The 55848-nt window shown below is 63.4% G+C and carries 53 protein-coding genes, 2 tRNA genes and 5 pseudogenes (2 of these 60 only partly in view); 22 read left to right on the forward strand and 38 right to left on the reverse strand.

All coding sequences use genetic code 11. The features are described from left to right. Both lon and clpX read right to left on the reverse strand, forming a co-directional pair. Positions 1–1058 (reverse strand): annotated as a pseudogene (gene lon / locus ACVWYI_RS23380) (endopeptidase La); it reaches 1367 nt to the left of the window's first position. A 325-nt stretch (positions 1059–1383) separates the two neighbouring features. Further along, positions 1384–2655 (reverse strand): ATP-dependent Clp protease ATP-binding subunit ClpX, encoded by a 1272-nt coding sequence (gene clpX, locus ACVWYI_RS23385; RefSeq protein ID WP_045003136.1) that lies wholly within the window; start codon positions 2653–2655, stop codon positions 1384–1386. 177 nt (positions 2656–2832) lie between these two features. On the opposite strand from clpX, the gene ACVWYI_RS23390 reads away from it, so the two are divergent. Next, positions 2833–3045, forward strand: a complete 213-nt coding sequence (locus tag ACVWYI_RS23390; protein ID WP_456663321.1) for a hypothetical protein — start codon at positions 2833–2835, stop codon at positions 3043–3045. Between the two features lie 53 nt (positions 3046–3098). Here ACVWYI_RS23390 and ACVWYI_RS23395 read toward each other — a convergent pair whose 3' ends face one another. From ACVWYI_RS23395 to ACVWYI_RS23405, 3 genes are all read right to left on the reverse strand, one after another. Next, complete coding sequence (locus tag ACVWYI_RS23395; protein ID WP_247349357.1) at positions 3099–3731, reverse strand: ATP-dependent Clp protease proteolytic subunit; 633 nt, start codon at positions 3729–3731, stop codon at positions 3099–3101. Positions 3732–4036: 305 nt separating this feature from the next. Continuing rightward, positions 4037–5398, reverse strand: a complete 1362-nt coding sequence (tig, locus tag ACVWYI_RS23400; protein WP_456649671.1) for a trigger factor — start codon at positions 5396–5398, stop codon at positions 4037–4039. A gap of 173 nt (positions 5399–5571) precedes the next feature. Further along, positions 5572–5656 (reverse strand) — tRNA-Leu (locus ACVWYI_RS23405). A 153-nt stretch (positions 5657–5809) separates the two neighbouring features. Between ACVWYI_RS23405 and ACVWYI_RS23410 the strand changes: the two genes are divergently transcribed. Next, on the forward strand, positions 5810–7114 hold the full coding sequence (locus ACVWYI_RS23410; protein ID WP_456664565.1) for a multicopper oxidase family protein: 1305 nt from the start codon (positions 5810–5812) through the stop codon (positions 7112–7114). A gap of 10 nt (positions 7115–7124) precedes the next feature. Here the strand turns inward: ACVWYI_RS23410 and ACVWYI_RS23415 are convergent, their stop codons facing one another. The 4 genes and pseudogenes from ACVWYI_RS23415 to ACVWYI_RS23430 form a co-directional block, all read right to left on the reverse strand. Beyond that, positions 7125–7412, reverse strand: a complete 288-nt coding sequence (locus ACVWYI_RS23415) for an addiction module antidote protein (protein WP_456649669.1) — start codon at positions 7410–7412, stop codon at positions 7125–7127. Between the two features lies 1 nt (position 7413). Further along, positions 7414–7711, reverse strand: a pseudogene (locus tag ACVWYI_RS23420) (type II toxin-antitoxin system RelE/ParE family toxin). A gap of 9 nt (positions 7712–7720) precedes the next feature. Further along, positions 7721–8185 carry a GNAT family N-acetyltransferase gene (locus tag ACVWYI_RS23425; RefSeq protein ID WP_456663322.1) on the reverse strand — a complete coding sequence of 155 codons (465 nt, stop codon included), beginning with the start codon at positions 8183–8185 and terminating at the stop codon, positions 7721–7723. Then, positions 8186–9685 carry an NAD(P)H-hydrate dehydratase gene (locus ACVWYI_RS23430; RefSeq protein ID WP_456663323.1) on the reverse strand — a complete coding sequence of 500 codons (1500 nt, stop codon included), beginning with the start codon at positions 9683–9685 and terminating at the stop codon, positions 8186–8188. Positions 9686–10067: 382 nt separating this feature from the next. Between ACVWYI_RS23430 and ACVWYI_RS23435 the strand changes: the two genes are divergently transcribed. Both ACVWYI_RS23435 and glnA read left to right on the forward strand, forming a co-directional pair. Next, complete coding sequence (locus ACVWYI_RS23435; protein WP_007603495.1) at positions 10068–10406, forward strand: P-II family nitrogen regulator; 339 nt, start codon at positions 10068–10070, stop codon at positions 10404–10406. A 150-nt stretch (positions 10407–10556) separates the two neighbouring features. After that, positions 10557–11966, forward strand: coding sequence for a type I glutamate--ammonia ligase (glnA, locus tag ACVWYI_RS23440; RefSeq protein WP_456649666.1), 1410 nt, complete (start codon positions 10557–10559; stop codon positions 11964–11966). Between the two features lie 77 nt (positions 11967–12043). Here the strand turns inward: glnA and ACVWYI_RS23445 are convergent, their stop codons facing one another. From ACVWYI_RS23445 to ACVWYI_RS23460, 4 genes and pseudogenes are all read right to left on the reverse strand, one after another. Beyond that, positions 12044–12802 (reverse strand): slipin family protein, encoded by a 759-nt coding sequence (locus ACVWYI_RS23445; RefSeq protein WP_456663324.1) that lies wholly within the window; start codon positions 12800–12802, stop codon positions 12044–12046. Next, positions 12802–14182, reverse strand: a pseudogene (locus tag ACVWYI_RS23450) (NfeD family protein). Before ACVWYI_RS23450 ends, ACVWYI_RS23445 begins: the two are co-directional and overlap by 1 nt. 242 nt (positions 14183–14424) lie before the next feature. After that, complete coding sequence (locus ACVWYI_RS23455) at positions 14425–15198, reverse strand: gamma-glutamyl-gamma-aminobutyrate hydrolase family protein (RefSeq protein WP_247349364.1); 774 nt, start codon at positions 15196–15198, stop codon at positions 14425–14427. A gap of 90 nt (positions 15199–15288) precedes the next feature. Next, positions 15289–15993 (reverse strand): hypothetical protein, encoded by a 705-nt coding sequence (locus ACVWYI_RS23460; RefSeq protein WP_247349365.1) that lies wholly within the window; start codon positions 15991–15993, stop codon positions 15289–15291. Between the two features lie 136 nt (positions 15994–16129). Between ACVWYI_RS23460 and ACVWYI_RS23465 the strand changes: the two genes are divergently transcribed. Then, complete coding sequence (locus tag ACVWYI_RS23465) at positions 16130–17263, forward strand: AI-2E family transporter (RefSeq protein ID WP_456663325.1); 1134 nt, start codon at positions 16130–16132, stop codon at positions 17261–17263. A gap of 6 nt (positions 17264–17269) precedes the next feature. Here ACVWYI_RS23465 and ACVWYI_RS23470 read toward each other — a convergent pair whose 3' ends face one another. The 6 genes from ACVWYI_RS23470 to ACVWYI_RS23495 form a co-directional block, all read right to left on the reverse strand. Then, entirely contained in the window at positions 17270–17566 is a 297-nt protein-coding gene (locus tag ACVWYI_RS23470; RefSeq protein ID WP_456649661.1) for an antibiotic biosynthesis monooxygenase family protein, read from the reverse strand. A gap of 102 nt (positions 17567–17668) precedes the next feature. Then, on the reverse strand, positions 17669–17905 hold the full coding sequence (locus ACVWYI_RS23475; protein WP_456663326.1) for a hypothetical protein: 237 nt from the start codon (positions 17903–17905) through the stop codon (positions 17669–17671). A gap of 57 nt (positions 17906–17962) precedes the next feature. Continuing rightward, complete coding sequence (locus ACVWYI_RS23480) at positions 17963–19207, reverse strand: diguanylate cyclase (RefSeq protein ID WP_456663327.1); 1245 nt, start codon at positions 19205–19207, stop codon at positions 17963–17965. A 229-nt stretch (positions 19208–19436) separates the two neighbouring features. Continuing rightward, positions 19437–19916 carry a 30S ribosomal protein S9 gene (rpsI, locus tag ACVWYI_RS23485; protein ID WP_247349371.1) on the reverse strand — a complete coding sequence of 160 codons (480 nt, stop codon included), beginning with the start codon at positions 19914–19916 and terminating at the stop codon, positions 19437–19439. Position 19917: 1 nt separating this feature from the next. Next, positions 19918–20382: a 50S ribosomal protein L13 gene (rplM, locus tag ACVWYI_RS23490; protein WP_092028874.1), complete on the reverse strand. Its 465-nt coding sequence runs from the start codon at positions 20380–20382 to the stop codon at positions 19918–19920. Between the two features lie 158 nt (positions 20383–20540). Further along, positions 20541–20969 carry a PaaI family thioesterase gene (locus tag ACVWYI_RS23495; RefSeq protein WP_247349374.1) on the reverse strand — a complete coding sequence of 143 codons (429 nt, stop codon included), beginning with the start codon at positions 20967–20969 and terminating at the stop codon, positions 20541–20543. A gap of 66 nt (positions 20970–21035) precedes the next feature. On the opposite strand from ACVWYI_RS23495, the gene ACVWYI_RS23500 reads away from it, so the two are divergent. The 4 genes from ACVWYI_RS23500 (at position 21036) to ACVWYI_RS23515 (ending at position 24454) form a co-directional block, all read left to right on the forward strand. Beyond that, a complete protein-coding gene (locus tag ACVWYI_RS23500; protein ID WP_456664566.1) occupies positions 21036–21881 on the forward strand; it encodes an enoyl-CoA hydratase in 846 nt (281 codons plus the stop codon). 106 nt (positions 21882–21987) lie between these two features. Next, positions 21988–22572, forward strand: a complete 585-nt coding sequence (locus ACVWYI_RS23505; protein WP_456663328.1) for a CoA-binding protein — start codon at positions 21988–21990, stop codon at positions 22570–22572. Positions 22573–22709: 137 nt separating this feature from the next. Continuing rightward, positions 22710–23990, forward strand: coding sequence for an O-acetylhomoserine aminocarboxypropyltransferase (locus ACVWYI_RS23510; protein WP_247349379.1), 1281 nt, complete (start codon positions 22710–22712; stop codon positions 23988–23990). Positions 23991–24109: 119 nt separating this feature from the next. Beyond that, complete coding sequence (locus ACVWYI_RS23515) at positions 24110–24454, forward strand: hypothetical protein (protein WP_247349380.1); 345 nt, start codon at positions 24110–24112, stop codon at positions 24452–24454. A 19-nt stretch (positions 24455–24473) separates the two neighbouring features. Here ACVWYI_RS23515 and ACVWYI_RS23520 read toward each other — a convergent pair whose 3' ends face one another. Then, entirely contained in the window at positions 24474–25556 is a 1083-nt protein-coding gene (locus ACVWYI_RS23520; protein ID WP_456663329.1) for a COX15/CtaA family protein, read from the reverse strand. Positions 25557–25650: 94 nt separating this feature from the next. Between ACVWYI_RS23520 and ACVWYI_RS23525 the strand changes: the two genes are divergently transcribed. Further along, positions 25651–25872 (forward strand): DUF2842 domain-containing protein, encoded by a 222-nt coding sequence (locus tag ACVWYI_RS23525; RefSeq protein ID WP_354104859.1) that lies wholly within the window; start codon positions 25651–25653, stop codon positions 25870–25872. A gap of 5 nt (positions 25873–25877) precedes the next feature. Here ACVWYI_RS23525 and ACVWYI_RS23530 read toward each other — a convergent pair whose 3' ends face one another. Then, positions 25878–26921, reverse strand: a complete 1044-nt coding sequence (locus ACVWYI_RS23530; protein ID WP_456663330.1) for a polysaccharide deacetylase family protein — start codon at positions 26919–26921, stop codon at positions 25878–25880. Between the two features lie 129 nt (positions 26922–27050). Between ACVWYI_RS23530 and ACVWYI_RS23535 the strand changes: the two genes are divergently transcribed. Further along, positions 27051–28232, forward strand: a complete 1182-nt coding sequence (locus tag ACVWYI_RS23535; RefSeq protein WP_456663331.1) for a GNAT family N-acetyltransferase — start codon at positions 27051–27053, stop codon at positions 28230–28232. A gap of 11 nt (positions 28233–28243) precedes the next feature. Here the strand turns inward: ACVWYI_RS23535 and ACVWYI_RS23540 are convergent, their stop codons facing one another. Next, positions 28244–30502, reverse strand: a complete 2259-nt coding sequence (locus ACVWYI_RS23540) for a GumC family protein (protein WP_456663332.1) — start codon at positions 30500–30502, stop codon at positions 28244–28246. Positions 30503–30707: 205 nt separating this feature from the next. Between ACVWYI_RS23540 and ACVWYI_RS23545 the strand changes: the two genes are divergently transcribed. The 3 genes and pseudogenes from ACVWYI_RS23545 (at position 30708) to ACVWYI_RS23555 (ending at position 34939) form a co-directional block, all read left to right on the forward strand. Beyond that, positions 30708–31841: a glycosyltransferase family 4 protein gene (locus tag ACVWYI_RS23545; protein ID WP_247443223.1), complete on the forward strand. Its 1134-nt coding sequence runs from the start codon at positions 30708–30710 to the stop codon at positions 31839–31841. Positions 31842–31985: 144 nt separating this feature from the next. Then, positions 31986–33513, forward strand: a pseudogene (locus tag ACVWYI_RS23550) (undecaprenyl-phosphate glucose phosphotransferase). A 169-nt stretch (positions 33514–33682) separates the two neighbouring features. Then, positions 33683–34939 carry an O-antigen ligase family protein gene (locus ACVWYI_RS23555; protein ID WP_247443221.1) on the forward strand — a complete coding sequence of 419 codons (1257 nt, stop codon included), beginning with the start codon at positions 33683–33685 and terminating at the stop codon, positions 34937–34939. Here the strand turns inward: ACVWYI_RS23555 and ACVWYI_RS23560 are convergent. Next, entirely contained in the window at positions 34908–35384 is a 477-nt protein-coding gene (locus ACVWYI_RS23560) for a MarR family winged helix-turn-helix transcriptional regulator (protein ID WP_456664567.1), read from the reverse strand. The genes ACVWYI_RS23555 and ACVWYI_RS23560 overlap by 32 nt on opposite strands. Positions 35385–35530: 146 nt before the next feature. Here ACVWYI_RS23560 and ACVWYI_RS23565 point away from each other — a divergent pair, with 146 nt between their 5' ends. Beyond that, positions 35531–36727 carry an FAD-dependent monooxygenase gene (locus ACVWYI_RS23565; protein WP_456663333.1) on the forward strand — a complete coding sequence of 399 codons (1197 nt, stop codon included), beginning with the start codon at positions 35531–35533 and terminating at the stop codon, positions 36725–36727. Between the two features lie 137 nt (positions 36728–36864). Here ACVWYI_RS23565 and ACVWYI_RS23570 read toward each other — a convergent pair whose 3' ends face one another. The 3 genes and pseudogenes from ACVWYI_RS23570 to ACVWYI_RS23580 form a co-directional block, all read right to left on the reverse strand. Beyond that, positions 36865–38043: a saccharopine dehydrogenase family protein gene (locus ACVWYI_RS23570; protein ID WP_247443219.1), complete on the reverse strand. Its 1179-nt coding sequence runs from the start codon at positions 38041–38043 to the stop codon at positions 36865–36867. A gap of 9 nt (positions 38044–38052) precedes the next feature. Then, the gene (locus tag ACVWYI_RS23575; protein ID WP_456663334.1) at positions 38053–38835 is read right to left on the reverse strand and encodes a DUF169 domain-containing protein; all 783 of its coding nucleotides are present in this window, start codon (positions 38833–38835) and stop codon (positions 38053–38055) included. Positions 38836–38892: 57 nt separating this feature from the next. After that, positions 38893–39661, reverse strand: a pseudogene (locus ACVWYI_RS23580) (YdcF family protein). A 164-nt stretch (positions 39662–39825) separates the two neighbouring features. Between ACVWYI_RS23580 and ACVWYI_RS23585 the strand changes: the two are divergent. The 3 genes from ACVWYI_RS23585 (at position 39826) to ACVWYI_RS23595 (ending at position 41728) form a co-directional block, all read left to right on the forward strand. Then, positions 39826–40767 carry an acetamidase/formamidase family protein gene (locus ACVWYI_RS23585; RefSeq protein ID WP_456663335.1) on the forward strand — a complete coding sequence of 314 codons (942 nt, stop codon included), beginning with the start codon at positions 39826–39828 and terminating at the stop codon, positions 40765–40767. A gap of 199 nt (positions 40768–40966) precedes the next feature. Further along, positions 40967–41164 carry a hypothetical protein gene (locus tag ACVWYI_RS23590; protein WP_007603456.1) on the forward strand — a complete coding sequence of 66 codons (198 nt, stop codon included), beginning with the start codon at positions 40967–40969 and terminating at the stop codon, positions 41162–41164. A 72-nt stretch (positions 41165–41236) separates the two neighbouring features. Beyond that, positions 41237–41728 carry a GcrA family cell cycle regulator gene (locus ACVWYI_RS23595; RefSeq protein WP_456663336.1) on the forward strand — a complete coding sequence of 164 codons (492 nt, stop codon included), beginning with the start codon at positions 41237–41239 and terminating at the stop codon, positions 41726–41728. A gap of 264 nt (positions 41729–41992) precedes the next feature. Here ACVWYI_RS23595 and ACVWYI_RS23600 read toward each other — a convergent pair whose 3' ends face one another. Next, positions 41993–43522 (reverse strand): porin, encoded by a 1530-nt coding sequence (locus ACVWYI_RS23600; RefSeq protein WP_247349399.1) that lies wholly within the window; start codon positions 43520–43522, stop codon positions 41993–41995. A 404-nt stretch (positions 43523–43926) separates the two neighbouring features. On the opposite strand from ACVWYI_RS23600, the gene ACVWYI_RS23605 reads away from it, so the two are divergent. Further along, on the forward strand, positions 43927–44433 hold the full coding sequence (locus ACVWYI_RS23605; RefSeq protein WP_456663337.1) for a MarR family winged helix-turn-helix transcriptional regulator: 507 nt from the start codon (positions 43927–43929) through the stop codon (positions 44431–44433). A 10-nt stretch (positions 44434–44443) separates the two neighbouring features. Here ACVWYI_RS23605 and ACVWYI_RS23610 read toward each other — a convergent pair whose 3' ends face one another. From ACVWYI_RS23610 to ACVWYI_RS23620, 3 genes are all read right to left on the reverse strand, one after another. Continuing rightward, positions 44444–45556, reverse strand: coding sequence for an alpha/beta hydrolase family protein (locus ACVWYI_RS23610; RefSeq protein ID WP_456663338.1), 1113 nt, complete (start codon positions 45554–45556; stop codon positions 44444–44446). 263 nt (positions 45557–45819) lie between these two features. Beyond that, positions 45820–46791 carry an SDR family NAD(P)-dependent oxidoreductase gene (locus ACVWYI_RS23615; RefSeq protein ID WP_456663339.1) on the reverse strand — a complete coding sequence of 324 codons (972 nt, stop codon included), beginning with the start codon at positions 46789–46791 and terminating at the stop codon, positions 45820–45822. A gap of 147 nt (positions 46792–46938) precedes the next feature. Continuing rightward, entirely contained in the window at positions 46939–47847 is a 909-nt protein-coding gene (locus ACVWYI_RS23620) for a dihydrodipicolinate synthase family protein (protein ID WP_354104871.1), read from the reverse strand. Positions 47848–48165: 318 nt separating this feature from the next. On the opposite strand from ACVWYI_RS23620, the gene ACVWYI_RS23625 reads away from it, so the two are divergent. Together ACVWYI_RS23625 and ACVWYI_RS23630 are read left to right on the forward strand one after the other, a co-directional pair. After that, entirely contained in the window at positions 48166–48405 is a 240-nt protein-coding gene (locus ACVWYI_RS23625) for a hypothetical protein (RefSeq protein ID WP_247349404.1), read from the forward strand. A 668-nt stretch (positions 48406–49073) separates the two neighbouring features. Further along, a complete protein-coding gene (locus ACVWYI_RS23630) occupies positions 49074–49556 on the forward strand; it encodes a very short patch repair endonuclease (RefSeq protein WP_456663340.1) in 483 nt (160 codons plus the stop codon). On the opposite strand, the gene ACVWYI_RS23635 is transcribed toward ACVWYI_RS23630, so the two are convergent. From ACVWYI_RS23635 to ACVWYI_RS23670, 8 genes are all read right to left on the reverse strand, one after another. After that, positions 49455–50501, reverse strand: coding sequence for a DNA cytosine methyltransferase (locus tag ACVWYI_RS23635; RefSeq protein ID WP_456663341.1), 1047 nt, complete (start codon positions 50499–50501; stop codon positions 49455–49457). The genes ACVWYI_RS23630 and ACVWYI_RS23635 overlap by 102 nt on opposite strands. Positions 50502–50886: 385 nt before the next feature. Continuing rightward, positions 50887–50964: transfer RNA gene (locus ACVWYI_RS23640), tRNA-Pro, on the reverse strand. A 110-nt stretch (positions 50965–51074) separates the two neighbouring features. Then, the gene (locus ACVWYI_RS23645) at positions 51075–51653 is read right to left on the reverse strand and encodes a MerR family transcriptional regulator (protein ID WP_456649640.1); all 579 of its coding nucleotides are present in this window, start codon (positions 51651–51653) and stop codon (positions 51075–51077) included. A 27-nt stretch (positions 51654–51680) separates the two neighbouring features. Next, positions 51681–52022 (reverse strand): integration host factor subunit alpha, encoded by a 342-nt coding sequence (locus ACVWYI_RS23650; protein WP_026311906.1) that lies wholly within the window; start codon positions 52020–52022, stop codon positions 51681–51683. Positions 52023–52153: 131 nt separating this feature from the next. After that, positions 52154–53134 carry a beta-ketoacyl-ACP synthase III gene (locus tag ACVWYI_RS23655; RefSeq protein ID WP_247445486.1) on the reverse strand — a complete coding sequence of 327 codons (981 nt, stop codon included), beginning with the start codon at positions 53132–53134 and terminating at the stop codon, positions 52154–52156. Next, a complete protein-coding gene (gene plsX / locus ACVWYI_RS23660; RefSeq protein ID WP_456663342.1) occupies positions 53131–54192 on the reverse strand; it encodes a phosphate acyltransferase PlsX in 1062 nt (353 codons plus the stop codon). The genes ACVWYI_RS23655 and plsX overlap by 4 nt, the downstream gene beginning before the upstream one ends. Positions 54193–54494: 302 nt before the next feature. Further along, a complete protein-coding gene (locus ACVWYI_RS23665; RefSeq protein ID WP_456663343.1) occupies positions 54495–55058 on the reverse strand; it encodes a YceD family protein in 564 nt (187 codons plus the stop codon). Then, complete coding sequence (locus ACVWYI_RS23670; protein ID WP_456663344.1) at positions 55055–55621, reverse strand: ubiquinol-cytochrome C chaperone family protein; 567 nt, start codon at positions 55619–55621, stop codon at positions 55055–55057. Before ACVWYI_RS23670 ends, ACVWYI_RS23665 begins: the two co-directional genes overlap by 4 nt. Positions 55622–55719: 98 nt before the next feature. On the opposite strand from ACVWYI_RS23670, the gene ACVWYI_RS23675 reads away from it, so the two are divergent. Beyond that, positions 55720–55848 carry the 5' end (the start) of an outer membrane protein assembly factor BamE gene (locus ACVWYI_RS23675; RefSeq protein WP_456663345.1) on the forward strand. It continues 357 nt past the right edge of the window, so only the first 129 of its 486 coding nucleotides appear in the window; its start codon is at positions 55720–55722; the stop codon falls past the right edge of the window.

Below are 55848 nucleotides of genomic sequence, written 5' to 3' on the forward strand. Positions count from 1 at the left end.
GCTTGTTGGCGCGCGTCTGCACCGCGAGATACTCGACGATGCGATCCTTGACCTTCTCGAGCCCGTAGTGGTCGGCATCCAGAACCGCCTGCGCGGCTTCCAGATCCTTCTTCACCTTGGACTTCTTGTTCCACGGGATCGACAGCAGCCAATCCAGATAGTTGCGCACGACGGTCGCTTCCGCGGACATCGGCGACATCTGGCGCAGCTTCTTCAGCTCATGCTGTGCCTTCTCGCGCGCTTCCTTGGAGAGCTTGGTCTTGGAGATCTTCTCTTCGAGATCGGCGAGCTCGTCGCGACCTTCGTCGTCGCCGAGTTCCTTCTGGATCGCCTTCATCTGCTCGTTGAGATAATACTCGCGCTGGGTCTTCTCCATCTGGCGCTTGACGCGCGAACGGATGCGCTTCTCGACCTGCAGCACCGAGATCTCGCTCTCCATCAAGCCCAGCACCTTCTCCAGGCGCTGCGTGACCGAAAGCGTCTCCAGGATGCCCTGGCGATCCGCGATCTTGACGGCGAGATGCGAGGCGACGGTATCGGCGAGCTTGGCGAAATCGGTGATCGCCTGCACGACGCCGACGACCCTCGGCCGAGATCTTCTTGTTGAGCTTCACGTAGCTCTCGAAGTCGGACACGACCGAGCGCGCCATGGCCTCCGCCTCGACCGACTTCGCATCGGTGTCGGCGAGCGCAATCGCGGTCGCTTCGTAATAGTCGGCGCGATCGGTGTATTTCTGCACGCGCGCACGCTCGAGCCCTTCGACCAGCACCTTCACGGTGCCGTCGGGAAGCTTCAAGAGCTGGAGCACGCTGGCAAGCGTCCCGGTCTCGTAAATGGAATCGGGGGCCGGATCATCGTCGGACGCGTTCTTCTGGGTCGCGAGCATGATCAGCGCGTCGTTCTTCATCACCTCTTCGAGCGCGCGGATCGACTTCTCGCGGCCGACGAAGAGCGGAACGATCATGTGCGGGAAGACGACGATGTCGCGCAGGGGCAGCACGGGATAGGCGTGCGTTTCGCCATGAACGATGGTTGGCCTGGGTTTTGGATTAGTCATGGCCTTTTCCTTTTGCTTTGCCCCCTTGCACGCAGCCCGCCATGCTCATGCGCAACCGCCACAAGGTGCCGAGGTGATCCGCAAAACCGGTCGGTCCTTTTCTCAAGTTGGACCGGCCTGCCGGATCGGAACTGAGGCGAATCTTGAAGAGAATTCTCGCTCGCCGCCGACATTAGGTGGCTATCGACCCGGGGGGTGTCAAGTCATTGAAAGACGCGCGCCATCAGGCGCTTACGCACGCAAATAAGCGACACAACACCGGCTGCGGAGGTACTTTCCGCAGCCCTCAATTGATGAGACGATTGGAGCGTTCCAGCGCCGCAAATCAGGCGCTGGCGTTCTCGACGGCGCGATCGGACCGATCGGCGTAGATGTAGAGCGGACGCGCCGTTCCTTCCACGACTTCGCGCGAAATCACGACTTCTTCCACACCTTCGAGGCCCGGCAGGTCGAACATGGTCTCGAGCAGGATCGCCTCGAGGATCGAACGCAGTCCGCGCGCACCGGTCTTGCGCTCGATCGCCCTGCGGGCCACCGCGCCAAGCGCCTCGTCGGCGAAGGTCAGCTCGATGTTCTCCATCTCGAACAGCCGCTGGTACTGTTTCACCAGCGCGTTCTTCGGCTCGACCAGAATCTTCTTGAGCGAAGCCTCGTCCAGATCCTCCAGCGTCGCCACGACAGGCAGACGGCCGACGAATTCCGGGATCAGCCCGTACTTCAGGAGATCCTCCGGCTCGACGTGACGGAAGATTTCGCCGGTACGGCGGTCTTCCGGCGCGAGCACCTGAGCGGCGAAGCCGATCGAGGTCGAACGTCCACGTGCCGAGATGATCTTTTCAAGGCCGGAGAACGCACCACCGCAGATGAACAGGATGTTGGTGGTGTCCACCTGCAGGAATTCCTGCTGCGGATGCTTGCGGCCGCCCTGCGGCGGGACCGAAGCCACCGTGCCTTCCATGATCTTGAGCAGCGCCTGCTGCACGCCCTCACCTGACACGTCGCGCGTGATCGAGGGATTGTCGGACTTGCGGCTGATCTTGTCGATTTCGTCGATGTAGACGATGCCGCGCTGTGCGCGCTCGACATTGTAATCGGCGGACTGGAGCAGCTTCAGGATGATGTTCTCGACGTCCTCGCCGACATAGCCGGCTTCGGTCAGCGTCGTCGCGTCCGCCATCGTAAACGGCACGTCCAGGATTCGGGCGAGCGTCTGCGCGAGCAGCGTCTTGCCCGAGCCGGTCGGACCGATCAGCAGGATGTTCGACTTCGCAAGCTCGACGTCGTTGTGCTTGGTCTGGTGGTTGAGGCGCTTGTAGTGATTGTGCACAGCGACCGACAGGACCTTCTTCGCATGGCTCTGGCCGATCACGTAATCGTCCAGGACCTTGCAGATTTCCTTCGGCGTCGGAATGCCGTCGCGCGACTTCACGAGCGAGGATTTGTTCTCCTCGCGGATGATGTCCATGCAGAGCTCAACGCACTCGTCGCAAATGAAGACCGTGGGACCCGCGATCAGTTTACGGACTTCGTGCTGGCTCTTGCCGCAGAACGAGCAATACAGCGTATTCTTGGAGTCGCTCGTGCCGACCTTACTCATTCATGTCTCCGTCCGCGGTTCGATCCCGTTCCGCTCGATCGCTCCATTCCGACACGATGATCGGCATGAAGCTTAAATAGAGCAAATTCCGTACCAAAAAAGACCCTACGCGTTACATCCCGTGCGAATCACGGTCTCAATTCTCCCGCGATCATAGCCGATCGTTCGTAGCCAACCATGCTGTCACCCGACTATCAAGAATTCGCTAATCGGGGGTCGCCGGCTACCCGTGACAATACCGTGATTTCCGGTCTTGGCACGGGCGAAGTGATCGAAATCACCCCGGCGTTGCTGGATTGCCACGAAAAACAAGCACGAAAGCGGAACTTTCTGCCTGTCGCAGGGCGCAAAACTGCGTTTTTGCGACGCGCACACGTGTCTTTAACGTGAACGCACCCTGATGGATGCACGGCATTCCCGGAGGGATCGCCGTGACCGTAGTGCTACGGAGTCTTCGCCGACGCCTCTTCGGCGCGTTTGTCGATGACCCTGTCGACCAGACCGAACTCCTTGGCATCGCTCGCGGTCAGGAACTTGTCGCGTTCCAACGCGTCCTCGATCGCCTTGTAGGTCTGGCCGGTGTGCTTCACGTAGATCTCGTTGAGCCGCTTCTTCAGGTTCAGGATTTCCTGGGCGTGCAGCATGATGTCGGTAGCCTGGCCCTGGAAGCCGCCGGAGGGCTGATGCACCATGATGCGCGCGTTCGGCAGCGAGAAGCGCATGTCCTTTTCGCCGGCAGCAAGCAACAGCGAGCCCATCGAGGCGGCCTGGCCCGTGCACAGCGTCGAGACCGGCGGGCGGATGAACTGCATGGTGTCGTAGATCGCGAGACCCGACGTCACCACGCCGCCCGGCGAGTTGATGTACATCGAGATTTCCTTCTTCGGATTTTCCGCCTCAAGGAACAGCAACTGCGCGACGATCAGCGTCGACATGCCGTCCTCGACCGGTCCGGTCAGGAAGATGATGCGCTCTTTCAGAAGGCGCGAGAAAATGTCGTAGGCGCGCTCGCCACGGTTGGTCTGCTCGACCACCATCGGCACGAGGTTCATGTAGGTTTCAACCGGATCGCGCATGAGTCACCTAGGGTTTTGAAGAGGCGGACATCGCCAGTCTTGGCTGCCAGTTTGGCTGGATGTGCCGGAAGGCCGATGGACGTCCCGTGATGCAGGAACTTGGTAGAAGAACTTGGTAGAAGCAGAAGGCGTACCGACAGATATAGCCCAATTCGCGCCTGACAAGTGCGGAGCGAATTAAGGCTTAATCCGTAAGGCACTTGAAGCTGATTCGTACAAAGAGGCCCAGCCGGCCACCTGGCTAGCTCGACCTCTTCGCTGATCATCCTTAATGGAAGGCTCTGTGGAGGGCCCTCCTGGAGCCTTCAGGCGGCGGTCTTTTCCGCCTCGTCGTCCTTGTAGAGGTCGTCGCGCGAGACCTTCTTCTCGGTCACCTTGGCGAGCTCGAGGATGAAGTCGACGACCTTGTCCTCATAGATCGGTGCACGAAGCTGGGCCAACGCTTGGGCGTTGCTGCGGTAATAGTCCCAGACTTCCTTCTCGCGGCCGGGCATCGAGCGCGCCCGCTCGATCACGGCGCGGCCGACCTCGTCGTCGGTCACGCTGATCTTGTTCTTCTCGCCGATCTCGGAGAGCACGAGGCCGAGCCGCACGCGGCGATCGGCGATCTTGCGGTACTCTTCCTTGGCGGCGTCTTCAGTGGTGTCCTCGTCGGCAAAGGTCTTGCCGGCGGAGTCCATCTCGGCTTTCACCGAGTTCCACATCAGATTGAACTCCTCGTCGACCAGCGAGGGCGGCGCCTCGAATCGATGCGCCTCGTCGAGGCGGTCGAGCAGCGCGCGCTTGACGCGCTGGCGCGTCGCGGTCGCGAACTCGGCGACCAGCCGCTCGCGCGCCGCTTCCTTCAGCTTGTCCAGCGATTCGAGGCCGAGCGTCTTGGCGAACTCGTCGTCGATCGCGAGATCCTGCGGCGCCTCGATCAGCGTCGCGGTGGTCTCGAACTCGGCCGGCTGACCGGCGAGCTTGTCGTTCATGTAGTTCTTGGGGAACGCCAGCTTCAGCGTGCGGGTCTCGTTGGCGGCGATGCCGGTGAGCTGCTCCTCGAAGCCGGGGATGAAGGTGTTGGAGCCGATCACGACCTGGATGCCCTCGCCGGCGCCGCCCTCGAAGGCTTCGCCGTTGATGGTGCCCTTGAAAGCGATGGTGACGCGATCACCCGATTCGGCCTTGGCGCCCTCGGCCTTCGCGGCATAGCCGCGATTCGAATCAGCGATGCGCTTGATCGCCTCGTCGACGTCGGCGTCGGTGACTTCGGCGACGGGCTTCTCGACCTCGAAGGACTTGAAGTCGGCGAGCGCAATCGACGGCACCACCTCGATCGCAACCGTGTAGGTCAGATCGGTCTTGCCGTTGAGCAGCTCCTCGACCTCGGCCTGCTCGGTCGGCATGGTGATCTTCGGCTCGGTCGCAAGGCGGAAGCCGCGCTCGGAGAACAGTTGCGTGTTGGTGTCGCGGATGGTCTGGTCAATGGTCTCGGCCATCACCGAGCGGCCATAGACCTTCTTGAGGTGCGTGACCGGCACCTTGCCGGGACGGAAGCCATTGATTTTGACCTTGTCCTTGAGGTCGACGAGCTTGGCACCAGCCTTGGCGTCGAGATCAGACGCGGGAACGCTGATCTTGAACTCGTGCTTCAAACCTTCCGAGAGGGTTTCTGTGACCTGCATGGCGTCCAATCTTCTTCTCGTTCGGTCTCGGCGCGCATGCGTCGGGACGCTATCATTAATCGATCCGGCGCGAGGCAAACGCCTCAACGCCGGTGGTTCATCGGACCGGCTTCAGGCGGACAAACATCCGCGCGGGAGCAGGTCGCGTAATCCGTGCAAACGCTGAAAGCGCTTGGTGCGGGCGGAGGGACTCGAACCCCCACAACTTTCGTCACTGGAACCTAAATCCAGCGCGTCTACCAGTTCCGCCACGCCCGCGTAAATTTGCATCAAGACCGGCCGCGATGCCGCGGGCGGCGGGCTTATAACATGGGCCCGCCTGTTCGCAGCAAAAAAATGGCCGCTTGGCGGCACGCTTCAAGTAGGCACGGCGGCTGGACTTATCCACCGCGGCGTGGTCCGGATCGGCCCATGAAAACGCGGATCTTTGCCCTGACGAGGCGCGAGGTTTTGGCCAGCTTTGGAGCCTCGGCGGCCGGGCTGATGGTGGGCGGCGCAGGCCCGCTCGTGACCACCCAGCTCGCCCTTCAGGCACGGCCGACAACCCTGGCTCTGAGGCCGGGTCAGCCGCCTACACCGATCTGGGAGCTGGCCGCCGTAAGCCACCTTGGAGACGTCCGTCTCAAGCGCGGCGACCGCTGCGAGGTGGTCTTCCGCAACCAGCTGCCTGTGCCGCTTGCACCAGTCTGGTACGGCCTCAATCGCCCCGCGGCAGCCGACCCGCTCCGGGGCCGTGCGCCGACGGCGCCGGACGCGACTGAAACATCAATTATTTCAATACCAAGCGCCGGAACCCTGCTGGCCGACTTCCGCCTATTCGAGGAAGGTCTGCAGCAGCCTGCGCGCCCGCTTCCGATCATCGCCGCCGAGACCAACCCGGTCGCCATCGATCGTGACGTGGTTCTCTTGATCGAAGAATGGCGGCTGCGGCCGGATGGCACCGCGCTTCCCCCGGGCCGGGACCCCAAGGACACGACCCCGCTCTATACAATCAACGGGCGGACTTCATTCGAACTCTCAGCCGTGGCCAATGAACGGCTGCGGCTGCGCTTTATCAATGGCTCGCAACGTTCTGTTCTGGCGATCAAATTGGAAAGCCACGAGGTCCACGTGATCGCCCTCGACGGACAGCCGGCCGAGCCGTTTTCGGCACGCAGCGGCGCTCTCGTGCTGGCCCCGGGCGCACGCGCCGACGCCTTTGTCGATGCGGCCGCCTCGGCCTCATTCCTGCTGCATGACGGCAAGGAGGGGCGCCAGGTTGGCAGCCTCGTGATCTCGGGCAAGCAGGAACGGCGCGTGCCACTAGCGCCGCCACAGCCGCTCCCGTCAAATGACCTGCCTGACCGACTCGATCTGAAAGGCGCCCTGCGGTTCGATGTCGCGCTCGGCGCACCCGACGCCGGGTGGATACGGCCTGCTAATTTCTCGACGTCCTCTGCTCCTGCCTTCCGCGCCAAGGCTGGCCGCACCATCGTGCTGGCGCTGAAGAACCCCGGGCCGGTCGCATCCGTGTTCCACCTGCACGGCCACCATTTCCGCCTGCTCGACAAGCTCGACGACGGCTGGAAGCCCTATTGGCTCGACACGCTCGCGATCGAACCCGGCCAGACCCAGCGCATCGCATTCGCTGCGGCCTCCCCCGGGCGATGGCTGATCGAATCCGTCGCAACCGACTGGGCCGCGCCGCGGCTGGTGCGCTGGTACGCGGTGGAGTGAGGGGCTCCGACTAGGCGTGCGGCTTGGCTGTGAGCTCGATCCCGAGCGCCTTCATCACCGCGATTGTTGTCTTGAGAGTCGGATTGCCGTTTGTGCTGAACGAGCGATAGAGCTGCTCGCGAGAAAGGCCTGTGTCCTTGGCAATCTGCGTCATTCCCTTGGCCCGGGCGACAACACCAAGGGCATGCGCGATATAGGCCGCATCCTCGGTCTTGAAAGCTTCTTCCATGAACACGGCCATGGCCTCATCGGACTGAAGATCTTCAGCCGGATCATAGGTCGACAGCTTCTCGCCCATCTCATCCACTCCAGGTCTTGGCAAATCGCTTTGCCGTCTTGATGTCTTTCGCCTGCGTGCCCTTGTCGCCGCCACAAAGCAGAACGATGATTGTGTTGCCCCGCTTCTGAAAATAGACGCGATAGCCGGGGCCGTAATGAATACGCAGTTCACTGATCCCGTCGCCCACGGGGCTCAGCATCGCCAGCATGCCCCTGCGCGAGCCGATCCAAGCGTGAAGCAATCAGCGCCCTGGCGCGCTCATCCCTGAGACGCAATCGCCACTTTCGAAACGTCTCAGTCTGCTTGAGTTCGATCACATGTAGTTTTTAGACTACAATGGACTGCAGATCAAGCCGATCGCGCGTCCAAAGATAGCGGGCGTCGGGTTCTTTCTCCTCGTTTCGGGCCCCGTCGGTCTGCTCGATCAGCGTGAACCCGCGCGCTTCATAGAAGCGCCGCGCCAACGCGTTGCGCTGAAAGGTCCAGAGCTCCAGCCGTTCGCAGGCATGCTTGGCGACATCGAGGAGTTCGGTGCCGACGCCGCGCCCTTGAAGAGCAGGAAGCACGTAAAGCTGCTCAATCCAGCCGTCACGGAAAGCGATGATCCCGCTCAGTACATCGCCGTCGAAGTGTCCGCACACGCGGCATGTCGCGAAGACACGCTCACGGTAGAACCAGCGGTCCTGATCCGGCGTATGCAGCCCAACGAGCCAGGGCATCGCATGGTCCAATGCGGCCCGGTGAACTCGCGCAGTCGCGCCCATATCGGTGAGCGCGAGTTGCCTGAGCATTTAGTATTCGATCCCCAGCGCATTATAGATCCGCCGGTGCACGGCCGGCAGCGTTTCGGTCAGGTCCTCCGCAATCAGCCCCGGCCCCGCCTCACTCCCGGCCTCGCCATGCATCCACACCGCGATGCTGGCGGCTTCGAATGCCGGCACGCCTTGCGCAAGGAGACCGGCGACGATGCCGGCGAGCACGTCGCCGGCGCCGGCGGTGGCGAGCGAGGGCGGCGCGTTGGTGGCGATAGTGGCGCGGCCGTTGGGCGCGGCGATCGTGGTGTCCGGGCCCTTCAGCAGTACGACCGCGCCGGAGCGCTCGGCGGCGGCGCGCACACGCTCGATCTTCGAGCGGCCCGGATATTTGTTGCTGAGGTCGGAGAACAGGCGTGGAAACTCGCCCTCGTGCGGCGTCAGCACCACCGCCTTGTCCTGCGAGGACTTGATTGATTCAAACAGCCGCTCGGGATTCGCGGCAAAGCTGGTCAGCGCATCCGCGTCGAGCACGAGATGCCGCTGTGCGTTAAGCGCCGTGTGGACGAAATCGCAGGTGCGATCGCCGATGCCCGCGCCGGGGCCGATCATGCAGGTGTTGTAACGCTTGTCGCCGAGGAGCTCGCCGAACTCGATCGCGGTGTCGACGGGGCGAACCATCACCGCGGTGAGCGCAGCCGCATTGATCGCGAGCGCATCACGCGGCGTGGCCAAGGTCACCAGGCCCGCGCCGGCGCGCAGCGCCCCGCGCGCGGCGAGCCGCGCCGCGCCGGTCGCAGCCATATCGCCGGAGACCGCGAGCACGTGACCACGCGCGTATTTGTGGCCGTCGATGCGCGGCACCGGAAAGGCCGCGCCCCAGAAATCCGGATCGTTCTCGAAGATCTGCGGCGCGATCTCGTCCAGCACCTGCGCGTCGATGCCGATGTCCGCGACGCGCACGTGGCCGCAATGCATCCGCCCCGGCAGCAGCAGATGCGCCGGCTTCTTGCGAAAGAAGGTAACGGTCTCGGTGGCATTCACCGCCACACCCAGCACCGCGGCGCTGGTGCCGTTGATGCCGCTCGGCAAATCGACGGCGAGCACCGGCGCGCCATTGGCGTTGATCGCCTCGATCATCGCGCGCGCCTCGCCGTCGACCGGGCGGCTGAGGCCTGCGCCGAACAGCGCATCGATGATCAACGCGGGCCTGCCGATCGCCTGCGGATTGAACGGGAGCACCGGGTGCTTCCAGCCGCGCGCGGCGGAGGCCGCATCGCTCTGAAGCTGGTCGCGCTCGCACATCAGGATCACCGAGACCTCGCGGCCCTGGGCGGCGAGCTCGGCAGCTGCGACAAAGCCGTCGCCGCCATTGTTGCCCGGGCCGGCGACGATCAGGATCGGCCCCTCCTCCACCAGCGCATTGGCGGCCTCCGTCACCGCCTGGCCCGCGCTGAGCATCAGCTTGAAACCAGGGGTGCCTGCCGCAATACTGAGCTGATCGGCGCGCTGCATTTCGGCGTTGGTTAGAACTTCCATGCCACTTCCCCGTCCAAACGCCTTTTCAACAGGCACGTTTCGTGCCGGCTCATCCGACGGAACAACGATCTGCACAGATATTGAACCGTTTGCCTATTTCGTAGTCTTCGGTATTTTGTGCCGGTCGGCGCCACCTATCAGGGCTGCACGTTAAAAGGCTGATAACGCTCCAATAATCAGGGCATTTGCAACTTGGCATAGACCCTGCTTTCGCGGAAGCCGCTTCGGTTCGTCGTGCTCACTGGCATTTATCATGGTGTGGCCGGCCGTTGTTGCCGGACTGGTCAGGTTATTCCGGCATAGCGAAGACAAGATCGTGCGTTAAGAAAAGCGCATCCTGACGAAGACGTTGCTATTTGATCGACAGGCCGGGAGGCGCGCAGTGAAGAAAATCGAAGCCATCATCAAGCCATTCAAGCTCGACGAGGTGAAGGAAGCGCTTCAGGAAGTTGGCCTTCAGGGCATCACCGTCACGGAGGCCAAGGGCTTTGGCCGCCAGAAGGGCCACGCCGAGCTTTACCGCGGCGCAGAATATATCGTCGACTTCCTGCCCAAGGTGAAAATCGAGATCGTCATCGGCGACGATCTGGTTGAACGCGCCATTGACGCGATCCGCCGCGCCGCGCAAACCGGGCGCATCGGCGACGGCAAGATCTTCGTCTCCAACATCGAAGAGGCGATCCGCATCCGAACCGGCGAATCCGGGCTGGACGCTATCTGAGCCGGGTGCTATCCCGCATTTTGGCGACACTCTGACAAGAAATAGGCTGCTTCGGCGGCCTCGTTTTGTTTGTGCCTCGCGCGCCTCAAGAAGCGTGAACACGGTCGCTTGAAGTTTGGAAACCGACCCGCAGAGCCAAAAGGGGTATGCATGAAGACCGCCAAAGACGTCCTGAAATCGATCAAGGACAACGACGTCAAATACGTCGACCTGCGCTTCACCGATCCGCGCGGCAAGTGGCAGCACGTCACGTTCGACATCAGCATGATCGATGAAGAAATTTTCGCCGAAGGAACGATGTTCGACGGCTCCTCGATCGCCGGCTGGAAGGCGATCAACGAGTCCGACATGTGCCTGATGCCCGATCCGGTGACCGCGACGATCGATCCGTTCTTCGCCGAGACCACGATGGTCATTACCTGCGACGTGCTCGAGCCGACCACCGGCGAGCCCTACAACCGCGACCCCCGCGGCATCGCCAAGAAAGCGGAAGCCATGGTGAAGTCGATGGGCGTGGGCGACACCGTGTTCGTCGGCCCTGAAGCCGAGTTCTTCGTGTTCGATGACGTGCGCTTCTCCGCCAACCCCTACAACACCGGCTTCCGTCTCGACTCCTCGGAGCTGCCGACCAATTCCGACACTGAATATGAAGGCGGCAATCTCGGCCACCGCGTCCGCACCAAGGGCGGCTACTTCCCGGTGCCGCCGCAGGATTCCGTGCAGGACATGCGCTCGGAGATGCTGGGCGCCATGGCCAAGATGGGCGTGAAGGTCGAAAAGCATCACCACGAGGTCGCTTCCGCCCAGCACGAGCTCGGCATGAAGTTCGACACGCTGACGCTGATGGCCGACCACATGCAGATCTACAAATACTGCATCCACCAGGTCGCGCACATCTACGGCAAGACTGCCACCTTCATGCCGAAGCCGGTCTTCGGCGACAACGGCTCGGGCATGCACGTGCACCAGTCGATCTGGAAGGACGGCAAGCCGGTGTTCGCCGGCAACAAATACGCCGACCTGTCGGAGACCTGCCTCCACTACATCGGCGGCATCATCAAGCATGCCAAGGCGATCAACGCCTTCACCAACCCGTCGACCAACTCCTACAAGCGTCTGGTCCCGGGCTATGAGGCCCCCGTGCTGCTCGCCTATTCCGCGCGCAACCGCTCGGCCTCCTGCCGCATCCCCTACACGGCGAACCCGAAGGCCAAGCGCGTCGAGGTGCGTTTCCCCGATCCGCTCGCCAATCCCTATCTCGGCTTCGCCGCGATGCTGATGGCCGGCCTCGACGGCATCAAGAACAAGATCGATCCGGGTCCGGCGATGGACAAGGACCTCTACGATCTGCCGAAGGAAGAGCTCAAGCAGATCCCGACGGTGTGCGGCAGCTTGCGCGAGGCGCTCGAAAACCTCGACAAGGACCGCGCGTTCCTCAAGGCCGGCGGCGTGTTCGACGACGACTTCATCGACGCCTATATCGAGCTGAAGATGACCGAAGTCGCCCGCTTCGAGATGACCCCGCATCCGGTCGAGTTCGAGATGTACTATTCGGGCTAACGGGCTCGAACCCTATGCGACAAGCAAAAGGCGCCCCGCGAGGGCGCCTTTTCGTTTGAGAGCGTAGGACCTTCCAGCTACGGGTTCTCGCGCCGCGGCATCAAATGATCGAGCAGGCCGATTGGCAGTGGAAACACGACGGTCGACGACCGCTCGCCCGCGATGTCGTGCAGAGCCGCGAAGTAACGCAGCTGCATCGCCTGCGGCTCCTGCGCGAGAATCCGGCCGGCCTCGACCAGCTTTTCGGCGGCCTGCTGTTCGCCCATCGCGTTGATCACCTTCGCGCGCCGCAACCGTTCCGCCTCCGCCTGTTTGGCAATCGCACGCACCATGGTTTCGTTGAGATCGACGTCCTTGATCTCGATTCCGGTGACCTTGATGCCCCAGACGTCGGTCTGCTTGTCCAGTATCTCCTGGATGTCGGCGTTCAACCTGTCGCGTTCGGCCAGCATCTCGTCGAGTTCGTGCTTGCCAAGCACCGAACGGAGCGTGGTCTGGGCGAGCTGACTGGTCGCAGCCATGTAATCGCCGACCTTGATGATGGCACGCTCGGGATCGACGATGCGGAAGTAGAGAACGGCATTGACCTTGACCGAGACGTTGTCGCGCGAAATCACATCCTGGGGCGGCACGACCTGCACCATCACCCTGAGATCGACCTTGACGAGCTGCTGCACGACCGGAATGAGGATGATGAGGCCTGGCCCCCTCACCCCGGTGAAGCGGCCAAGCGTGAAGATAACGCCGCGTTCGTATTCCCTGAGGATGCGAACGGCCTGGGTGAGAAACATGATGACGATCAGCGCAAGCACTGCGTAAATCGAATATTCAAACATCAGAGTTGACCTCCCTCGCTCACAGCGCCCGGACGCCGGACCACCAGCGTCAGGTCGACGATATTGGCGACCTCGACCCTCTCGCCGGGCTTGAAGATGTCCGCGCCGCGCGCTTGCCAGCGTTCGCCATGCGTAAAGACGTGCCCCTCGTTCTCGGTCCAGTCGAGGACCTCGGCAGTCAGGCCTCGCATGGCTTGCGCACCGACCCGCGGCGGACCGCGGCGGGCGCGCCGAAGCGCGCCGAGCACGATCAGAACGAAACCTGTGAACGCCGCCGCGACCGATGGCGATGACCGACCACGACAGCCGGTACCCCGGCGCTTCGACCCTGACCAGCATGATGGCACCCAGCACGAAGGCGACGACGCCTCCAAGGCCGATCACGACGGTCGGATTGAACGCCTCGATGGCAAGGAGCGCGATCCCGACCAGCATCAAGCCGAGGCCGGCATAATTGATCGGCAGCAAATTGAGGGCGTAGAGACCGAGCAGCAGGCAGATCGACCCGACCACTCCCGGAGCGACTGCACCGGGGGACATGAACTCGAAGATCAGGCCGTAGATGCCGACCATCAGGAGAATGAACGAGACGTTGGGATCGGTGATGACCGCCAGGAATCGGGAGATCCACCCGGGATCGACGGCTTCGATGACGGCGTTCTGCGTTGCCAGGCGTTGCGTCTTGCCGCCCGCAACCTCGACGTCGCGACCATCGATTTGCCTAAGCAGGTCGGCCGGATCGCGCGCGACAAGGTCGATGGCGTGCGCCTGCAACGCGCCGTTGGCGGACAGGGTGGCGGCCTCACGGACCGCCTTCTCGGCCCAATCGGCATTGCGGCCGCGCAGTTCGGCGAGGCTGCGGATAAAGGCGACGGCATCGTTCGTCACCTTCGCCGTCATCGCGTCTTTCGGTTCGTCCTTCTTGTCCTTGCCGTCCTTGTCGGGCGTGCCACTCGGCAGGCCTGGAAGCGGTCCGCCAATCTGCACCGGCGTCGCGGCACCGATATTGGTGCCTGGCGCCATCGCTGCGATATGGGTCGCATACAGGATATATGTCCCGGCGCTCGCCGCATGGGCGCCTGCCGGCGCGACGTAGCCGATCACAGGAACGGACGAGGCGAGCACATCCGCGATGATCTCGCGCATGCTGGAGTTGAGACCGCCGGGGGTGTTCATTCGAAGAATCACGATCTCGGCGCGTCGTTCGCCTGCCTTGACCAACGCCTCTTTCAGATAGCTTGCCGATGCCGGGCCAATGGCTCCCCCGATCGTGACAGTGATTGCAAGAGGACGATTCTCCTCCGCTGAGCCGGGAAGGAGATAAAAAAGACAAGCGACGATGCCGATTGTCGCAACGAGGGCCGCCTTCATGGTCTGCACGGCAAGGGCTCCCTTGCCAAAGATATGGTGTTCCTCTCCCAAACCTCAATGTGGTGGCTTGTCATCCGCGGTTGCGATTGTGCGATGCAATGGACGGGATCGAACTGCGGCAATCCGTGGCAGGCATGTGGAGCTCAGCGACGCGCTACGACTTGAGATGCAAATTGTCAGGATTTGCGTCGCTGCGCTCGCAACGATGGGGCGGAATGCGCTCGCGTTAGAGCTTCCGACACCGCGTTCAACTACGCCGCCGCGCGCTGGCGTTCGACGATGGCTTCGCCAAACGCCTCGAACAGTTTTCGGTTGATCGGATTGCACTGCGGGTCGTATTCGGCGTGCCATTGCACCCCGAGCGCAAAGGTCGGCGCTTCCGCGATGCGAATGGCCTCGATGGTGCCGTCCTCGGCGATACCCTCGATCAGCACGCGTTTGCCGGGATCGAGGATGCCCTGGCCGTGCAGCGAATTGACCCTGATCTTCTCGCAGCCGAGCAGCGTTGCGAACGCGCCTCCGGGCGTCAGATCGACGTCGTGACGGTCGGCGAACACGACGGTCGGATCGGGATGGATCTCGCCGTTTTCGAGCCTCGGCATGCGGTGGTTCATGCGGCCCGGGATTTCGCGGATCTCGGGGTGCAGCGAGCCGCCGAAGGCGACGTTCATCTCCTGCAGGCCCCGGCAAATGCCGAACAGCGGGATGCCGCGGGACACACAGGCGATGGACAGCGCCAGCGCCACCTCATCACGGTGAATGTCGTAGGGCTCGTGCCGTTCACACGGATCGACATTGAAGCGGGTCGGATGGACGTTAGCCCGGGCGCCGGTGAGCACGATCCCGTCGACCACATCGAGCAGCGCGCCGAGATCGGTGATGTCGGGTGCTCCCGCAAACATCACCGGCAAGCCGCCGGAAACCTCGGCCACCGCACGCAAATTGCGTTCGCCGACCATCTGGACCTGAAATCGATTTTCGACGCGATGGGCGTTCCCGATCACGCCGACGACCGGCTTTCTCATCTCCCGTTCCGACCTCTCCAGTAAGAAGATTCTCCAAACATGCCCTTGGGGTGGAACAAATTCAACAGAAGGCTTCGCGGGACGGCAATGCTATTTTCGCGCAAATGCCTCCCGGGCCTCGATCTCGCCGCCGACGGGCAGGCCGGCGGCCTTCCCTGCGGTGGCCGCCGCCTCGCCCTGTGCAGCCAGCCAGGGCAGTTTTGCCTCGATTCCGCGCGTCACGGGCTCCCCGAGCACGCCCCCGAAATCCATCGGCCAGAATCCGTTGGGCACCACCTCGGCGGTGAGGCCGCGGATCGAGTAGCCGTCGCCCAGCACCGCCTCCGCACGGTCGGCGGCAACAAGGCGCGCGGTATTTGGCTCCATGGGATCGCCAAAGCTCACGAGCACGGGAATGAGGTCGCCCTGCACCGGAACGGTGCCGGTCTGCCGGTTGATATCGCTAAACGAGACGCGGTTGCCGCGCGCGGCGCCATAGGCGCGGAGCGCGACGTAGTTGATGTCATCGAGGTCGAGCTTGCCGCCCTGCTGATGCGCCAGCAATGCCACCAGGTTCTTGCCCCGACCGAGGTCGGCGAAGACCGCCTCCCCGCGCATCGTAGTGTGGCCGCCGCGGTTATAGTTGCGGTCGGGCACGACGGCCAGAATGCCGGATGCGGTCTTGATCCCGTCAGGCGTCATCATCTCGACCGTGAGGCGAAATTTGTGCCCGGGCCGGTTGATCCGGATCTGATCGCCGATCACGAGCACGGCCAAAAGCCCGAGCAGACCGGCCCATTTGCTGATGAAACTCAAGCGTCCTCCACCTGTTCATTCCTCATCGCTCTGCGCCGTTCGCGCGGCAGCGTCAAACCAGCGCGTTGCCCGGTCTTGATCGGAAGCGCGTTTGCCGAAAGAGTGCCCCGCCCGCCGCTCTCGAAAAGGACCCGAAGTGACCATTCCCAGAGATGAACGGCCCCGGACCCGCAACGATCTGGCCTGGTCGATCTCGGTCGGGGGCATCGGCATCGTGCTGTTCGCGGCAATGCTGGTGTTCAGCTGGTATTTTGCCACCACCCTGCTCCTGATCTTCACCGGCATGCTGCTCGGCGTTGGCCTCAACGCGCTGACCAACGCGCTTGGGCGGCGCGTTCACCTGCCCCATGCGGTCCGGCTCGCGATCGTCTGCACCGCGCTGGCCGTAATGCTCGCGGGCGTCGGCTATCTCGGCGGCGCTACCATCGCCGATCAGGCTTCGGTGCTGAGCAAGACCATCAAGTCGCAGATCACGAACGTAAAGTCCTTCCTCGACAACCACGGCATCGACACCAGCGTGTTCGATCTCGGCAATGCCGGACCCGCCGCCCCCACCGACGCCGGCTCGACGCCCGCCCCCAGTTCCGCCCCGCATGGATTGCCGAGCGGTGCCGGCGCGCTCGCCTCAAGCGGCGGGGCGATCGTCAGCCAGACCTTCAAGCTGCTGCTCGGCACGATCAGCGCCGTCGGCAACATCTTCATCGTGCTGTTTCTTGGGCTCGCCTTCGCCGCCCAGCCCAGCGTCTATCACGATGGCTTGTTATTTCTTGCACCGGCGAAGCATCGCACTCGCGTGGCCTTGATCATCGACGGCATCGGCGAGACGCTGGAGCGCTGGCTGATCGCGCAGATCGTCGTGATGCTTGCGGTCGGGGTCGTGACCTGGATCGGGCTTGCCGTCATCGGCATTCCCGGCTCGTTCATCCTGGGAATCCAGGCGGGCCTGCTCGCCTTCATCCCGACCGTCGGCGCCATCATTGCCGGCGTCGTCGTGGTGCTGGCGAGCCTCGCCTCGGGCTGGATCCCGGCGCTGTCGGCCTTCATCCTCTTCCTGGGCGTGCACGCCATGGAGAGCTATTTGCTGACGCCGATCCTTCAGCGCCAGGCACTGGACATCCCGCCGGCCACGCTATTCGCGTTCCAGATCCTGCTCGGCGTCGTGTTCGGAATCTGGGGCCTGGCGCTGGCGTTGCCACTGGTCGCCATCGCCAAGGTCATGATCGACCATTTCAAAGCGTATGAGGCGCCGCCTTTGGCGGAGGCGGCCTGACCGGCATCAGGTTGTGAGCACGGTCGCGGTGTGCTCGACCTCCGGGGGCGACGCAAAATACTGGCCGACGAGGCCGCGCCATTCGGTGAAATTCTCCGAGCCGCGGAAGTCGACGGTGTGGCTTTCCAGCGTCTCCCATTTCACCATCAGCCGGTAACGCTGCGGCTTCTCGATCGATTTGTGCAGCTCGAAACCATGAAAACCCTTGGAGCGGCCGAAAGCGGCCTTGGCCTTGGCGACGGCGGCCTCAAAGTCCTTCTCGCTGCCCGGCTTGACGTCGATTTGCGCGATCTCGGTGATCATCTGTTTCCACCCATTTTTGTTCGATGGGCGTGTCTAGCGCAGCCGGCGGCAAAGAAAAAGGCGCCGAAACGGCGCCCTGCCCGGTCCAAAAATGCAGACCACTCAGGCGAGCAGCAGAGCGGTGCCCGCCGCCATGAGCGCACAACCGGCGAACAGCGCGAGCGGCCAGTAGTTGCGGCCTTGCGCATAGCGCCCCTGGGCGCGGCGCTCGCTGATCAGCGCGCGCTCGTATTCATCCGCGGTAGAGAAGAGGCAAGCGAAACCGCCGCGTGCCGAGGCCGCTCGGGCTTCGAGCGACATCAGGGCAGCCTGCGGGTTCTGTCGACGGATCGATTCCATGACCGCAATGTTAGGGATCGAATGGTAAACAGGGGCTTACCCCAAGGCCTCCTTTGCCTAGGCTGTCGCCGGCTGCGTCTCGGATTGTGTCTTGGATTGGGTCTTGGGCACGCCGATCCGCGCGGCGCTCTGGCGGCGCCAGTTCTCCAGCGACAGTGGCAGCTCCTCCGCCGCCTCGACGCGGTTACGGCCGCCGCGCTTGGCCTGGTAGAGCGCAGTGTCGGCCGAGGCCAGCAGGACCTCGAGCTCGGTGCCGGCCGGACCGCCGGCGACGCCGATGCTGACTGTGGTGTCGACCGGGCCTTCATCGACCACGACGCCGGAGGTTTCGAACGCCTCGCGCACGCGCTCGGCGACCAGCACGCCCTCCTCCAGCGAACAGGGCAGGAGGGCAGCGAACTCCTCACCGCCGATCCGGCCCGACATGTCGGTGATGCGCAGATTGCTGACGACGACGGTCGAGAACAGTTTCAGCATCTCGTCGCCGGCGGGATGGCCGAAACGGTCGTTGATCGACTTGAAATGATCGATGTCGAAGATCATCACCGTCACCGGGCGGCCGGCCTTGGCCTCGCGCTCGATCACGCGGCCGCAGGCTTCCGAGAAGCCGCGGCGGTTGAGCATGCCGGTCAGCGGGTCCGTGGAGGCGGCAGTCCGGTGCGCCGTGACCGTGCGCTCGGACACCAGCATGAAGATCACGAACACGGTCCCGACGGCATAAAGCACGAGCTCGACCGCGAACACGGTGACCCAGATGCTGCCGGAGAAGCCGGCATCGTTCGGACGTAGGAAACTGCCGAGCAGGATCGGCAGCATCAAGGCGCAGCCGTGCATCACCGGGACCACGAAGGCCGGCCAGCGCCGTTGCAGGCTCTTGCGCCGCTCGACCCAGAGCTCGCTCGCGGTCAGCGCCGCATAGACCGAGACGATGCCGGCGCCGACGATCATGCGCAGCATGGACGCCGTGGGATCGAGCAGCGTAGCGGCAGCGGCCCAGGCGAGCGCGCCGACCAGGAGACCCGGCCAGTTCGGCTTGCGACCGTGGAAGACGCGCGCCGCATTCCACACCATGCCGCAGGCGACGAAGCCGACCGCGTTCAGCGCGAGGTAAAGATGCGGGCCGAGCTTTTCGCCGGCCGCAGTCCACAGCGCGACCGATGCGGCGCCGAGGAGATACGCGGTGCCCCACCATTTCAACGCAGGGCTGTTCTCCTGCCTGCCGAAAAACACCATCATGGCGCCGAGCAGTGCGGCAATCATGGTGGCGACCAAATAGAGCGTGATGCTATCGAGCGACGTCATGTCGGCCCCCTTCTAGACATAGCAGTTACGCGACCGGCTCAGCCGATTTGCGCGCCCTTCCAGATGCGACGCTATGTCTCGCGCCTTCCATTCAGGTTTTTATCCAGACCCAACTTTTCAGGAAACACGCCATCAATTTGCGTACAAACGAACAGCAAAAAGGGCGCTGAAATCAGCGCCCTTTTGCATCTCATTGAAGCCGCTTTCGCGGCGAATGTGACCGAAGCGATTAACGCTTCGAGAACTGGAAGGACCGCCGGGCCTTGGCCTTGCCGTACTTCTTGCGCTCGACCACGCGGGAGTCGCGGGTGAGGAAGCCGCCCTTCTTGAGCACGGTGCGCAGCTCCGGCTCGAAATAGGTCAGCGCCTTGGAGATGCCATGACGCACAGCACCGGCCTGGCCGGACAGACCGCCGCCGGCGACCGTGCAGATCACGTCGTACTGGCCGGAACGCGCGGCCACGGAGAAGGGCTGCTCGATCATCATGCGCAGCACGGGACGGGCGAAATAGACCTCGACCTCGCGCGAGTTGACCGTGACCTTGCCGGCGCCCGGCTTGATCCAGACGCGGGCGACCGCGTCCTTGCGCTTGCCGGTGGCATAGGCGCGGTTGAACTTGTCGACCTTCTTCTCGTGCTTGGGCGCGTCGGGCGAGGCCGCCGTCTTGAGCTGCGAGAGCTGGTCGAGCGACTGGATGGATTCGGCCATGTTATGCGGCCCTCGTGTTCTTGCGGTTCAACTTGGCGATGTCGATCTTCTCGGGCGTCTGCGCCTCGTGCGGATGATCGGCGCCGCCATAGACGCGGAGGTTGCCCATCTGGACGCGACCGAGCGGACCACGGGGGATCATGCGCTCGACGGCCTTCTCGAGCACGCGCTCGGGATGCTTGCCCTCGAGGATCTGGCGCGCGGTGCGCTCCTTGATGTGGCCGACATAGCCGGTGTGCTTGTAGTAGGTCTTCTGCTCGCGCTTGCGGCCGGTGAGGACCGCATGCTGCGCGTTGATGATGATGATGTTGTCGCCGCAATCAACGTGCGGGGTGTAGGTCGGGAGGTGCTTGCCGCGCAGGCGCATGGCGACGATGGTGGCGAGACGGCCGACGACCAGACCCTTGGCGTCGATCAGTACCCACTTCTTCGTCACCTCAGCCGGCTTTGCCGAAAAGGTTTTCATGTCAAAGTTTCCGTGAACGGGGAGCATCGGCGCGAACACCGCACCGGACTGAGCGGTTTTCTAGAGAACAGAGGCGCCATGGTCAATGCCCAAAGGCGCAATTTAAATGTTCAATATCAACGGGTTAAAAATATGGTATCGAGATACCAGCGAAAAGCTCAAGCATTTGGAATGGAATAGGTCGAGGTGACATGGGCAATCGGATCGGGCGATGTGCCGGACAACAGGTTCACCTCGCCGACCGCCAGCCGCTTGCCGAGCTTGAGGAGCCGCGCCTCCGCCAGCACGTCCTGCCCGGGTTGGCCCTTGCGCAGGAAGTTGATGTTGAGATTGGTGGTCACGGCGAGCCCGATCGGCCCGATCGCGGACAGCAGCACCACGTACATCGCGAAATCGGCGAGTGCCATCAGCGTCGGGCCGGACACGGTTCCACCCGGACGCAGCATCCTTTCGCTGTAGCGCTGACGCAAAAGGCAAGCCTGGCCGTCGGCGCTCTCGATCGTGATGTCGTCGCCGCTGAAGGCCTGAGGAAACTCGTTGCGGAGAAACTGCTCGAGCTCCGCCACGCTCATTTTCGCTAACGCCATGCTACCCCTCACCCTCGCTTCACGTCCCCTGTTACATTAAGTTATCTGCGTCATCCAATCGCAATAATCCAACCGGAAACGCTTCGATGTCCGTCCAGGCCGCCCGCGCCCCCCTCCCCGCAACCGCCGATCCTGCTGCGCGAGACCATAGGTCCCATCGCGGTCCTGACCCTCAACCGCCCGGCCGCCCGCAACAGCCTCTCGGAGGCGATGATCGCAAGCCTGCGTGCCGAGCTCAATGAGATCCGCGACGACAAGGCTGTCCGCGGCGTCGTGATCGCGGCCAATGGTCCCGCCTTCTCCGCCGGCCACGACATGAAAGAGCTGACCGCGCGCCGCGACGCCCCCGATCGCGGCCGTGCCTTCTTCGCCGAGATGATGACCGCCTGTAGCGCGATGATGCAGGCGATCGTACACCTGCCCAAGCCCGTGGTCGCATCCGTCCAGGGCATCGCGACCGCCGCCGGCTGCCAGCTCGTGGCGAGTTGCGATCTCGCGATCGCCTCGGAAGCTGCGAGCTTCGCCACGCCCGGCGTCGACATCGGCCTGTTCTGCTCGACGCCGATGGTGGCGCTGTCGCGCAACGTGCCGCGCAAGCAGGCGATGGAGATGCTGCTGACGGGCGAGCCGATCCCGGCTGCACGCGCCCGCGAGATCGGGCTCGTCAATCGTGTCGTCGCCGTTGGCACCGAGCGCGAGGCCGCGATCGCGCTGGCCGAACAGGTCGCGCTGAAATCCGCCTACACCGTCAAGCTCGGCAAGGAGGCGTTCTACCGCCAGGCCGAGATGAGCCTTGCGGACGCCTACCGCTATGCGGCAGAGGTGATGACAGAGAACATGATGGCGCGCGACGCCGAGGAAGGCATCGGCGCTTTCATCGAGAAGCGCACGCCGACATGGCGGGACGAGTGAAATTCGTCATTGCGAGCGAAGCGAAGCAATCCAGGATATCTCCGCGGTGACAGTCTGGATTGCTTCGTCGCTTCGCTCCTCGCAATGACAGCAAGAAGAAGAGCCAATGAACCACGACAGCTATCCCGACAACTACATCCGGGGCATCCTCAACGGCGTGAAGTCGATCGCGATGGTCGGCGCCTCGCCGGTCAACGTGCGACCGAGCTATTTCGCGTTCAAATATCTGGCCCAGCGCGGCTACGACATGATTCCGGTCAATCCCGGCCATGTCGGCAAGGAGCTGCTCGGAAAGCCCTTCGTCGCCTCGCTGTCCGACATCGGGCGTCCCATCGACATGATCGACATTTTCCGCAACTCCAGCCACATCATGCCGGTGGTCGAGGAAGCTCTCACACTCGATCCGCTGCCGACGGTGATCTGGATGCAGCTTGGCGCTCGCGACGATGCGGCGGCGCTGAAAGCGGAATCGGTCGGTATCAAGGTGGTGATGAACCGCTGCCCCAAGATCGAATATGGCCGTCTGTCCTCGGAGATCTCCTGGATGGGCGTCAATTCGCGCACGCTGAGTTCCAAGCGCCCCCCGGTACCGACGCAGGGGATGCGCTTATCCCTCAATCGGATGAGTGTCGGCGGTGGCGAGACCGCGGCATCGGATCGCGCCGCCAAAAACAAGACCGAGCAAAGCTGACGCAATTGCGACGGGTACATTTCGCGAACGCGACAATGCGTAGCACGATCATTCTGATGTGAAGCGCCGCCTTGACGGCAGCCGCGGCGCCAATCAGCATGCCGCGCGATTTCAGACCACCAGAACAGGACGCCTCAATGAGCGATCGCCTTCCGGGATTTTCGACCCTCGCCGTGCATGCCGGTGCACAGCCCGATCCCACCACCGGTGCGCGCGCGACTCCGATTTATCAAACCACATCCTTTGTCTTCAACGACGCCGACCACGCCGCCTCGCTGTTCGGCCTGCAGGCGTTCGGCAACATCTATACCCGTATCGGCAATCCCACCAATGCGGTGCTGGAGGAACGCGTCGCGGCGCTCGAAGGCGGCACGGCCGCGCTTGCCGTGGCCTCGGGCCATGCCGCGCAGGTCGTGGTGCTGCAGCAATTGCTCCAGCCCGGCGACGAGTTCATCGCCGCGCGAAAGCTCTATGGCGGCTCGATCAACCAGTTCACGCATGCGTTCAAGAGCTTTGGCTGGAACGTGGTGTGGGCCGATCCCGACGACATCGCGAGCTTCGAGCGCGCGGTCACGCCGCGCACGAAAGCGATCTTCATCGAGTCCATCGCCAATCCCGCCGGCAGCATCACCGACATCGAGGCGGTCTCGACGGTGGCGCGCAAGGCGGGCGTACCGCTGATCGTCGACAACACGCTGGCCTCGCCCTATCTGATCCGGCCGATTGATCACGGTGCCGACATCGTCGTGCACTCGCTGACGAAGTTTCTGGGCGGCCACGGCAATTCGATCGGTGGCATCATCGTCGATGCCGGCACCTTCGACTGGTCGACCGGCGGCAAATATCCGATGCTGTCCGAGCCGCGGCCCGAATATCACGGCATCCGGCTCCAGGAGACGTTCGGCAATTTCGCCTTCGCGATCGCCTGCCGCGTGCTCGGCCTGCGCGACCTCGGCCCCGCGCTGTCGCCGTTCAATGCCTTCATGATCCTCACCGGCATCGAGACGCTGCCGCTGCGCATGCAGAAGCACTGCGACAATGCGAAGGCGGTCGCCGAATTCCTCGCCGGCCATCCGGCGGTGGCCTCGGTGAACTATGCGGGCCTTGCAAGCGACAAGTACTACCAGCTTGCGCGCAAATACGCGCCGAAGGGCGCCGGCGCCGTGTTCACCTTCGGCCTGAAGGGCGGCTACGACGCAGGCGTCAGCCTGGTGTCGAAGTTGCAGCTGTTCTCGCATCTGGCCAATGTCGGCGACACCCGCTCGCTCGTCATCCATCCGGCCTCGACCACGCACAGCCAGCTCGACGACGCTGCCAAGGTCAAGTCCGGCGCCGGCCCCGACGTGGTGCGGCTCTCGATCGGCATCGAGGACAAGGAAGATCTGATCGCCGATCTGGAACAGGCGCTGGGCGCGTAGCTTGCTCGGTCATTCCGGGGCGCTTGGGTGCGTCCCGGAAGACGGCCTCCGTTAACAGTCATTAACCATATCTGCCGCATACATCGTCACTGGATCGCCCCTTTGATTCGGAGCCGACGATGCTGCGCTGGATGGTGCCTGCCCTTGCGGCGATGCTGACGGTCTCAGCTGCGATTGCCGCCGATTTGCCGGCCACGCCGAAACGGCGGCCCGCCGCTCCGCCGCAGGAGCCGCCGCAGGTCTATGTCGAGACGGATCCGGATGCGCTGATCTCGCCGGCCTATGGCATCGGCAGCTACATCCGCAACCTGCCGGGTACGCCACTGCTGCCGGGCTCCCACACGCTGCCGGGCTATTACGGCCGCCCGTGGGATTACGATTATCAGGGCCCGTATTACGGCGGGAAGCAGGTCGATTATTTCTGGCGCCTGCCCTACTCGTGCGGCATCTACGGCTATTGCTGATCAGCCGGGCTGGTAGTGATCAGCCGGGCTGACTGACAGGAATCGCCCGCGGCTGCGCTTCGGTTGAGCCACGCGCAGCGAGCCGCTCTGTCTGCATCACCGCAAGCGTCAGCACCACGAGCGCAACCGCCTGATGCGCCAGCGCGAGATCAATCGGCACCTGGTTGAGCAGCGTGAGAATGCCGAGCACTGCCTGCAGGCTTACCGCGCCCAACAGCAAAAGCGCGCCGCTTGCCGCAGAACCTGCGCGTGAACGCACCGCATCGAACGCGTGCAACGCCGCCAGCGCGAACAGCGCATATGCCGTCATGCGATGCTCGAACTGCACCGTCAGCACATTGTCGAACATGTTGCGCCACCACGGCGTCTCGAACCACAGCCGCTCAGCCGAGGGAATGAACGCGCCGTCGATCTGCGGCCAGGTGTTGTAGGCGCGCCCGGCGCGCAGGCCGGCAACCAGCGCGCCGAAATAGATCTGGATAAAGGTCACGACGAGGAGCAAGGCGCTCGTGAAGCGCAGCCGCGATGGTGCTGCGATCTGCGGCCGCTCGGCGAGCCGTCGCACCGTCCAGACGATGCCGGCGAAGATCAGCAGCGCGAGCACCAGATGCGTCGCCAGCCGATATTGCGAAACTTCGACCCGTTCGGACAGCCCCGAGGCCACCATCCACCAGCCAACCGCGCCCTGGAGCCCGCCAAGCCCAAACAGCAGCCACAGCCGCCGCTTCAACTCACCCGACAGGCCGCCGCGCCACAGGAAGAACAGGAACGGCAGCAGATAGGCGACCCCAATGAAGCGGCCGAGCAGCCGGTGGCTCCATTCCCACCAGAAGATCTCCTTGAACTCGGACAGGCTCATGCCCGCGTTGAGCTCGCGATATTGTGGGATCTTCTGGTAGGCCTCGAAGGCCGCCGTCCACTGCCCTTCCGAGAGCGGCGGCACGCTGCCCGTGACCGGCTTCCATTCGACGATCGAGAGGCCGGATTCCGTCAGCCGAGTCGCGCCGCCCACCAGCACCATCAGAGCGATCAGCGCCGCCACGGAGATCAGCCACCAGCGCACGGCGCGATACGGCTCGGACGGGGCGGAAATCGTCGTCATTCGAGGCAAAAACCAGAGCTTGAACCGGACTGCGTGCCCCTTATAGTCCCCCGCTCCCGCAGCGCAAGTTACGCGAAAGCCGCAATATTCCGTCATGACGATCCGCACCCGCAAGTTCCTCGGCACCATCCTCCTCCTGATGCTCGCCACCGTCTGGGCCTTGCTCGGCATGGCGCTGGCGCAGATGCCATGGATCGCCGAGTCCGGCTGGCGGCAGGCGATCTATTACGTGGTGGTCGGCATGGGCTGGGTGCTGCCGGCGATGCCGATCGTGAGCTGGATGCAGCGGCCCGACCGGGCCAAGTCTGGTTCGTAGCGCCTCTAGTTCGTAGCGGTACCGGTCGGCTTCACCGGCGCAAAGGCCGTGCCCGACACCAGCACGCGTAGCATGCGCAGCGAGCGCACCCCGCCATCCCAGGAAATGCGCGGCAGCGCGCGCAGATTGGTGCGTCCCTCCGCATCCACGATGCCCGGGATCGTCGACACCGCGCTGGCGAAGCCGGCCTCCTCCGCCATCACGACATGGCTGCGCCGGAACGAGGCGCGATCGCCGAACGGAAAGGCGAGATGCCGGATGTCGCGATGGAAGGCCGCTTCCGCCACCGCCTTGCCCATCGTCATCTCGCGCAGCGCGGCTGCATCCTTCATGTTGGCGAGAACGGGATAGTTCACGGTCGCGCTGCCGATCGTCACCAGCGGATCGGCCGCGAGCTTCGCCAGATCCTCCCAATTCATCGACGCCTCGCGAGAGAGCGCGGCAAGGTCGATCCGGTAGCGCGTGCAGAGATCGGCGATCGCAGCCGACACATCCGCCGGCGGCAGCGAGCGCAGCCAACACTCGACGAACGAAAACAGCGCCTGCTTCTCGGCTTTGCCTGTGACGGTGAAGCGCTGCTCCTTTTCGCCCATCAACAGGCTGACACGGCTCTCGCGCGCGATCACCTGCTCGAGTCCGAGCCACCAGGCTTCTCCGACGCCGTCGGGAAACGCCGTGGGCACATAAATCGTGAAGGGCACGCCGTGGCGCGCCAGCACCGGATAGGCAAAGTCGATCAGATCCTTGCCGGCGCCGTCGAAGGTGAGCGCCACGAAGCGCCGCGTTTCCGGCAGCGTCACCGCGCGCCGGCAGACCTCGTCCATGCCGAGAAAATCATAATTCCACCGCTTCAGCGCGCGAATGGCGCGATCGAGGAAGTGCGGCGTGATCTCGTTCTCGCGCAGCGGCTGAAACCCGCCGCGCCGCCGCGGCCGCACATGCGCAAGGCGCAGGATGGCGCCGGCACCACGACTACGCAGCGCCGCCTGGCCGGTGAACCAGGTCAGCTCGAGGCGCAGCCGTTCCAGCCATCTGTCGTCGGATGCCATATCCCACCTTCACGCCCGTCGGCGCCCGTTTCCCCTCCCCATAGTCATTACCCTTTGTTGACATTTCTTTGCAAAGGTCGGCCACAGGCCGAATTACGCACATTTTTGATTTCTCGACAGGTTTCGCGAATGACCATGGCTGCGGCGATGCAAAGCCGGACGGCAGAATCGCCAGCGCGGTCGAAAGCGAGCCGCATCGCGCATGTCGATATCGTCACCGATCTCGGCACGGCCGAGGCGGTCTGGCGCGCCTTCGAGGAGCCCGGTCACCTCTTCACGCCCTATCAGCGATTTGACCTGCTGAGTCCCTGGCAGGGCCTGGTCGGCGAACACGAACGCGCCCGCCCCTTCATCGTCATTGCCCGCGACGCCGGGCATCGGCCGCTCCTGCTGCTGCCGCTCTCGCTGCGCCAAAACCACGGCGTGCGCACGGCCTGCTTCATGGGCGGCAAGCATACGACCTTCAACATGGGCCTGTGGAACGCCGAGTTTGCAGCGCAGGTCGCCATCGCCGATCTCGACGTGCTGCTTGCGTCCTTGCGCGAGCATGTCGACGTGCTCGCACTGACGCAGCAGCCGCTGCACTGGCACGACCAGCAGAATCCGTTTGTGCTGCTGCCGCGCCAGAGCGCGATCAACGGTTGCCCGCTGCTCACGATGGAGCCGGGCGGTCCGCCGGCGTCGCGGATCAGCAATTCCCTCCGCCGTCGTCTCAAGAGCAAGGAGAAGAAGCTCCAGGCTCTCGCCGGCTATCGCTATCACCTGGCGACCACGGACACGGACGTCACCCGCCTGCTCGACTGGTTCTTCCGCGTCAAGCCGGCGCGGATGGCCGAACAGAAGCTTCCCAACGTCTTCGCCGAGCCCGGCGTCGAGCAATTCGTCCGCAGCGCCTGCCTTGCGCTGCGCGGTGAAGGCCGCGTCATCGACATCCACGCGCTCGAATGCGACGACGAGGTGATCGCGATCTTCGCCGGCGTCGCCGATGGCCAGCGCTACTCGATGATGTTCAACACCTACACGATGTCCGAGCACGCCCGTTACAGCCCCGGGCTGATCCTGATGCGCTACATCATCGACCGCTATGCCGAGCGCGGCTACCGTTCGCTCGACCTTGGCATCGGCTCGGACGAGTACAAGCGGATGTTCTGCAAGGACGACCAGAACATTTTCGACAGTTTTGTTCCGCTGACGTCGCGCGGAAAACTCGCGGCGATGGCAATGTCCTCGCTGAGCCACGGCAAGCGGCTGGTGAAACAAAACCAGATGCTGTTCGACCTCGCGCAGCGGCTGCGACGCGCGTTCGGGTAATCTGTCTTTGCCTACGCCGCCACGACGCGCGGCGCATCCACCGCATTCGACGGCTGCACCGGCTTGCTCAGCATCGTGACTTCGCTGAAGCCGACGGCGCTGAGCTGCTCGCACATCAGCGCGCGCGCATCCGGCGCCATCGACGCGTCGGGCACCACGACGGCGCGGGCATTCGCCGTCAGCAGTTCGGCCGGCAGGTCGGAGGCGCTGCCGGCATCGAGCAGCACGTGGTCGTAGGCGCGCAGCAGCGCGTCGACCGCCAGGGTCACCCGCGGCGACTGCAACAGACTGCGATCGAAGCCGGGACGGCCGGGCAAGACCAGATGCAGCCGCGAGAGCTTGTCCCGGGTGATGATTTGCGCGAACGATGCCTCGCCCTGCATCAGCTCGGCAAGGCCGGGTGCGGAGGCGTCGACGGATACGGCGGCCATGGTCGGCGAGGACGCGGCAAGATCGACCACGACAACCCGCGCATCGCGCGCGAGATACCGGGCCAGTGTCAGCGTCGACAGCGTGACGGCTTCGCCGGCTGCGGTGCCGAGCACCGTGACTTTCTTCGCCCCAGCCCCGGCGGCGCGCAGGCTAGCGGCCAGGCGTTCGATCTCCGCGAATTCGCTGACATCGGCATCCGCCGTCATCTCCGGCTGAAGCGGCGCGGGCTCTGCCATGACCGGATCGACGACCATCGGTTGGATAAATTGTTCCTGGCGAGCCGACGTCCGCGTTTGCGCTGGCGTGAATACAGCGACTGCACGGGGCGCGGTCTGGCGCAACAACTCTCCGGTGACGACGACGCCGGACGAGAGCAACAGTGTCGCGATCGTCGCGATCAGCACGATCGGCAGCTTCTTCGGATAGGCCGGCATGTTCGAGACGATGGCGCGCGAGATGATGCGGCCATCCGTCGGCGCGGTGTCGATGGTCTCGCGGGTGTTGGCTTCACGGTACTTCGCGAGATAGGTTTCGAGCAGGTCGCGCTGCGCTTTTGCCTCACGCTCGAGGGCGCGGAGCTGCACGTCCTGGCCGTTGGTGGACGTCGCCTGCTTCTTGAGCTGCTCGAGGCTTGCGGACAATTCCTGAACGCGCCCGCTGGCGGCACGCGCATCGTTTTCGAGCGTGCGGGCGAGCTTGGCGGCCTCGTCGCGGATCTGGGTGTCGAGGTCGGCGAGCTGCGCCTTCAATTCCTTGATGCGCGGGTGGTTGCCGAGCAACGTCGACGATTGCTCGGCCAGCTGCGCCCGCAACGCCACGCGCTGCTGGGAGGGCGTGCGCATCGATTCCGAGTTCAGCACTTCCGACGACTCGATCGGTTTGCCGCTCTGGATCATCTCGCGGATCAGGCGCGCCTTGGCCTCGGCATCGGCCTTGAGCGCGCGCGCATTGTTGAGCTGGGTGTTGACCTCGCCCATCTGCTGGTTCGACAGCGTCGTGTTGTTGGTGCCGATGAACAGGCTCGACTTGGAGCGGAAATCCTCGGCCTTCGCTTCGGCCTCGGAGACATTCCGTCGCAGCTCGTCGATCCTGCCGCCATACCACTGGCTCGCGTTCCGGGCCTGGTCCTGGCGCGCATCCTGTTGGAGCACGAGATAGCCGTCGGCGATTGAATTGGCGACGCGCGCGGCGAGATCGGGATCGGCGGACTGGAATTCGATCACGATCACGCGCGACTTGTCGACGGCGTAGGCCTGGAGGCGCTCGTAATAGGCGTCGAGCACGCGCTCTTCCGGCGTCATCGAGAACGGATCGCGGCCGATGCCAACCAGCGCCGCAAGCGACTTCAGCGGCGAAATGCCTTGCAGCACCGGATCGAACTCGGGCCGCTCCGCAAGCTTGTTCTTCTTGATGATCTCGCGCGCGAGGTCGCGCGACAGCACGAGCTGCACCTGGCTGGTGACGGCCTCGGCGTCGAGCGCCTGCCGCTCCTCGGCGCGATCGCTGTTGGGGCGCAGAAACACGTTCTCTCGGCCGTCGATCAGGATGCGGGATTCAGATTTGTAGCGCGGCGTGACGAGATTGACGATCGCGACGGACGCGACGAGCGCCAGCACCGTCGGCACGATGATCCAGCCGCGCTTGCGCGCCAGCGCCGCACCGAGCGCGTGAAGGTCGATGTCGCCGGATTCGACTGGCTGCTGCGTCGGAGCAACGGGCGCAGGCTTTGCTTCGATCCTGGGCGCGAGTTCGGCCCGCTTGGTTTCGGCTTTGGCCTTCGAGACGGCCCGCTCGACCACCGCCCTGTCCTTGCCGCCACGCCAGAACGCTAAACGCATCGAACACTCCCGCAGGCGCAACGCCACGAACTTACCTGAACCGGGGCGATTACACTCCATTAAGGTTGCCGCTGGGTTAATCGCGGCATCCGACAGCTCGCGCGGGCGCGCTCGTCACCGTTTGTTAACCACGAGGGCTCTTAATCCGTCTCGATTATTTCGTGAGTTTTGTTCGAGCATTCGCCGTCGAGCGCTGGTTTTGATCATGCCCCCCTCTCAAGACCAGCCGCTTCGCATCCTGCACGCCGTGCGCGCTCCGGTCGGCGGCATCTTCCGCCACATCCTCGACGTCGCCAACGGCCAGGTCGACCGCGGCCATCATGTCGGCATCCTCGCCGACAACCTCACCGGCGGCGAGCGCGCCGACAAGGCCCTTGCCGAGCTCGCACCGCGACTGAAGCTCGGCGTGCACCGGATGGCGATCCGCCGCGAACCGTCGCCGGACGATGTCCTGGTCTGGCTTCGCTTGCGGCGCCTGATCGCTACGCTCAAGCCCGACGTCATGCATGGCCACGGCGCCAAGGCCGGTGCTTTCATCCGCATGCGGCGGCGCTCCGACGACACCATCCGCATCTACACCCCGCATGGCGGCTCGCTGCATTATCCCCTCAACACGCTCAAGGGCGAGTTTTATGCGCGGCTCGAGCGCACGCTGATGGGCGCGACCGACCTTTTTCTGTTCGAAAGCGCGTTTGCCCGCGACACCTATCAGCGCATCGTCGGCACGCCGAAGGGCGTGGTGCATTGCGTCTTCAACGGTGTGACGCCGGAAGAATTCGAGCCTGTTATCATCGCCGGCGACGCCACCGACCTCGCTTATGTCGGTGAGTTCAGGCACATCAAGGGCGCCGATCTGCTGGTCGATGCGGTGGCGCGCCTGCACGAGGGCGGCAAGAGGGTCACCCTGACGCTCGGCGGCGATGGCGAGGAGACCGCGGCGTTGAAAGCGCAGGTCGAGAGGCTTGGCCTGACCAGTGCCATCCGCTTCATCGGCCATGTCAAGGCGCGCTACGGCTTTTCCAAGGGGCGGCTGCTGGTCGTTCCTTCGCGTGGCGATTCCATGCCCTATGTCGTAATCGAGGCCGGTGCTGCCGGCATTCCGATGATCGCGTCCAAAATCGGAGGCATCCCCGAGATTTTTGGGGCGGAGAGCCCGGCGCTGTTCGCGCCGAGCGACGCGGAGGCCATGGCGGAGGCGATTGCGGCCGCGCTCGACAATCCGCAAGCGACCGTGCAGCGCGCATCGTCTTTGCGCGAGCGCATCTCCGCGCATTTCTCTCAGCAGGCGATGGTTGATGGCGTGCTCGCGGGATATCGCGACGCATTTACCAAACACTAACCATCCTTAAGGCCCGCTTTAGAGAATCTTCCGATTTGTTCGATACTCGATGTGCCAGGGGATGCTCGCCCGGGGCGCAAGGACGCGTCCCGCGGGTTTTTGGAATGGACGTGGACGCCCGTGGAACCGCTCAACGCACGCTCGATGCTCGATGCCGCGACCAGCGCCGCGGCGAACCCGGCCGACCCGCCCTTTGTGGAGCGCCGCCGCCGACTCTCGCCCGCCGCGCTGGACATCGTCCAACCAGAAGGTCGCCCGCGCCTATTCGCCGATCGTAATCACCGGCTTCGTCCGCCTGGCCGATTTCGCGCTGCTGAGCCTCGTCGGCATCGCGCTCTATCTCGGCTATGTCATGCCGCTCGCCGGCTCCTTCAGCTGGGTTTATCCCGCGCAGATCATCGCCGTCGCGGTCTCCGCCGTGGTCTGCTTCCAGGCCGCCGACATCTATCAAGTGCAGCTGTTCCGCGGTCAGCTCCGGCAGATGACGCGGATGATCTCCTCCTGGTCGTTCGTCTTCCTGCTGTTCATCGGCATCTCCTTCTTCGCCAAATTCGGCAGCGAAATATCGCGGCTGTGGCTTGCCGCCTTCTACTTCCTCGGGCTCGCCGCGCTCGTCTGCCAGCGCCTGGTGCTGCGCTCGCTGGTGCGCGCCTGGGCGCGCGAGGGCCGGCTCGACCGCCGCACCATCATTGTCGGCTCCGACCGCAACGGCGAACAATTGGTCGAGGCGCTGAAAGTGCAGGAGGATTCCGACATCCACGTGCTCGGCGTGTTCGACGACCGCAACGACAGCCGCGCGCTCGACACCTGTGCCGGCGCGCGCAAGCTCGGCAAGGTCGACGACATCATCGAGTTCGCCCGCCGCACCCGCGTCGATCTCGTGCTGTTCGCGCTGCCGATCTCCGCCGAAACGCGCATTCTGGAGATGCTGAAGAAGCTCTGGGTGCTGCCGGTGGACATCCGCCTCTCCGCGCACACCAACAAGCTGCGCTTCCGTCCCCGCTCCTACTCCTATATCGGCGAGGTGCCGACACTGGACGTGTTCGAGGCGCCGATCACCGACTGGGACCTGGTGATGAAATGGTTGTTCGACCGCATCGTCGGCAGCCTCGCGCTGCTCGCGGCCCTGCCGGTCATGGGATTGGTGGCGCTGGCGGTGAAGTTCGACAGCCCCGGCCCGGTGCTGTTCCGGCAAAAGCGCTTCGGCTTCAACAACGAGCGCATCGACGTCTACAAGTTCCGCTCGATGTACCATCATCAGGCGGATCCGACGGCCTCGAAGGTCGTGACCAAGAACGATTCGCGCGTCACCCGTGTCGGCCGCTTCATCCGCAAGACCAGCCTCGACGAGCTGCCGCAGCTCTTCAACGTGGTCTTCTCCGGCAATCTATCCTTGGTCGGTCCGCGTCCGCATGCGGTGCAAGGCAAGCTCCAGAGCCGCCTGTTCGACGAAGCCGTCGACGGATATTTCGCCCGCCACCGGGTCAAGCCCGGCATCACCGGCTGGGCTCAGATCAACGGCTGGCGCGGCGAGATCGACAACGAAGAGAAGATCCAGAAGCGCGTCGAGTTCGACCTCTATTACATCGAGAGCTGGTCGGTGCTGTTCGATCTCGTCATTCTGCTGAAGACGCCGATGTCGCTGCTGACCAAGAACGAGAACGCGTATTGAGCTGAGTTTCTCCGTCATGCTCCGCCTTGTCCGCAATTGCGTACTGGGGCGGGGCATCCAGTACGCCGCGGCGCCGCCATAGAGCCTCGCTGTCTCGGAGTACTGGATCGCCCGGTCAAGCCGGACGATGAGAGCGTGTTTTGTGGCGTACCGATAGCGTGAGCGTGTGATGGCGTATGCGGCGACAGCGGGGGAGATGAATGCAGCGGTTCGCGCTGCGCCCGGCGTGCTGGCGCTTCAGCGTGCGCTGGTGTGGCTGGTCGGCGCCTCCGGCGCGATCGTCTTCATCGAGCCGAGCCCCTACGAGATCGTGACGCTGCTGGCCACTGTCACCTTCTTCGCCACCGGCCTGCGTCTGCGGCTCGCCCTGATGCCGCTGGTGCTGATGCTGGTCCTGCTCAATGTCGGCTACACGATCAGCGCGATCCCGCTGTTCGAACAGTCCGAGGTGGTGAGCTGGATTGCGACCTCCTGGTACATGGCGGTGACGGTCCTGTTCTTCGCCATGGTCACATCGGAGGACACCACGGCCCGGCTCGACATGCTCCGCCGCGGACTCGTGATCGGCGCGATGGTTGCCTCCCTGTCGGCGGTCGCCGGCTACTTCCACCTGGTCCCCGGCGGAGACGACCTCCTCACACTTTATGGACGCGCCCGCGGCACGTTCAAGGACCCGAACGTGCTCGGCGCCTTCCTGATCCTGCCGGCGCTGTTTTCGCTCCAGAGCGTGGTTTCCGACAAGCTCGGCAAGGCGTTCCGCAACGTCATCGCCTTCGGCATCATGTCGCTGGCGATCCTGCTCGCTTTCTCCCGCGCCGCCTGGGGCGGGCTGGTGCTGACATCCGCCTTCATGCTGGCGCTGATGGTGCTGACCAGCCGCACCAACGCGCAGCGCTCGCGCATCATTGTCATGGCCATCCTGGCCGCGGTGCTGGGCCTGGCGCTGATCGCGGTGTTGATGTCGTTCGATTCCATCGCCGAAATGTTCAAGCAGCGCGCGAGCTTCGACCAGAGCTATGACGAAGGCCGGTTCGGCCGGTTTGGCCGGCACATCCTCGGTGCGGAGATGGCGCTCGACCTGCCGTTCGGCATCGGCCCCCTGCAATTCCACCGCTTCTTCCCCGAGGACACCCACAACTCCTACCTCAACGCCTTCATGTCCGGCGGCTGGCTGTCCGGCATCTGCTATCCCGCGCTGGTCTTCACGACCGTCATCATGGGCTTTCGACACATCTTCGTTCGCGTGCCATGGCAGCGCGCCTATCTCGCCGTCTTCTCCGCCTTCGTCGGCACAGTCGGCGAAAGTTTCGTGATCGACACCGACCACTGGCGGCACTTCTGGATGATGCTGGGCGCGATGTGGGGCATGATCGCGGCCGCACAGATCTACAAGACTAGGGCTGGCGACGAAGCTTCCTCAGCTTGAGATCGGGACGCTTCTCCGGCGGCGTGTCGAGCAGGCCCTTCAGCGCCGCGGTCGCCGCGAGCACCCCCTTGTAGCCCTCATTGGCGAAGCGCAGCAGCAAGCGCAATTCCGCGTCGGAATAGCCGCCAAAAACCTTCTCCATCGCCTGCTGCATCGGCACGTAGAACTGGCCGAGCCCTTTTATCGCCTCCGGCACGACAGCAATGAAGACCTTGCGGCGATCGGCATCGTCGCGTTCCCGGCGCACCAGCCCCGCCTTTTCAAGACGGTCGACCACGCCGGTGATGGCGCCCGTCGTCAGGCCGGTGACTTCGGCGAGCCGGCCGGCGGTGACGCGGCCTTCGAGATACAGGATGTCCATGCATTCAAGGTCGGAATTGGCAATTCCGGCAACGTTCGCAACGGTCTGACCATAGAGCACGCCCTGCGCGGACGACCGGCGCATCGCCTCCTCGAGCTCCTGCAGCAGCGCAGCGCGCGCCTTCGTCCTTGACAAGGCAGACCTCATAACTTAGTCAATATATATCTTAGTAACTAAGATATTTAGCGACCTTAATTCTCCTAGCACCACGGAAACGTCGGGAGCAAGCCATGTCCAACCGTCCCCGCAAGGCCCTGATCATCGGCGCCGGCATCGCCGGCCCCGTCGCCGCGGTCCTGTTGCGCCGCGCCGGCATCGAGTCCGCGATCTATGAGGCCTGGCCCTATTCGAAAGGCATCGGCGGCGGCCTTCAGATCGCACCGAACGGCATGCAAGTCATGGACGAGATCGGCCTTTCGAACGAGCTGATCAGCCGCGGCTCGATCGCGGAGTCGTTCGACTTCTATTCGCAAGGCGGAGAGAGACTCGGCTCGATCAATCGCGACATGGCGCGGCGCTTCGGCCAGCCGGCGGTCAATGTCTGCCGCGCCACGCTGAACGAGATGCTGATCGACAAGGCCTGGTGCGCCTGTGTGTCGCTGTATTTCGAGAAGCGCCTGATCAAGATCGAGGACCGCGGCGACCAGCCGATCATCGCCTATTTCGCCGACGGCACCACCGCCGAAGGCGACTTCCTGATCGGCGCTGATGGCGTGCACTCGGTTGCGCGGCGCCAGGTCGTGCCGGACGGACCGCAGCCGTTCGACACCGGACTGATCGGCTTCGGCGGCTTCGTTCCGTACGCCGTCCTCGACGGCCGGCCGATCGGCCGGAACGTCGAGACCACGTTCGGGCAGAGTGGCTTCTTCGGCTACGGCTATTGCAGTCCCGTTCCGAACGACGGTGTGATGTGGTGGAGCACGCAGCCCGCACACGGCATGGATGCGGCGATGTTCCGCGCGCTCGACCCCGCGACACTGAAGCAGCACCTGCGCGGCTTCCATCGCGGCTGGCATGATCCGATCCCCGCCATCATCGACGCGGCCGAGAACATCGTGGTCACCGACACGCTCGACGTCGCGACCCTGCCGACCTGGTCGCGCAAGCGCTCGCTGCTGATCGGCGACGCCGCGCATGCGACCAGCCCGCATGCCGGCCAGGGCGCCTCTCTCGCGCTGGAGGATGCGATGCGCCTCGCCCGGCTGATGCAGCAAGGCCAGGAGCTCGGCGCCACCTTCCAGGCCTTCGAGGCCGAGCGACGCCCGCGCGCGGAAAAGATCGTCGCTCTGGCGCGCCGGAACGGCAACAGCAAGCGCGAACTCAGCGCCACCGGCGCTTGGATCCGCAATCAGATGATGAAGTGGCTGCTGCCGCTGGGTTCGAAGAGCATGGAGTTCATGTACACGTACGACGCGCGGGCGGTGTAGTTGCGAACGCTGTCATGCCCGCGAAGGCGGGCATCCAGTACGCCGCGACCTCTCGATTCGATCAGTGCCATCTCTGGGATACCGGATCGTCCGGTCAAGCCGGACGATGACACCGCGATTGCGGCAAGTGACCGCCTCTATCTCTCCACGGCGAATGTCAGCCCGGCGTGCTCGACCAGCCGCTTGATCAGCTTGTGCTGCATCGCTGCGCCCGGCGTCCAGAAGCCCGCGGCGACGTCTGTCGCGTCACGCAGCATGCAGATGGCGCATTCGGAGATCATCTTCGAGGTCGAGCCGTAGCCGGGATCGCGGTCGCCGGTGACGCCGGCGCGAACCATGCGGCCATCGGGTGCGATCGCGATATAGAGCAGGTCGAAGAGACCGTTTTCGCGCTCTTCCTTCGACGGCCCCTCGCCCGGCTTCGGTGCGTCGGGGCCCGTCTTGCCCGCATTGGCCGCCATCACGAGCTTGGCGTTGGCCTCGCCGTTCTCGCCGGGGCCGGTCAGGACCATCTCGTCGTAGACGAAGTCCTGGCCATAGGGGAAGCCCATCAGCATGTTGGAGCGATGGACGTTGCGCGTGTTGATCAGCGCCATCGTGAACGGCGCGGCCCAGGATTGCAGGTCCTCCTCGAGCAGCGACCTGTTGCCCTTCGGCTGCTTCGGGCCGGTGAAACCCGGTGTCAGCGCGAACGGATCGTTCAGGATCGTGATGAGGCTGATGTCTTTGGCAACCGCATCGAAGGTCGCCTTCGCGCTCGCCGCGGTGCCGCCCGAGAGCGTGCCGCGCATATCGCGCACGCGACCTTTCACGCGCGACGCCGGTGCGCCGAACATGCGCTTGGCCTCTTCCTGCACGAAGAACGCACCGAGCTCGAACGGCACGGAATCAAAGCCGCATGAAAACACGATGCGCGCGCCGCTCTCTTTTGCAGCCGCCTCGTACTTGTCGATCATCTGGCGCATCCAGATCGGTTCGCCGCAGAGATCGAAATAATCCGTGCCGGTGGCGACGCAGGCCGCGAGCAGTTCCTCGCCGTAGAGCTGATACGGACCCACCGTCGTGACCACCGACATCGTCCGTTCCGCCATCGCCTTCAGCGAAGCCGCGTCAGACGCATCCGCGACAATCAGCGGCGTGTTCCCGGGCGCGCCGACCGCATCGCGTACCGATTTCAGCTTGCCAAGGCTACGGCCTGCCATCGCCCATTTGAGCGTCTTGTCGCTCTTGTAATGCTGGGTCAGATATTCGGCGACGAGCTGACCGGTGAAACCGGTCGCACCGTAGACGATGATGTCGAATTTCGCAGAGCTCATGGTCGGCCTTTACTTCTTCGCGTAACTCACGCCCATGCCGGCACGGACGTCGCTTTGAATACCGTAGGGCGGGATCGGATAGCGCAGGCCGTTTTTGGCCAGCGCCTTCATGCCCAGAACCGCCTTGGCGAGATGTTCCGGCTTCAATGCCATCAGCATCTCCTCGTCGGGCACGCCGCCATAGCGCCGTTCGGCATAGCATGGCAAGGACAGGCTGGGCTCACCGCTTTTGAGCGCCCGTCCCCAGGAATCCGCGCACGCGGTCTCGCCGACGACACCCCATTCGAACTTCTTGTAGCCGGTATATTGCAGACCGTTGATCAGGATGATCATCTGTCCCGGCGTGGCGTAGACGAGGCAGATGTCGGGCGGATCGAGCCGGCCGCTGGCGAGCGGGCTGACCGCGAGCGCCTGGTACTGGCCGAACGGAACGACGTCCAGCGCCTCCTGGCGTTTGCGCGCGTCCTCTGCCGTGCCGTGCCAGACCCCGACATAGTTTTCGCCGGCGAGCCATTTCTCGTCCTGCGGTGCAAGTCCGATCACGGCGCGGCATTGCGCGCCGACGAGATCGTCGCTGGTAATGCCGACGGTCCAGCCGAGCCGCGAGGCCATGCTGACGATCTGGTCTGTCGTGTGAACCGCGTTCGGCCGCCGGATTTTCGGGATCGCCTCCATCTCCGCGGTACGCGCGAACAGCTTCATGCCGATCACGGTGGTCTTCAGCCGCAGCAGGCTGTTGAGATCGGCGACGAGGCCGGCAAGATCGATGCTGTCTGCACTCTGCTGTTGCATGGCGTCCTCCCGGCCGGCGGTCGCGCGCCGGCGCTATTTATTGTTTCTTGAACGGTTCTAGTCCTTCGCCGGTCCCGGGAGCAACTCGCTAGTCCGGCCCATCAGGCGGTAGGCAACGAGCCCGATCCATTCGCGCACGGCCACTTCGGTCCTGGCAAGACCGTCGCCGCCGACATTGGTGAAAGAGAGGAGATCGTCACGCCCGCCCATTCGCCAGTCCACGGGATAGGCTTCGACGTCAAATCCGGGCCTCGCGGAAGATCCCCATCGCGCGCGGCATGTGAAAGGCCGACGTGACCAGGAGCCAGCGTTCGTCCGGCTTTGGCGATACCAATTTCCTGGTGAAGATCGCATTCTCCCAGGTGTTGCGGGAATCGCGATCGAGAATCAGGCGATCCTTCGCGATGCCGAGGCTTTCGAGGATCGGCGCGGAGTAGTCGGCCTCCCTGGAATCGGTTTCGACAAGATTCGCAGTGCCCCCGGTGAAGACGATGCGCGCATTGGGATAGCGCCGCGCGAGCCCGGCCGGCGCAAACAAGCGATCGGCCGCGTGCGAAACGACTGGCGTGCGATGCGCCGCCGACAGATCCGTGTCGATGGAGCCGCCAAGCACGATGATGCCGTCGGGCGCGCCGCGCGCCGGGTCCCATGCCGGAAACCGCGATTCCAATGGATAGAGCAGCAGATTACCGAGCGGCGAGAACGCAGCCAGTGCCAGCAGCACCAGCGTGGTCACGGCGAGCTTGCGGCCGAGCCCGGAAAAACGCGTCGCCATCAGCAGCAGCGACAGGATTCCCAGCTCGATCAGGAGATTGATCGGCAGCAGCGCGGTGCCGATGGTCTTGGAAAGAACGAAATACAGGGGAGCCTCGCTGGAATGATCGTGCCATGTGCGGGCTTGACCAGCCCGTCCATCTTCAGAAATCTTCTTGAAAGAGGATCGATCATCCGGTCAAGCCCGGGCTCGATGAAACCGGACGGACAAGCCACATGACCCATCACCACCTGCATTCCAGCCCCGAAACCTGCCATTGGGGCTTCTTCGAAGCTGCGCTCAAGCCCGTCCTCACCATCGCGAGCGGTGACGAGGTGACGGTCGACACCATCAGCGGCGGCCCTGACATGCTGCCCGATCGCAGCAAGTTTCACATCCCGCCCGAGATCTTCGAGGTTCATGCCAAAAACGAGCGCATGCTCCCCGGCCATATCCTCACCGGCCCGATCGCGGTCGAAGGGGCCGAGCCCGGTGACGTGCTCGCGGTCGAGATCCTCGACGTCCAGCTCCGCCAGGATTGGGGCTGGAACATGATCAAGCCGCTGTCCGGCACCCTGCCCGACGATTTCCACGAGACGCGCATCCTGAACATCCCGCTCGACCGGTCGCGGATGGTCGGCCGCATGCCGTGGGGGCTCGACCTGCCGCTCAAGCCATTCTTCGGCGTGATGGGCGTTTCGCCGCCGCCGGCCTGGGGCCGCATCTCCTCGCTCGTTCCGCGCGCCATGGGCGGCAATCTCGACAACAAGGAGCTTGGCGCCGGTGCGACACTCTATCTGCCGGTATTCGTTCCCGGCGCGCTGTTCTCCTGCGGCGACGGCCATGCCGTGCAGGGCGACGGCGAGGTCTGCGTCACCGCGATCGAGACCGCACTCCAGGGCCGCTTCCGCCTGACGCTGCGCAAGGACCTCAGGCTCGATTATCCCCGCGGCGAGACGGCGACGCACTACATGACCATGGCGATGGACCCCGATCTCGACCAGTGCGTGGTGCGGGCGCTGCGCGACATGATCGTGTTGCTCGGCGAGAAGCGAAACCTGTCGCGCGAGGACGCCTATACGCTGTGCAGCCTGGCGGCCGATCTGCGGGTGACCCAGACCGTCAACGGCTGCAAGGGCATCCATTGCATGATCGAAAAGGCGATCGTGCACGGCTGATCCGGCCCGCCCTTTCTGACCCATCGACGCCACACCGCCGCCAGGCCTCTCGCGCGGCGCGCCGCGCCATGCCGAACTTCCCCAGCGATTCCAATGGGCTGACGCATCGGCCGAAGCCGGATTTGACTTCCGCCTCCAAACCTAAATAGACTCTTAATCGTTACTTTTATGTACCCGCGTATGAGGCTAGCGTTTAGGCATGGCCACCGAAAAAGCCGAGACTGACCGCATTCCCGTAACCTTGGCGCTCTCGACCATTACCTATCTGGAGAAGCTGGTGAGACAGGGCACCCACGGCACCAGCGTTCCCGGCGTCGCACGTACCTTGATCGAGGAAGGCATCCGTCTCGCCATCAAGGACGGGCTTTTGTCGATTCGCGACAATGGCAGGACGTGAGCGCGCGCCGGACGTGAGGCGGACGGATCTCGAGAGGCGGATGGCCGACATCTGCAACCTGGGACCGCTACAATGCCTGTTCTCTCATCGACTTCTTCACAGACCTGGACCGACGAACGAATCGAACTTCTGAAACAGCACTTCGAGGCCGGCCTCTCCTGCCGCGAGATCGCCGCCGACATCGGCGTCAGCCGCAACGCCGTGATCGGCAAGCTGTCCCGCCTGAATCTGACGCGCGGCCGGACTATCGACGACCGCAAGGTTCAGAACCGGGGCACCGCGCCGGCGCGCGCGCCGCGGACCGTGCCGCGGCTGCAATATGAGATGCTCGCCACGATCTATGGCGAGACCGGCGCGCCCGTAGTCACCGGCCCGATCGACGATGCCAATCGCTGCTCGCTGCTGGAGCTTGCCGAGAACCGCTGCCGCTGGCCGATCTCCACGCCTGGCGCAGACGATTTCTGCTTCTGCGGCAACTCCGCATCCGACGGCCAGTCCTATTGCGCCGGCCACAACCGCCTCGCCTACCGGCCAAACTCCCGGGCGCGCGTGATGCGCGGCTGAGCCGTGTCCCAAAAACGAAAAACCTCCGGCAGGGCATTGCCGGAGGTTTCTGGAGGCTTAGCATCAAGCCAAGAGCCGCAACTTTCGTAAATCGGCTGCAAGCCATATAGCTTAGTAACTCAGGTAAGTAAATAAATTTGGGGCCGGTCGAATCGCATGGCTCGTCTTCGTCGTCCGCACGGGCTGCCGGATTTTCCGAAAGCCATCTCGTAAAAAGCCCCGGCGGTTTCCCGCCGGGGCTAGTTCAGATCCGAAGACCTTAACTTACCAGTTGCGCTGGGCGCGCAGCAGCAGGCTGTAGGTGTCCTGGTCCTTCAGCTCGTATGCAGCCGCCGGCTTGGCAACGCTTGCCAGCGTCGGCGCCGTGATCGTTCCCGAGTACTTCTGGTCGAGGTGGCTGTAGACGAAGTCAGCCGAGAAGGTCAGGTTCTTGACCGGCGTCCAGCGGGTGATGACGCCGATCTGGCCAATGTTGAAGTCCGGGTTGCAGGTACCGGTCAGCGAAGCAAACGCAGCGCTTCCGCAGATCAGGCCCTTCGCCGTGCCGCTGTAGTTGACCGCAGCCCACGCACCATAGAGCGCCGAGTTCCAGTACGGATTCCAATTGTGGGTGTAGGCACCACGGAAGCCGTAAGTCTTGGTCAGCTCGAGGCCGCCGCCGGCACCGAACACCGCATCAGACACGCCGGCAAAGCCGATGCTCTGATAAGCGGAGCTCGAGCTGCCGAACATCGAGTAGCTGGTCGCTGCCAGCTCCTGGAAGTTGTAGCGGCTCGCGCCATCGGTATAGACGCCCGAAATGTTGATCTGGTCGCCCGCGCCCGTTGGAATGTTCTTGATCGACAGTGCGAGTTGGACCGCCCAGCCCCATTTGTCCTCGGGGTGACCGGTGGCTTCGGTTGCGCCGTAGTAGCCGACATGGTTGTCGTGTGCAGCAACCGATGCCTGGAACAGGCCCCAGGCCTGGTCGACGCGGACCATGCCAACGATGTCGGGCGCAGTGGTGCCACCGAGATCGTTCGCGCCATAAGCTCCGCCGAGAACGCCGGCCGTGGACATGGCGGCTGTGTTCCAGACGTTGGTCTGGAAGGCCAGCGATTGGTCCTGCGCCGAGATTGACGCCGTCACGCCCTGACCGAAATCGGCAGTGTAGGTGAACTGATTGACACCGTTGGTGGTGCCGCTGCCGCCGACGAGCTGGTCGAAGTTGTTGCCGGGATAGTTGATCCAGGGCGCGTCGAACTGCGACACGGACTTACCCATGGTGAAGCCGGCGAACTGGATGAAGGCGTAGTAGACGCCAAGCGAACCGCCCGAGATCGTGCCTGAACTTGCGTTGTTCGGCGCAGACACACCGGTACTTCCGAGTTGCGAGTAAACGGTCGCACCCGGCGTCGTGCCGCTTCCCGTATAAATGTCGGTCGTCCAGGTGAACACCGCGTCAAAATAGGTACGAACCACGCCGTACTCGGTCGCGGTACGTGTATCGATGTTGAGGTCCTCGCGAGCGCGAGTCGAGTAGTAGTTCGCCAGACGGTTGTTCGCAGCGGCAACACTGCTATACGCACCGCTGTAGTTGCCACCCGCATTGAGCGCAACTTCAGCACGCAGGTAGCCGCCGAGCTTGATGCAGGTATCGCTGCCCGGGATATAATAGAAGCCCGCGCCGTACAGCGTGCAGATCTTCACGTACTCGACCGCCTTGGCCTTGACCGGAAGATCAGCCGCCTGAGCTCCACCGACGGCGATCAGACCCGCCGCAGTGCCGAGCAAAAGGCTCTTCACCATTTTCATTTAAAACCTCCAAGTTGCTCATTTTACGGAGACTGGACCGTGAGGCCCCCCAGATCCCCGTCTCTAAATCCGCTCGGCCGCTTCGCGCTTTCGGACACACCCGCTTTCGACGCGAGGGACGTGAGCGGACCACCTGCAACGGGACGATCGAGTACCCCCACCGTCACGGATCAATATGCATGCGCCGTTCCCTAATCAAAATAGTTTATTTAGTCAGCCTTATGCGTTTCACTAAACCTGTGCCCCGCGCGCAACACCCGGGAGGAGCGATTCAGCTGAGCAGATCATGTTTGTAGTTTTAGTGACAAAATCACCCTGCTCTGCACTTGCGTCAGAGCAGGCTTGCGTGGACTATCAGTTGCAGGACACCCGCCGCAAAGAAATCAGATCACGGGAGTGACGCTGTGTCAGCCACGAGGAAAGAAGGGGCGCGCCTCCGCTCCATCGGCAATCTGGATATCATCAAGCGCTTCACCTGGGAGATATCGTCGATCAACATGTACCTGGAGGAGCTGCGTCAGTTCTGGGCGAGAACGCTCGGCATCAGCGGCCCGCAATGGCTGATCCTGATGGCGATCTCCGACCTCGACAAGGACGACGGCATTCCGGTCAACGTCGTCTCCAAGCTCCTCCACGTCGATCCCTCGTTCGTCACCACCCAGTCCAAGCTGCTCGAGAAGAAGGCCCTGTTGCGCCGTCGCCCCTCGCCGACTGACGCAAGGGTGGTCCGGCTGTCCCTGACCGAGAAGACGCAGAAGCACCTGGCGAGCCTCGACGAGCAGTACAAGACGATCAAGGAATTCGTCTTCCAGGAGTTCAACGAGAAAGAACTGACGGAATTCACCACCAAGCTCGCGATGCTGAAAACCCGTCTCGAAAAGGCCTGCGTCCGCCTGACCCTCGACTTCTGACGCCGACGTTCTAGATGCGCCCGGCGGCCCCGAGCCGCGATTCGAGCCAGTCGAAGATGTATTCATTGGCAAGGCTAGGATTGTCCGCATGGGCCTGCGCCGCGCCGGTTTCGGCCGCGGTGAACACCTTCAGCATGACATCCGAGCTACCGAGCCGGGACGTCTGTACGATCTGACGCGCCCGATCGGCCTTGAGCCAGCCGTCCTCGCCCAGCGTGATCAGCACCGGACAGTCAGCGCTGGACGCCATCAGCGGAGCATGCGGCACCGGGACGATGCTGACGTCGCTCATGGCGAACCGGCTGGCAAAGAAGGCCCGCTCGTGCAGATCCCACAGGCCGCCGTCGCAGACGGCGGCGGCAAGCCGCGGCTCCTGCAACACCGCGCGCGCCACGAAGGAAGAGCCCCAGCCATCGGCGACGATCGCGACGCGATCGAAATCGACGTCGCTGCACGTCTCCAGATAGTCCATGACGCACGGAATCGAACTCTCGAGATCCCGGCGCCGCAACAACGCGTCGAGATAATCGTCGCGCTGGTCTCCAAAGAGATCCAGCGCCAGCAACGAGAATCCGCGCTCGCGCGCATGCGGCGCGAGCTTGAACAGGAACTCCTCCTTGCGGTGGCCGGGCTCGCCGATGCAGATCACGGTCGGGGCACGCATTCTTCCCGACGGCGCGGGCAGAAAATAGCCCTGCAACGAATGTCCGTCGAGCCAGGGGATCGTCACGACTTCCCCGGCCGGGTCGCGCGCCGCGAGGGAGCGGCGGGCGCAATCCTGCATCGCGAGCACCGCGACCCAGCGGCGCTCGTCGGCCTGATCGAGCGGCATTGCGGCCGCACTGTAGTAATTCATGGCGCGCAGCCAGTTGCGCTGTGCGGTCGCCCTGTGACCTTCGGCGAACGCGGCCTCGGCGCGATGCCGATTGGCCTGCGCCAGCTTCTTCCACTCGCGATGCCAGGACTGGTCTTCGCCCCGCTTCAGCCGCCGCGCGATCATCAGGCATTCCGCGATCGTGGCGCCGCCCTCCTGGGCCGCGGTGAGGAGCCGCGTGAATTCAGCGGAGATGTCCTCTCGCTCCGGGCAAAGGATCCAGTCGTCGGAGAGACATGCGGGTATCATCGGGAGCTACGCTCTGGTCATCGCCTTACAGATCACTGACTAAACTATTTCAGTTCCCCGACCAAGCTGCCGTGCACCGAATGAGAGCCGTTCGAGATCACCATCGCTTGAACGCATGGAATGTGTCGCATGCGTGACATTCCAATTCGTCATAAGTGGCCGAGCACTTGCAAGAGGTGGCACGTAAATGACCTGCGCGCCTCTTGCCATGATGATCATCATACTTATATGCGCGCGCTCGCCGACGGCCTCAGCAAGCAGCTTCAACCAAGCCGCCAGCCGACTTCCTGCGTAAAGCTTTCGTAGAAGGATCTTTCATAGGCGTGCTCCGGCGCAGCACGAACGCGCTCGTCAAGGCGCTTTGCGTCCTCGCCCACAAGAATGCGCCACTGCTCTGCCTTGACGCCGTCGAGGATAATCTTCGCGGCCTGCGCGGCGGTCGTCGGTGCATCCTCAAGGAAGCTGCGCGCGCGCTCGGCGAACACCGCCTGGACGTCGTCGTCCGACATCTTGTCCGCATCCGGAACGCCGGCCGCGACCATGCGCTTGCGGGTCAGCGCGACCTCGTCGGCGTTGAGCCGCTCCGAACCGTCGGTGCTCTGCACCTTGCGCGAGTTGGACACGATCGAGGTGCCGATATGGCCGGGCATCACCACCGAGCATTTGACGTGCGGCGCGTGCAGGCGGAGGTCGTTGATCAGAGCTTCGGTAAATCCCTTCACGGCGAACTTCGCCGAGCTGTAGGCGGTGTGCGCCTGCCCCATGCCGATCGAAGCCCAGAAGCCGTTGACGCTCGCGGTATTGACGATGTGGGCCTCGTCCGCCGCGATCAGCATCGGCAGGAAGGTGCGGACGCCGAGATAGACGCCGCCCCAGCAGATGTTGAAGGTGCGCTCCCACTGCTCGCGCGTGTTGGTGAACAGGCTGCCGCCGCCACCGATGCCGGCATTGTTGAACAGGAGATGGATCCGGTCGGTCTTCTGCTGCTCGGCGAGCTCGTCGCGAAATCGCTTCAGATGATCCTCGATCGAGACGTCGGCGACATGGGTCGTGACGCGCAGGCCCTGCGGCAGTTTCTCGACCTCGCACAGCCGCTTGGTCTCGGCCATCGCGGCTTCCGAGACGTCGCACATGGCGACATTGCAGCCCTCGGCGACGAGCTGCCGTGCGAGCTCGCGTCCCATTCCCGTACCGCCGCCGGTGATGACGGCGATCTTTCCTGCAAAATCCTTCATGGGACTTTCGGCCCCTCCCCTTGTCGGTATGTTTCTTCACAGCTAGCGCCGCGCGCATCGGGGCGCAGCGCAAAATGTAGCAGCGCCGCATCCGCAGGTAAAAGCGGATCGGCGCTGCCATGGTCGACAGTTATTTCGGGGCGCGGACTATTCGGCCGCTTCGACGCGCGCTCCGTTCAACGCGCCGAGACCGTCCAGCGCCTTGCGGACCGCCGCCTGCTGCGCGGGCGAGGCCTCCGGCATCGGCGCGCGCGGATAAGTCCTGGGCAATCCCTGGAGCGTCTGCGCATAGCGCGTGCAGGCCGGCAAATTGTCGGCGATCACAGCGTTCCACAGCGTCAGCAGCTTCTTGTGCAGGTCGAGCGCGCGCGGATGGTCGCCCGCCTTCACCGCATCCCACAGTGCAACCGAGGCATGCGGCGCCGCGGTCAGGATCGCGGCGATCGAACCATGCGCCCCCAATGTGTAGGACGGATACATCAGCGCATCGACCGCGCTGTAGATCAGCTTGTCCGGCGCCATCATCATCAGGTCCGCGAACAGTTTCAGATCGCCCGCGCTCTGCTTGACGCCGACCACCAGCGGCACTTCGGTCATGATCCGCGTCAGGAGCGCCGGCGAAAGGTACGACCACGGCACCACGTTGTAGATGATGATGGGCATGCCGGTCTCGTCGGCCATGGCGCGGAAATGCGCCACCATCGCCTCGTCGTCCGGCTTGAACAGATAATGCACCGGCGTGACCTGGAGCGCGGCGACATTCATGTCGCGCACGAGCTTGCCGCGGCGGATCGCATCGCGCGTGGAATCGACGATAATGCCGGCGATCACGGGAATGCGTCCCTTCACCGCCGCAACCGTCGCTTCCATCAGATCGCGATATTCCTCGTGATCGAGCGTATGCCCCTCGCCGGTCGAACCGCCGGCCGCGACGCCATGCGCCCCGGCGCCGATCATCCAGTCGACCTGGGGCGCCACGAGTGTGGTGTCGATCTCGCCATCCTTGCGGAACGGCGTCGTCATCGGCGGAATCACGCCGGTCGGTCGTGCCTTCATGGTCTGTCCTCGCGTTTCCATAACGGTCCCGCTCTTTTGGCGAGGATCCGTACGAGCCCAGCCTATCGGCTGTGCAGGCCCTGTGAAGGGCTGCCCGCGCGGCGCTGCCCCCAGCATTCAACATCCCTGCAGTCATCCGTTCCCGGTTCCCCGTATTTGCCCGGCTTCGGTTTTAGGGCAATTTTTACAATCCGAATCGTCAAATGGACTCCGGACGCTGGGTCGAGTCGGCCAGGCCAGCGTGTTGTTTGCGTCACAGGCTCTGGCACTCCGCTTGCATTCTCTTCGTGGTCAGAAACAACCGATGAGGTGACTGGAATGTTCGTGACCGTCGTTGCCGTGCTCTGCCGGCTGAGTGCAGCCAGCTCAGGCAGTTGCATCGAGGAAATCGTGACCGACAGCAACATGACGCCCGAGATGTCGATGATGCAGTGCGCGATCGGCGCACAGGCGCCCTTGGCGAAATGGATGGGCGAGCATCCGATCTATCACGCCAACTGGCGCCTCGATCGCTACAAATGCGTGCCGGGTCACTACGAGATCAAGAGCCACGCCTAAGGCTCCGCAAAACTGCTGATACATGAGGAAACGCCCGGGGGATGCCTTTTCCCGCCGCGGCAACGGCGCCAGACCCATAGAGGCGGCGCGACCTGTGACATCGATCACACCCTCCCCTTAAGCCACCGCACGCAAGTGATCCCACACGCTCGCCGCCCCTCCGGCGTCGCCATCGGCGCGCAATGTGCAGCTGGTCACGGAGCAGATGCAGCTCGACCGCCACGCCCACCGCCCTCGGCGCGCTCCGTGAGATCGACTCTGTCGGGCTAGACCAGATCGAAGTTGCACCGCGTCCTCGCCGAACCGATCCCGCGCACCGGCCAGCTCAAACACGTCGAAGCTTTCAACCGCGAGGTCGACACAACTTAGTGCGCGCCATCTCGAAAGCCGCCGCAAGGAGATGCGCAAGACCGCCCGGCTTGGCCGCCTTCATCTGCGTCAGCGCAATCGAAGCCGTCGCGCAGACCACAGAGGAGGGTGAGGACGCTGGTGGACGAGACGACAAGGATGGTGGTTGAGTATCTGAGGCAAGAAATTCCACAGAATATAAGGCGAGCTCCTCGAAGCAAATCGAAGCCGCCCAACAATGGAACAAAATTCGAGCCCAAGAATACCTCAACGCGTCTAACCGCAAACGACCGCAGCTCAACTGAAGAGGACAGCGACACTTGGTAGATACACATACCGGCCTACAACGCAGGCGCAATATGCAAGCGATAAGATCAACTAACACCCGGCCTGAACTTGTCGTCCGGAGCCTGTTGCATGCTAGGGGTTTTCGCTACCGTCTACACGTCCGATCTCTACCGGGTCGTCCCGATATAGTGCTGAAGCGATATCGCACCGCTATCTTTGTACATGGGTGCTTTTGGCACCAGCATGGTTGCCCGAGAAGTTCGTTGCCAAAATCCCGCAAAAGCTATTGGCACCCAAAACTCAGCAACAATGTCGAACGTCACAAACGTCAGGTAAACGAACTCCGTGCACTTGGGTGGCGCGTCATTACAATCTGGGAATGCGAAGTTGACACGCCCACCCTTGCTCGTCGCCTATGTCTCCTTCACGATTTTAGTGCGCACCGCTCGGGCGAGAAGTTCGGCCACCGGCGGTGCAACGGCATTCCCGATCTGAGCGTAACGCTGCGCTCTTGAGATTTGCTCTGGAAACACAAACGAATTTGGAAACCCCTGAAGCTTTAAGCACTCCAATTCGGTGAGCTTTCGCAATCCTCGTCGATCCCAAATGAACGGCACGTTATGGCCGCCGTGCCCCATATTGGCAGTCAGTGTTGGGCACACTCCTGGTTCTTTCTGCCGAACAAAGTACTTTCGCAACTGGTAGACGTGCTTCTGAGTCTCGGTGTCCACTTTTTCCTTACTAATCATTTTGTAGTATCTATTATCCGTAGGCAGGTAATAGCCGTCGGGTTTTTCGCTGTCGAAATCTATGAATTTCGAGGCATCCTTCTTCGGAGGCTTGCCTAAATCGGGAAATTCGAACCGGCCATTACTGAAATGATCGACGGACCAAGCAACCATAAACAAACGAGCCCGTTTCTGCGGGACCTCCGTGAGATCGAAGAGGTCGAGGAGCTTGGAATTGCTGCTTTCCCGAAACCAATAACCTGCACGCTGAAGCTGTCGAGTGATTTCTAAGATCCAAACACCCCCCTCGCCCATGGTCAAGAACGGCGCGTTCTCAAGGACTATCGCTCGCGGCTTATCCTTTCCGAACTCCTTTACGAGACGAATGATCTCAAAAAATAGCTTGCCTCGTTCATCGTCAAAGCCCGCGCGTGCGCCGGCTTGGGAAAAGCTCTGGCAAGGAAAGCCTGCGTGCAGCACATCTACCGGTTTCAGCTTGTCCTTAACAACTGAGAGCTTTCGCACGTCCTTTTCGATCAGTCGAATGTGCGGGTAGTTCGTGCGATAAACTTCGCAAGCATATGGGTCGAGCTCGTTTGCCCATAACGTTTCAAAGCCGGCAGCCTCGAAGCCACTGCAAAAACCGCCGATTCCACAGAAAAGTGCACCCGCGCGCAATCGCTTCTGGCTGCCTGAGCCGGCTCTCTGCCGTCGGCCTCCAAACTCCGCCATGCTGTATAACCCATCGAAATTCAAAGTGATTCTTCGGGCAGAACATAACTTAGTCCTGGCACGAGCGACCATGTTAACATTGGCCGTTGGGGATAAGTGTGCCTCACGTTGCCGCGAGAGCGATTCCACATTAGCGCGCTAGATCAAGAACGAACTAACCGGCTCAAACTGATCCCACACAGGCTGGCATAATGACCCTGTTTTGCCCGACGCGTCAAACCGATTCGGAAAAACGTCATATCGCCAATGACTTCGCTACTGTGCATGGGGTTGTTTTCAGCATTTCAGTTACCAGCCACCCGCCACTAATCGCGGCGCATGCGCCACCGTCGGCAGCTGGCTCCGCGCCGCCCCTCGATCGACCCGACAGATGATTTGGAAAAAATGGTCGGAGCGAGAGGATTTGAACCTCCGACCCCTAGTCTCCCAGACTAGTGCGCTAACCGGGCTGCGCCACGCTCCGAACGTCGTTCCATTAGCTAGGATCGCCGGTTTGCGCAAGGCGAGGTCACACCATTTTGGTGTCTCTGCCGAACGGCCCCGGAACTGCCCCCAAGCTGAGGGAATCCGGCGTCAGGCGTCCTTCAGCGCCTGATCCAGCATTTCGCGGCAGGCGACGAGGTCGGCGAGCACCCGTCCGAGGCGCTCCCGGTCGATGGCGCTGGGGCCGGCGGGCGCGGCGGGGGCGCCGCCCTTGCGGAAGGTGGTGAGGATTTCCTCGTCGTCGGTCTCCGAGAAGCGGAAGTCGATGCCCTCCTCCTCCTCGCCCTGGTAGTCGTCATCGTCGCTGTCGCGGGCGCCGCGGACGCCGGTCTCCTCCTCGGGCTCCATCAGGCTCGCGCCGACGGCGTCCTCGATGGCCCCGAACGAGACTGCGGCCGCGCCGTCGGCCAGGCCCTGCACCGATTTGACGCCGTGCTCCTTGAGGATCCGCTGTACCCCGCGGATGGTGTAGCCCTCCCCGTAGAGCAGACGGCGGATGCCCTTGAGCAGGTCGACGTCGTCGGGACGGTAATAGCGGCGGCCGCCGCTGCGCTTCATCGGCTTGATCTGGGAGAATCGGGTCTCCCAGAACCGCAGCACGTGCTGCGGAATGTCGAGTTCCTGCGCTACTTCGCTGATGGTTCGGAACGCATCCGGCGCCTTGTCCAAATGCCAAATCCTTATCCGAAAGGCGGTTTAGGCCTCGGGTTGTACCTTGCTGCCGTCGCCATTGGTGCGGTGCTGGGCGTTGATCCGCTGCTTCAGGATCGCCGACGGCTTGAACACCATGACGCGACGCGGCGAGATCGGCACCTCGGTGCCGGTCTTCGGGTTGCGGCCGATGCGCTGGCCCTTCTTGCGGACCATGAAGGAGCCGAACGAGGACAGCTTCACCGTCTCGCCTTTCTCAAGGCAATCGGTGATCTCCTTCAGCACGAGTTCCACGAAGGCGGACGATTCCGTGCGCGACAGTCCCACCTTCTGGTAGACGGCTTCGCACAGATCGACACGCGTTACGGTTTTACTTTGATCGGTCATCGCCCTGCCCCACATCACGGCGAACAATTGTTGTCTGAAATTATGAGGTTACGATACGCCGGTCAACAGCGCTCATCAATGCAGACGCATCGATAATCGTGCTGATTCGGGCAAAATTTTATCGACTGTGGCTACCAGCGCACCAGCGCGGAGCCCCAGGTGAAGCCGCCGCCCATGGCTTCTAGCAGAACCAGGTCGCCGCGCTTGATGCGGCCGTCCTTGCGCGCCACCGCCAGCGCCAGCGGGATCGAGGCCGCCGAAGTGTTGCCGTGACGGTCCACCGTCAGCACCACCTTCTCCGGCGCGATATGGAGCTTGTGGGCGGAGGCGTCGATGATTCGCTTGTTGGCCTGGTGGGGCACGAACCAGTCGATGCTGTCGGCATTGAGCCCGGTCGCCTCGAAGGCGTCGACGATCACGTCGGTGATCATGCCGACCGCATGCTTGAAGACCTCGCGGCCCTCCATGCGCAGATGACCGACAGTCTGGGTCGAGGACGGCCCGCCGTCGACGAACAGCTTCGCCTTGTGGCGGCCGTCGGAGCGCAGATGTGTGGTCACGATCCCGCGGTCGGTTGCGGCATTGCCCGGCTGCTCCTGCGCCTCCAGCACGACTGCGCCAGCGCCGTCGCCGAACAGCACGCAGGTGCCGCGGTCGTTCCAGTCGAGGATGCGCGAGAAGGTTTCCGCGCCAATCACCAGCGCGCGCTTGAAAGCGCCGGTGCGCAGGAAATTGTCGGCGGTGGCGAGCGCGAACACGAAGCCCGAGCACACCGCCTGAAGGTCGAAGGCCGCGCCATGGTTGATGCCGAGCCCGTGCTGGACGGCGACCGCGCTCGCAGGGAACGTGTTGTCGGGCGTCGAGGTCGCGAGCACGATCAGCTCGATCGACTGCGCGTCCACGCCGGCGTCGGCGAGCGCAGCCTGCGCCGCCTTGAGCGCCAGATGCGAGGTGAACTCGCCCTCGGCAGCGATACGCCGCTCGCGAATGCCCGTGCGCTGCACGATCCACTCGTCGGACGTGTCGATGCGCGCCGCCAATTCGGCGTTGGTCACCACCTGCTCCGGCAAATAAGAGCCGCAGCCCAGCACGACCGAACGAATTTGAGTCACGAAACATCCTCCGGCGCGGTCGGCACGAAATTGAGTGCACCACCCTCGCGGTTGAGCATCTGATTGATCTTGTTGAGAAGATCGAATTTCACCATCTCATAGCCAACATCGATCGCATAGGCAAAGCCTTCGGCGCTGATTCCGCCATGGCTCTTGACCACGATCCCGTTCAATCCCAGGAGCACGCCGCCGTTGGACTTGTTCGGATCCATCTTGTTGCGCAGCGCCTGGAAGGCGCCGCGCGCCAGGAGATAGCCGAGCTTGGACATCCAGCCTCGCATCATCTCGTTGCGGAGCAATTCCGCCATCTGCCGCGCGGTTCCCTCGGCAGCCTTCAGCGCGATGTTGCCGCTATAGCCTTCGGTGACGATGACGTCGGCTACGCCCTGGCCAATGCCGCCGCCCTCGACGAAGCCGAGATAGTCGAGCTCCGGCAGGTTCCTGGCACGCAGGATTTCGCCGGCTTCGCGAATTTCCTCGTGCCCCTTGATCTCCTCGACCCCGATATTGAGCAGGCCGACCGTGGGACGGCTCTTGTTGAACAACACGCTCGCCATCGCCGCGCCCATGATGGCGAGCGACACCAGATGGTGCGCATCGCCGCCGATGCTGGCGCCGAGGTCGAGGACGACGGAATCGCCGCGCTTGGTCGGCCACATACCGGCGATCGCCGGACGGTCGATGCCGGGCAGCGTGCGCAGGTGGAAGCGCGACATCGCCATCAGCGCGCCGGTATTCCCGGCAGAGACCGTAACATCCGCCTCGCCCTTTTTCACCGCATCGATGGCAAGCCACATGGAGGAGGTTTTGCGGCCACGCCGCAGAGCCTGGCTCGGCTTTTCCTCCCCGCTGACCGCGACGTCGGTGTGGATGATCTTCGAGGCGGCCTTCAGCGCGGGGTGGCGGTCGAGCTCGGGCTCGATCTTGGCGCGGTCCCCGACCAGCAGGAATTCGATCTCGCGATGCCTCTGGAGCGAGATGGCGGCTCCTGGAATGACCACGGCGGCGCCGGCGTCGCCCCCCATGGCGTCAAGCGCGATGCGAACCTTGCTTGGCATAAAAGTCCTGGAAACCTGGTCTGGTGCGGTCTTGAACGAGCGGGGCCGCAAAGTGGGTTCGCCATCCATGTACATGGCGGTCGGCCAAGCGCCACGCGCACCCGGGCCGGGCCGCGACAATAGCGTTTTGTTATCCCGAAACAACCTCTTGCCCCCAGCCTTTTGCATCCGGGACGATCCGGCTGCGGACGGACGATTTCACAGGTAGTATATAGAAATCAGATAGATAACTCGACCTTTCAAAGCGCCGCCGCAAACACCTCACGCCCCCTGGCAAAGCGGTCTTCTGGGGAAGACGGCACCTATTTGTCTTTCTTCTTGTCCTGAAGGGCCTTCAGTACCGCAAAGGGATGGTCCTCGGGATCGGGGGCGGTGGCCTCCACCTCGAACACGACCCCCGGCTTCCGCGGATAGGGATCGACCGCCAGGAACAGCGCATCGGTGGCAAGCCTCCCGAGGTCAATGATGCCATTGACGATCGCCTCCGGCGGATCGGCGACGTGCTCCTTATCGTTCTGCCCCTCCTCCATCAGATCGGCCAGCCGGCGCACCTCGGCCTCCGGGGCGAATATAAGGTCCACCTCTTCCTTGATCTCGCTCTCGATCGGGTCGAGTGTGACCACACAGATCTGGCCGATCCGGGCGTGAACGTGCCCGGTGACCTGGATCCGGTTGCCGCTTTTCGGCACGACGTCGAAGGCGGCCTGGACAGAGAGGACCTCCCGCAAGCCTGCCGTCTCGGCCATGGCCTGCCGCTCGGCGGCCGAGGCCTCGAGCTTGCGATGCAGCCCGGTGTCGGGGATCTGTGCAACGACGACGGGCACCCGCCAGGGATCGGGCCCGGGTCCTGTAATCGGTCGGCTCATGGCGTGACATCCTCAGGAAGCGCTGGAGGAAACTTGAAGGACGCACCCAGCAGTGCGGCCTCGCCGGTCCGGCCCAGATCGGCCTCGGTAGCCCTGGCATAGTCCGCCAGCCGCTGCGCCTGATCCATGCCGGCCCCATTCAAGATATTCTTGCAGATCGCCGATGCCAGCGTCGCGTCGCCGCCTTCCATGGCCTGGTCGTAGGCCTGGACCCGGCCGTAAAAGGCCTCGCCGAAGGCCCGCATCCGCTTCGGCACGGTCTGGTCGCCTATCCCCATCTCGCGCAGATTGTCGTCCATGTCCTCGCAGAAGCGATCGAACAGCGCCTGCGACAGCTCGGCGGCGCCTTGTTGGGAAGCGTGCTGGACCGTGCGCAGGCGGCGCAGCAGCAGCCAGAGATGCAGCAGCAACAGGTCGAAACGCCCGTTAACCGTATCCGGCACGCCCAAGTCGCGGTAAAATATGGGTTCTCGCGCCTGCGTCACGATCATGCCATAGATGGCTTCAATGGTGCCCGGCGAGGCTAGCCGGGGTTTCCTGAAGTGATTGAACGGCCAAAACATTGTGGTTTCCGCAAGCGGGCGCGCGCGTGTTGCATTCAGAGTCTCCGCCCGGTACTTCAGCGCCTCGCGCGACGCAAGGGGACGGAATCAGTTCCGCTATGACGATAACGAACCAGACCAGCCTGCGCGCGGACAAGCGGCGCGGCGTTCAAGCACTTTGGCGCGGCTTGCGCCTGTTCGCGGCCACGGCCCTGGTTGGCGTTGCGCTTGCCGGCTGCACCGGCGAG

The organism is Bradyrhizobium sp. LB13.1, assembly GCF_054056815.1.

Bases quoted from the DNA above. Each gene is read 5' to 3' on its own strand.
- plsX (WP_456663342.1), bottom strand. From the start codon at position 54,192: ATGCCAAGCAAGGTTCGCATCGCGCTTGACGCCATGGGGGGCGACGCC.
- ACVWYI_RS23570 (WP_247443219.1), bottom strand. From the start codon at position 38,043: ATGAGCTCTGCGAAATTCGACATCATCGTCTACGGTGCGACCGGTTTC.
- ACVWYI_RS23395 (WP_247349357.1), bottom strand. From the start codon at position 3,731: ATGCGCGATCCGGTTGAAACCTACATGAACCTCGTGCCGATGGTGGTC.
- tig (WP_456649671.1), bottom strand. From the start codon at position 5,398: ATGCAGGTCACAGAAACCCTCTCGGAAGGTTTGAAGCACGAGTTCAAG.
- ACVWYI_RS23625 (WP_247349404.1), top strand. From the start codon at position 48,166: ATGTTCGTGACCGTCGTTGCCGTGCTCTGCCGGCTGAGTGCAGCCAGC.
- ACVWYI_RS23670 (WP_456663344.1), bottom strand. From the start codon at position 55,621: ATGTTTTGGCCGTTCAATCACTTCAGGAAACCCCGGCTAGCCTCGCCG.
- ACVWYI_RS23530 (WP_456663330.1), bottom strand. From the start codon at position 26,921: ATGGCATCCGACGACAGATGGCTGGAACGGCTGCGCCTCGAGCTGACC.
- ACVWYI_RS23635 (WP_456663341.1), bottom strand. From the start codon at position 50,501: ATGGCGGAGTTTGGAGGCCGACGGCAGAGAGCCGGCTCAGGCAGCCAG.
- ACVWYI_RS23410 (WP_456664565.1), top strand. From the start codon at position 5,810: ATGAAAACGCGGATCTTTGCCCTGACGAGGCGCGAGGTTTTGGCCAGC.
- ACVWYI_RS23510 (WP_247349379.1), top strand. From the start codon at position 22,710: ATGAGCGATCGCCTTCCGGGATTTTCGACCCTCGCCGTGCATGCCGGT.
- ACVWYI_RS23590 (WP_007603456.1), top strand. From the start codon at position 40,967: ATGGCCACCGAAAAAGCCGAGACTGACCGCATTCCCGTAACCTTGGCG.
- ACVWYI_RS23615 (WP_456663339.1), bottom strand. From the start codon at position 46,791: ATGAAGGATTTTGCAGGAAAGATCGCCGTCATCACCGGCGGCGGTACG.
- ACVWYI_RS23525 (WP_354104859.1), top strand. From the start codon at position 25,651: ATGACGATCCGCACCCGCAAGTTCCTCGGCACCATCCTCCTCCTGATG.
- glnA (WP_456649666.1), top strand. From the start codon at position 10,557: ATGAAGACCGCCAAAGACGTCCTGAAATCGATCAAGGACAACGACGTC.
- ACVWYI_RS23505 (WP_456663328.1), top strand. From the start codon at position 21,988: ATGAACCACGACAGCTATCCCGACAACTACATCCGGGGCATCCTCAAC.
- ACVWYI_RS23475 (WP_456663326.1), bottom strand. From the start codon at position 17,905: ATGGAATCGATCCGTCGACAGAACCCGCAGGCTGCCCTGATGTCGCTC.
- ACVWYI_RS23445 (WP_456663324.1), bottom strand. From the start codon at position 12,802: ATGTTTGAATATTCGATTTACGCAGTGCTTGCGCTGATCGTCATCATG.
- ACVWYI_RS23495 (WP_247349374.1), bottom strand. From the start codon at position 20,969: ATGGCGTTAGCGAAAATGAGCGTGGCGGAGCTCGAGCAGTTTCTCCGC.
- ACVWYI_RS23555 (WP_247443221.1), top strand. From the start codon at position 33,683: ATGGCGTATGCGGCGACAGCGGGGGAGATGAATGCAGCGGTTCGCGCT.
- ACVWYI_RS23545 (WP_247443223.1), top strand. From the start codon at position 30,708: ATGCCCCCCTCTCAAGACCAGCCGCTTCGCATCCTGCACGCCGTGCGC.
- ACVWYI_RS23415 (WP_456649669.1), bottom strand. From the start codon at position 7,412: ATGGGCGAGAAGCTGTCGACCTATGATCCGGCTGAAGATCTTCAGTCC.
- ACVWYI_RS23665 (WP_456663343.1), bottom strand. From the start codon at position 55,058: ATGAGCCGACCGATTACAGGACCCGGGCCCGATCCCTGGCGGGTGCCC.
- ACVWYI_RS23575 (WP_456663334.1), bottom strand. From the start codon at position 38,835: ATGCAACAGCAGAGTGCAGACAGCATCGATCTTGCCGGCCTCGTCGCC.
- ACVWYI_RS23470 (WP_456649661.1), bottom strand. From the start codon at position 17,566: ATGATCACCGAGATCGCGCAAATCGACGTCAAGCCGGGCAGCGAGAAG.
- ACVWYI_RS23650 (WP_026311906.1), bottom strand. From the start codon at position 52,022: ATGACCGATCAAAGTAAAACCGTAACGCGTGTCGATCTGTGCGAAGCC.
- clpX (WP_045003136.1), bottom strand. From the start codon at position 2,655: ATGAGTAAGGTCGGCACGAGCGACTCCAAGAATACGCTGTATTGCTCG.
- ACVWYI_RS23455 (WP_247349364.1), bottom strand. From the start codon at position 15,198: ATGAGAAAGCCGGTCGTCGGCGTGATCGGGAACGCCCATCGCGTCGAA.
- ACVWYI_RS23620 (WP_354104871.1), bottom strand. From the start codon at position 47,847: ATGAAGGCACGACCGACCGGCGTGATTCCGCCGATGACGACGCCGTTC.
- ACVWYI_RS23560 (WP_456664567.1), bottom strand. From the start codon at position 35,384: ATGCGCCGGTCGTCCGCGCAGGGCGTGCTCTATGGTCAGACCGTTGCG.
- ACVWYI_RS23515 (WP_247349380.1), top strand. From the start codon at position 24,110: ATGCTGCGCTGGATGGTGCCTGCCCTTGCGGCGATGCTGACGGTCTCA.
- ACVWYI_RS23540 (WP_456663332.1), bottom strand. From the start codon at position 30,502: ATGCGTTTAGCGTTCTGGCGTGGCGGCAAGGACAGGGCGGTGGTCGAG.
- ACVWYI_RS23430 (WP_456663323.1), bottom strand. From the start codon at position 9,685: ATGGAAGTTCTAACCAACGCCGAAATGCAGCGCGCCGATCAGCTCAGT.
- ACVWYI_RS23565 (WP_456663333.1), top strand. From the start codon at position 35,531: ATGTCCAACCGTCCCCGCAAGGCCCTGATCATCGGCGCCGGCATCGCC.
- ACVWYI_RS23480 (WP_456663327.1), bottom strand. From the start codon at position 19,207: ATGACGTCGCTCGATAGCATCACGCTCTATTTGGTCGCCACCATGATT.
- ACVWYI_RS23585 (WP_456663335.1), top strand. From the start codon at position 39,826: ATGACCCATCACCACCTGCATTCCAGCCCCGAAACCTGCCATTGGGGC.
- ACVWYI_RS23595 (WP_456663336.1), top strand. From the start codon at position 41,237: ATGCCTGTTCTCTCATCGACTTCTTCACAGACCTGGACCGACGAACGA.
- rplM (WP_092028874.1), bottom strand. From the start codon at position 20,382: ATGAAAACCTTTTCGGCAAAGCCGGCTGAGGTGACGAAGAAGTGGGTA.
- ACVWYI_RS23535 (WP_456663331.1), top strand. From the start codon at position 27,051: ATGACCATGGCTGCGGCGATGCAAAGCCGGACGGCAGAATCGCCAGCG.
- ACVWYI_RS23425 (WP_456663322.1), bottom strand. From the start codon at position 8,185: ATGCTCAGGCAACTCGCGCTCACCGATATGGGCGCGACTGCGCGAGTT.
- ACVWYI_RS23390 (WP_456663321.1), top strand. From the start codon at position 2,833: ATGCTGTCACCCGACTATCAAGAATTCGCTAATCGGGGGTCGCCGGCT.
- ACVWYI_RS23600 (WP_247349399.1), bottom strand. From the start codon at position 43,522: ATGAAAATGGTGAAGAGCCTTTTGCTCGGCACTGCGGCGGGTCTGATC.
- rpsI (WP_247349371.1), bottom strand. From the start codon at position 19,916: ATGGCCGAATCCATCCAGTCGCTCGACCAGCTCTCGCAGCTCAAGACG.
- ACVWYI_RS23520 (WP_456663329.1), bottom strand. From the start codon at position 25,556: ATGACGACGATTTCCGCCCCGTCCGAGCCGTATCGCGCCGTGCGCTGG.
- ACVWYI_RS23610 (WP_456663338.1), bottom strand. From the start codon at position 45,556: ATGATACCCGCATGTCTCTCCGACGACTGGATCCTTTGCCCGGAGCGA.